This is a genomic window from Undibacterium sp. FW305-107 (genome assembly GCF_058788535.1).
The window spans coordinates 173,015-230,685 of the sequence record NZ_JBYTAV010000004.1; the positions used below are offsets into that span (position 1 = coordinate 173,015).

Below are 57,671 nucleotides of genomic sequence, written 5' to 3' on the forward strand. Positions count from 1 at the left end.
GTCGTTGCCGCAACGCTTCAGCCAGGGTCGTGACGTTTTCTATACAGTCAACGATATCAAACGCTGTGTTGGCGGGGATTCTTATTTTGATCGCTTTTGCAGCACCCAGGTCAATACAAAAAATGCCGGGACCAAGGACTTGAAGCCCGAAAAGTCCAATCAATACAATATCGGTTTTGTGTTTGAGCCTATCAAGGACTTGAGCCTGGGCATGACTTACTTTGACATCAAATGGAGCAACAAGATTGATGTCCTTGATACAGTGACAGTCCTGGGTAATGAAGATGGCGCCTACAAGGCCAACGTCACCCGTGCCGCAGTTACACCAGAAGACATCGCTGCCTATGCAACTTTGTCTGCAGCAGACAAAGCACGCCTGGGTCCATTGCGCGGCCAACTGAAAGCGCTAACCACGGGTTTCGTCAATCGCTTTGAAGCACATACCTCTGGTATAGATGCAGATTTTGCCTACACCCTGCGCACACCAAACTTTGGCAAATTCAAGATCTCCGGTGAAGCCACCTATACCATCAAGTACAACACCAAATTATTGGCGGACAATGTGTATATCAACTGTCCCGACAATACGTCTTGTGATACGGGTGAATATAATAACCCGCGCTTGCTGGCAAATCTCGGGGTCAGTTGGGATATGGGTCCATGGTCGGCGACAACACGGGCAAATTATACTGCTGGTTTCCGCATAGACCGCACGCCTAACCTGGTCATCAACTCTTGGTACGATCTCTACACCAATGGTGGCGTGGTATCGCCTATGACGACGATAGATGCATCCATGTCGTATTCAGGCTGGAAAAATATGGTGTTGCGCGCAGGTGCGAATAATCTGTTTAATCGCGATCCTTCATTTGATGCGACCTCCAGCATGGGCTACAACTCTAGCTGGGGCAATCCGCGCGGACGTTATGTCTATTTGAATTTGAGCTATAAATTCAAATAAGCAAAAAAGATAGCATCCTGTCTTGTGAAGGGAGTTATCCATGAATCCCGGCGTGTACAGCGCCGGGATTTGTTTTTCCTATGCCCATTTCCGCATGATGTAGAGTGAAAATGATCAAGACAATCCTGGCAAGAGACCTTATGCTGACCCCTCTTTTTTCTTTAGCATGGGCAGAAATATGAACTTTGGCATAGGCGGTTCCACAGCAGCCACAGAATTAGCCAGCATCCAGACAGACTTGAGCGATGTCAGCCCCATCAGCGCAGCAGAGCGCCAGGCCAGAGTAGAAAAAGCTGCCAGACTGATGCAGGATCATGGCGTTGATGCCATGATCCTGCCTGCTGGCAGCAGCCTGTATTATTTCACCGGCCTGCGCTGGTACCCCAGTGAGCGCCTGACTGCCGTTGTAATGACACCGGACGCCAGGCTGACATATCTCTGCCCGGCCTTTGAAGATTCCAAGTTGCGTGAAACCCTTGGCGCAGATGCCGACATCCGCCTGTGGCAAGAAGAAGATGACCCTTGCCTGCTGATCAAAAACTTCTTGCTGGATGCTGGTTATAAAACAGCCACAATCGCCCTTGATGAAAACGCGCCCTTCTTTGTCTTCGATGGCTTGCGCCGTGTCTTGCCGCTGGCACAAATCATCAATGCCGCCAGCATCACGGCTGAATGCCGCATGCATAAATCAGCAGCGGAGCTGGCCATCATGCAAAAGGTCAAGAACCTGACGCTGGAAGTACAAAAGAAGGCAGCAAAAATTTTGCATGAAGGTATTTCTTCTTTTGAAGTCGCCCGATTTATTGACCAGGCACACCGCGCTTATGGTGGCAGCGCATCCACATTTTGCATCGTCAGTTTTGGTGCAGCCACCGCCATGCCACATGGCCCGGACGGCGAACAATTCCTGCGTGAAGGGGACATGGTACTCATCGATACCGGTTGTAAGCTGCATGGCTATAACTCGGACATCACGCGCAGCTATGTGTTTGGCAAACCCAGCCAGCGTCAGCGCGATATCTGGGAGTTGGAGAAAGCCGCCCAGGCAGCAGCCTTTGATGCGGCACAAATCGGCGTGCCGTGTGAGCAAGTTGATGCAGCCGCCAGAAAGGTATTGGCTGCCGCCGGTTTTGGCCCTGACTATCAGTTACCTGGCCTGCCGCACCGCACTGGCCATGGCATAGGCCTGGACATTCATGAATGGACTTATCTGGTCAAGGGCAATATGCGCCCACTGGCAGCTGGCATGTGTTTCAGCAATGAACCCATGATCTGCATAGAAGGCGAATTTGGCATACGCCTGGAAGACCATTTCTATATGACAGAACAAGGGCCGCGCTGGTTCACGGGCCAAAGCCATGCGGTCGATGCACCATTTGGTCGTGATTAATACCTGCTACCGGCATATTTTGTGCCGGTAGCAGTTATTCACACACAGGCTCACTTACCGCTTATTTTTGCTTACTTGATTACTGCGGTGCTTTCTTTTTTCTTGGCTGGGGCTGGTGCCTTGACTGCATTTTTTGATTTCAAAAATACCGGTCCCCAGACAGGATGGCCGATTTCAGCAGCAGACAAATTGAAAGCCGGGTCCAGCTTCAGGGCCTTGTCAAATTGCTGGCGACACAACTGCGTGCGGGATGTAACGCAGTAGCTGAAGGCCATGAGCTTCAGGGCACTTAATTGCACGTCCTTGTTATGCCCGTTCCAGATTTCATTGCCACTCAGTTTTTTGATGGCACCATTGTAGTCACCACCATCATACAGCGCCGTACCATCTTTCAAGGCTTGCACATCTGAGCTCAGCAAAGGGACTGCCGGCTCCACTGGTGGCGGTGGCGGCGGTGGCGGAAGTTCTTTTGGCTTCACAACAGGCTTGGGAGCAGGAGCCTGTTTGGGCGGTGTTTCGCAGCCCTGCAAGATGGTACACACCACCACCAGGCCCGTCACATACAGCATTTGGGCTAATTTATTCATTTTTCTTGCACTTTACTTATTCGTGAACTCATGTTCGATGGTTGCAGTATTACTTTTCCCTGCTTCGATTTCGGTAATGAAATCGGGGAAACCAGGATTGGTTACCCTGATCTTGTGCTTGCCTGCAGCCAGACTTAAATGCTTGAGAGGCGGACTGGCCCCTTGCTGTACGCCATCAACAAAAACCGTGCCCCAGGGCTTGATTGCCAGCTTCAGGTTAAGCTTGCTGGCTGCCGCAGCCTTGGCCGCTTTCACTTCCTTCAGGCGCGCTTGTGCAACATCGGTAAATTTACCCTGCGGGTATTGCTGCAAAAATGCGTTCAGCGCTTCCAGCGTAACAGTATTATCGTCCTTGAGCTTGTCCCATGCCAGTTTTTCTGGATCTGGCTTGTCTGCCGCTTCTACCGCGCTGGCAGTTGCAGGGGCGGCATTGCTGGCAGCGGCTACTGCAGGCTTTTCTGCTGGAGCAGCCACGGCAGCAGATGCCGGAGCAGGCACTGACTGCGGCGCAGATGCAGCAGTAGAGGCGGGGGCTGGAGCAGCAAGCAGCGTTTGGCCAGGCTTGTTCGCTCCCTGGCGGCTGGCTAAATAGGCGATTACCAGTACCAGTACTGCAGCTACTGCCAACATGGGAAACAAAAGCTTGCCAGACTTTGCTTGCGCGCTTGCCCCACCTTCTGCAGTCCTGGTTTCCGGCCTGTGTGTTTTGACGGCTGCCACATCCTTGACGGGCAATGCATGGACCTGATGATCCTGTCCCTCTGCGATGCCCGCAGCATGCTCCTCCCGGCCCTTGCGCGATTTGCGTACAGATGCAAAGGAACTGATCCCCAACAGCTGGCGGAATTCATCCATGCTTTGCGGGCGATCTTGCGGCTGTATTGCCAGCGCCAGGTCTATGCCTTTCAGGAACTTGGTGCTAAAGCCCGCATGCTCGCCATCCTGCAAGGGCATCATGGTGTCTTTCACGACACGGCCTACCGATATTGGCGGTGGTGATTTCATGATGGCGAAATACATGACAGCTGCCAGCGCATAGATATCCGTCCAGGAACCCTGGGGCATTTCCACATCGTCAGCATATTGCTCTATAGGCGCATAACCGGGCTTGAGGATAACCGTCATGCCTTGTGTCATGTCACCAATAATCTGGCGGGCAGAACCAAAGTCCAGCAAGACTGCCACACCATTCTTTTGCACGATGATATTGTCAGGTGAAATATCCCTGTGCAGGATTTTTGAGCGGTACAAGGTGTCCAGCGCTTCAAGTATCTGCTTGAAGATGAACCGCAGCCAGGCCTCAGTCACCAGCTTGGGGCGTTTATTGACGATTTGCTTGAGGGTATGGCCGTCATAATGACGCATGACCATGTAGGCGGTCTTGTTTTCTTCCCAGAAGCGGTACACCTTGACCAGCGAAGGGTGATCAAATTGTGCCAGCAGGCGCGCCTCATTGATAAAGCTCTTCAAACCGGCTTCAAAAGTGGCTTTGTGACGCTCTGACCTGACCGTCACACTGGTATCGGCAGAACGGCCGGCCAGCGCTCCCGGCATGTATTCCTTGATGGCAACTGTGCGTTGCAGGGAATGGTCAAAGGCCAGATACACAATACCAAAGCCACCCTCACCCAAAACACCGGTGATTTCAAAGTCATTTAGCCGCGTGCCGACAGCGAGACAATTCTCGGTACCTGCATGAAATGCAGTTGGTGCTGCAGTGGCGAGTACTTTTTCTGTGTTCAAGGCTGACTCGGATCTTAGTTTCTTTATTGAAGCAGAAGCGGCGTGTTATTCACATTCCCGGCTTCCGGTTCGCGTTAATTCAGCGTTTTACCTGTTCGTCATACAGACAAATTGCAAAAGCCGAGAAATTATCCCTGTTAATTGCCTTTGACGTATTAATATTTTTTTCTGCGATGGCATTCATTTTACTTAACCAGGCCTCGCTACTGTTGGTCGTTGCCAGGCAAAATTCCATTTCATGCTCATGTACCCACTCCCAAAAACCATCCGTACACATGAGAAAGGCGTCACCGTTATGTAATTCTAGGGCATCTGCCGTCACTTCGGGGGCGTTGTCGCCTTCTGCGCCTATGGCAGCAAACAGCCTGTTACGATGAGGATGCTGGCGTATGCGCGACTGGTCGGCCATACCTGCATCAACCAGGCGCTGAGCCTGGCTGTGGTCTTTTGATACCGCCTTGATCCTGCCCTGACGAAACTGGTAGATCCTGGTATCCCCCATATGCGCCCACAAGGCACAGCGATTACTCTGGTCTATCAGTATCGCGGCGATGGTGGTGCTCATTTCCCGCTGGCTCAGATTATCGTGCTTGCTTTGTGCCACTTTCAAAATGGCCCAATCCAGGTAAGAGCGCAAGGCCCTGGCACTGAACGAGGCTTCCTGCACGAATTTTTCTATGACAGCATCAATCGCCAGCCTGGCCGCGATTTCACCACCGGAGTGGCCACCCGTACCGTCGGCCAGGACAAAACAGGCAAGTTCGTCCTCATTTGCCCAGGCCAGTGCATCTTCATTGGTTTTGCGGGTACCAATGGCAGTAAATTGCGCAGTGTCCAGATGCATGGCTAGGCTAAGGTTAGGTTTATGCACAGAAAACTAGCGGTTTGACTCTGCTTTTTCTACTTCTTTTTCATAGGCGAGCAAAAATTCCTTGCCAAACATCGCCTGAAATTCATCTTTCTTACCTGACGAAATACCGTCATACAAGGCATTAAACTGATCCCACATGGCTGCCTTGCGGCGTGCCGGGTTGATCTGGTCCATCAGGCCTGGCGTACCCAATTGCGCTTCGACATGGCTGGGCTGCAAGGTCTTCAGGATAGCATCCGTAATGGCGCGGGTACCTGCAGCCACTCCCATCTGATGGGTACGTATGTCAAAAAAAGCATCTTCCATCGCCTCTGCCGGTGCCATAAAACCTGGCATCTTTTTACGCAGCATCTGGGTCAGCACAGTTTTACTGTCAGGGAAAAATTTTAAAGGATTGTTTTCCCTTAAGACAACCATGGTTACTTCTGCTTTCACTTCACGCTTGAGTAAGGCACGCTGTGAAAGCTCTTCCATCGCCCCCTGAACCGAAGTTGCCATGAATTTGCCCAGGGTTTCCATCAGCTCCACGGTCAGACCGGACGAAAGATTCAATTGTTGCAGACCTGCTCCCTGCAAAAAAGCTTGAATAAGCTCATTGGCATTAGCCGTGGCATTGCCTGCTGCGCTGCCGGCTTTTGCAAGGTCGGGTTTTGTAGCACTTGCCTGTAAGGGCTGAGCATCAGTAACCACGGTTTCAGTCTGAACGGCTGCACCTGTCTGTGAAGTACTCGCTTCAGGGCGCAACAAAAATTGCGGAGGTTGTGCTGGAGAACTGTCTTTTCCTGCTTGCAGGCGTACTGCTGATTGACTTGCTGGCAGGACTTCTGCCTGGATATTTGTTTTTATTTCATTGCTTTTTACTTCATCACTTACGTGGTCTTTTTGTACATCAGGCACAGCTTCCACCTGCACTACTGCATCAACGGCAACAGGACTGCTTGTCGATTCAGCTGATTCAGTTGACTCAACAGCTTCTGCCCGCAATACGTACAAACCTACCTGTATTTGATCGCCTGCATGAAATTCAACAGCAGTTTCTGCCACTATTTCCTTGCCGTTAATAGAGACGGGATTAGCCAGGCTCAGGTTATTAATGAAATGCTGGCTGCCAGTACTCCAGATATTGGCCTGGGTACGAGAAACAAAGTGTTTAGGGTCGGGCAGAGCCAGGAAATTCTCTACATTTCGTCCTATCGTAGCTGGTTCCGGGCCGAATACCGCAGAAACCGGATCGGCTGGTGCTTCGTTATTGTAAGAAACAACGGCAATTTTAATCATTAGTGGCACTCCAAAACCATTTTGTATCGCCTATAAAATTAGTATCCTGAACAGGCAGTTTGAGATAATCTTACGACAGTGCTTTTTATGCTGACTCTGGCAACAATTATGGTATCAATTGCGCAAATAAATGATTATTTGCTGTAACGACCACCAAGTTAATATCTTGCCATGTCAACATGAACTCGCAGCTTACCCGATTCTCATGAAATCGGCGACTCAGCGAGGCCAAGTTTTGCTGTTTGCAGCATACATTGCGACAAAGTGCGACACTTGATATCAATTAAATATCGATTTCTGCCTTTGCAAATAGTAGAGCACCGCAGGTATGAACTCGAGCATGATCTGCTCAGTTCATTGTTATAGTTTGCTGCCATTTATGCAATGGCTTGCATTTGCGCAATTGTTTTGGATAATTGTTATATATGAGGCAAGGGTAATGAAAGATTCTGAACATAGTCAGCCTGCTCTGTCAGAAGTTACAGGTACGTTTCATTATCAGGAATTGATTGAATCTCGCCTGGGCCAACCAATTGCAGCAGATTTGATGGAAGCCGAAGCACAAAGACTGGCTGCTTCCCCCGGTGCCAAACTGGCTGCGGGACGCACTGCGTTGGGTTGGTCGATAGAACAAGTAGCGGCGCAATTGAAAATGGCACCACGTCAAATCATCGCGCTGGAAAAAGACGACTATCCCGCCCTGCCTGAGGCGGCGATAGTCAAAGGCTTCACACGCGCATATGCGAAGCTGGTCAAACTTGATCCCGGCCCCATCCTGGCCTTGATGGCAGCAGATACGGACCAAAAGAGAAAACCGGCAGCCAAAACTGACAAACCCCGCCGCCCAGGCAGCCCAGCGCAAAACCAGGGTTCTGCATTGGGTATTTATATCTGCCTGTTTATCGCGGCAGCATTGGCTTACGCTTATTTCAATTTGCAGCACTAAGCGTACCCTGCTCTATCAAAGTACTCTGCAGGGTACGGATTAGTTCAAGCCGATCAGAAGTTATACGAACCGGTCAGATAGAAAGTCCTGCCCAGTGCATCGGTATAACGGCCATCGTAACCAACCTGGTCACCATTGCCTTCTTTCAGTGACAAAGGCGGGTTGACGTTGAACAGATTGCGCACACCCACAGTCAGGGCCAGGTTTTTGCGCAATTGCGCCCGCGTCTGCCAGTCAAAGGTAGTGTAAGAAGAAACATCGCGCTTGACCGTGGCAAAATCACCAAAACTGCCATTCGCATTTACTTCACGCACAGAAGCTGAAGCATCGTGATAGCCAGAGCGATAATTCATCGTCAGGGCGTGGGTGAAAATGTCTGAAGTCTTCAGCGTCGCCACCAGCTTGCTGATGACGCGGAAAGCTACTGCGTTATTTTCATCATAGCGGCCAACACTGCGCACAGTCGGGCTGCCAGGAATGTCAAAGTCAGACATCAGCATATAAGTACCTGTCCAGTTCAAAGCCAGCTTGCCCAAAGGTGTAGCGGTCTTGAAGCTGTGATCCCAGTCTATACCGCGATAATGCGCATTGGCGATATTGTAGGATGGCAGGGTGCCGACCAGGATATTGCCGCCCTGACCTGGCTCATAGAACGTCGAGAACAGGTTTTGATAACGCTCAGGGTGACCAAAGACAATGGCTTCGGGCAATTGCGCGATCTGGTTAGACATTTTCACATCCCACAGGTCCAGACCCAGGGACAGACTGGATGTAGGTTCTATGCGTATGCCCATACTGGCTTGCTTAGATTCTTCCGGCTTCAAGCCGTTTTCACCGGTCAAACGATTACCACCAGTCAATACATCATACTGGGTAGAACCCATGCAATTTACAGCGCGTGGATCTGGTGATTTCACCGGGCAAGGATAAGTGCCGCCAGTATTGCCGCTATGGATAAGCGGTGATGTGATATCGCTCATGCTGGCCATCTTGAAACCCGTACCATACGAAGCACGCAACAAGAGATTATCAAATGCGCGGTAAGCAGCAGACAGTTTGTAAGTCAGTTTGTCAGCCTTGTTACCTTGCGTGGCAGAAGCAATAGGCTTGCCCTGTTCATCAAAATTGGCAGTATTCGTGACGGCACTGTAATCATCGTAGCGCAGCGCAGCGGTCACATCGAATTGCTTGCTGATGGGCAGCAAGAGTTCTGCAAAGCTACCCCAGTTTTTACGGCTGGCGGCAATCGGCAAATCACCAGGAGAATCACCCAGAGGTGCATCAGTATAATTTGGTTGCAGGGCATTGGTGCCCATACCTATGGGCGTAGCGAAGTAGTCATAACGCTGCTTGCTGAAATCGACACCCAGACCCAGTTGTGATTTACCACTGCCGATGGCGAACAGTTCGCGTGAACCACGCAGACTTAATACATCCAGTGTACTCTTGGAGCTGGACCAGTTTTCATGCAAGACTGCTGGCGCCAGAATCGCAGCAGAAGAACCAGCAGGTGCAAAAGGATCGTATTTGCCGCTATCAACTATGGCGTAGAATTTGTCCTTGCTCAAAAAACCACCGGCAAAATCACGAATGCGCTTGGAGATGGAATGCGTGTACGACAAGTTATAGTCAAAACCAAAGGCATTGCCTTCTGCACCCAGCACCAGATGCTGTGCTTCCGTCGTGTAGGCAGTATTGCGGCCACCGGCATCAGAAATACGCAGGCGCATTCTGGCTGAATCGAGATCAGCAGGATTAACACCAAGACCAGCCAGATAAGGCGTTACATATTTGGCGAACAAAGGGCTGTCCAGACCCAGGTTCAAAGGCTGTGCAGCCGGTGCATAACGACCGGTTTGCTTGAAGTTGGAAACGACTGCTTCAGCAAAAATAGTGGTGTCGCTATTGAGTTTGTAATTTAACGAAGAAAACAGACTGTCGCGTTTTGATTCGGGTATCAATTGCACTGTCGATGCATAATCGTAGCGGCAACGGTTTTCTACCTGGAAGGTATTGGGCCCGCAGGTTTTGTCTTTCAAATAGTTGGGTGAGAACAAAATGGGGTCTGCACCATTCTTGAAATTCAACTGCGCTATCGATGGACTGGAATTGTCTGACAAAAACCAGGTCGCATAGTTTTTTCCATTGGCTGAAAATCTTCTGACGCCGGTATCAGCAAACGAACGTTGATTGGCATTGAGCATGCTTTGCTCGTCATGACTATACGACAGCAAAACGTTATAGCCATCTTTCTCCAAATCACCAAAGCCTTTGGAAATGCCGATGCGATATGATTTCCCACCCGACTCTTGCGGATGGGTATAACTGAAATCAACAGCCGCATCAGTCTGATTCTTGCGCAAAATAAAATTGACGACGCCAGCGATCGCATCTGAGCCATACAGTGTCGATGCACCATCCGTCAGAATCTCCACTCGTTCAACCGCAGACAAAGGAATACTGGCCAGGTTAACAGTACTACCCGCACCATATGAAGCCAGTCTGTGGCCATTCAACAAGACCAGAGTGTAAGCAGCGCCAATATTATGGATGGAAGCAGTTTGCAAACCGCCACCACCGCCATTGATGGTTTGATTGGCAGTGCTGAACCCTTGCATGCTGGGTAAAGCAGCGATCAGGCTTTCGACGTTGGTCGCACCACTTTTTTCTATGTCAGCGCGTGACAGGGTCTGCACAGGCAAGGCAGTTTCCTGATTAATGCGTTTGATGGATGAGCCTGTCACTTCCACGCGCTGCATGGGCGCTGTTGTATCTTGCGCCTGGCTGGCGCCAGCCATAATACTCAAACCTAGTCCGCTGGCGAACATCAGTCTCAGCGAATGGGATAATACTTTTTCTTTCATTTTGTCTGCTCCGGATCTGGATAATATTTCTTGATTTTCTTGCTTATTTTCTTGCTTATTTTCTTGCTTACTGAGTTGGGTATTACCTGGAATGTGAAGCTCGCGCAGCTCTTCTCGCTTGCGCAGTGTCAGTGGTGTTGTTTGCTGCTTCCTAATCCCTTGTGTGAATTAGCTGGCCAAAGCACAAACCGCCTGGATTACAAACTGCGTGCTTATTCTGAGGCAACATCTTTTACTGCTTTTTTGATGACGCCAGCTCTGCTGTCCTGCTAGAGCTCACTGACATTTCTTCACTGATTTCCAGTGAAACTGCCCATGTCATTTTTAATATATCATAAATATATTTTAAATATACGTAAACATTTGCGGAAATTTTAAGCAGACAAAATATTTTTTTGCTGTGCCAATTTCCACGCAAGGGAACAGGCAAACCGTCAAGACAGACATGCTCACGCACTCTAAGCTGACGCGTTTGAAGCAACACTTTTGAAGCAGAATTCTGAGCAGGAGCGTGACCATGCCAAGTGCAAACCAAGCCATGGCTTTTTCGAGTTGGCGACCATCGTCTGATATCTTGCAGATCAGCAGTCTGGATTGCCACACCGGCGGCGAGCCCTTGCGCATCATCACGGCTGGTTTTCCGGTTCTGCCGGGCAAACGCATTCTCGACAAGCGTGAATATTGCCAGGCACATTACGATCATTTACGTACGGCATTGATGTTTGAACCACGTGGCCATGCCGATATGTATGGTTGCATCATCGTCGCCGCTGAGCGAGTGGACAGCGATTTTGGTGCGCTGTTCTTGCATAACGAAGGCTATAGCACCATGTGCGGTCACGCCATCATCGCCCTGACAAGGGTGGCACTGGAAGCCGGTGTAGTGGCCAGCACCGGGCCCATGACTACCATCAAGATAGATGTGCCGGCCGGACAAATCACTGCCTATGCCGAAATGACTGCCGGCAAAGTTACACGCACCTATTTTGACAATGTACCTTCCTTTGTCGCCGCCCTGGACGTAGCAGTTGACGTGCCTGATCTGGGTAAGGTGAATGTCACACTGGCTTATGGTGGCGCTTATTACGCCTATGTGGATGCGCCCAGCCTGGGGCTGTCATTGGCCGCTGATAACCACCGGCAGATCATCGCCATGGGGCGCAGCATCAAGGCTGCGGTGCAGGCGCAAATACCGATACATCACCCTTTTGATGATGAACTCAGCTTCCTGTATGGCTGCATCTTTTCTGCGCCATCCACCACACCGGGCGTGCATAGTCGCAATGTCTGCATTTTTGCCGACGGCGAACTGGACCGCTGCCCGACAGGCAGCGGCGTGTCCGGCCAGGCCGCCATCCTGCATGCACGTGGCGCTTTGCGGGTGGGAGAGAACATCATCATAGAAAGCATACTCGGCAGCCAGTTCAAGGTAGCCGCCTATCATCCGCAAAGCTATGGCTACCACAGCGCCATCATCCCGCGCGTGGAGGGTAGTGCCCACGTGACAGGACGCAGTACTTTTTATCTGGACCCACAAGATCCACTGATACAAGGATTCATATTCCGATGAAAGCTGAATTTGAACAAAGACTGAGTAAACTACGCCAGCGCATGTCCATTGAGGAGAAGCAAACCTTACTGGTTTTCTCGCTCGACAATCTGCGCTATCTCACCAATTATTCTGGTGAAGCGGCGTATGGCATAGTCACGATGGATCAGGTCTTTCTGATTACTGATTATCGCTTCATCGAACAGGCTGAAGAAGAATGCTTTGATTGCCAGATCATATGTCGCAACCGTGATCAGCAAAGCCTGGGGCAGGCGATACGCCAGGTGCTGGATAAAAAGCACATTACCAGCCTGCTGTTTGAAGCAGGACATATCACTTTGCAGACATGGTCAGGCATAGCGCAAGAGTTGACAGGCATTGCATGCACGTCCAGTGCTGGCGTAATAGAGGAATTGCGCAAAATCAAGGATGCATGGGAGATAGCACAAATCCGCAAGGCAGCTGCGATTGCAGACCAGGCCTTGCATGACTGCATGCCTCTGCTCTGCATAAGCGTCAGCGAACGTGACTTTGCACTTGAACTTGAATACCGCATGCAAAAACTGGGCTCTGAAGGTTTGTCTTTCCCCAGCATAGTCGGTTTTGGCCCACGCTCTGCCCTGCCACATTGCATACCGTCAGCCAAAACCTTGAGTGAGGGCGATCTGATCGTCATTGATTTTGGTGCAGTCGTGAATGGCTATCGCTCGGACATGACGCGCAGCTTTGTCGCTGGCAAGGCCAACTCGCAACAAAGCGATATGTACCGCATCGTGCAACAAGCACAGCAAGCTGCACTGGATAGTCTGCATGCCGGTCAGTTAGCTATCGTCACCAGTTCTGCAGCCAGCAATGTTTTGCAGGCCTCGGAATTTGCCGCTTATACCAGTACTGGGTTGGGTCATGGCGTAGGCATACAACTGCATGAACAGCCTTTCATCAGTCCGGTCTGCCAGGACATGTTTCAAGCAAACTACGTCGTCACCATAGAACCCGGCATCTATATCCCCGGCTATGGTGGTGTACGCATAGAAGATGACGTAGTCGTACTCGCTGATGGCTATAGCTTCATTAGCCATGCACCCAAGATCTTTGAGCTGGAAATTTAAAACTACCTATGTCCACTACCTCTCCCTCTTCGGGCCGCAGTCCTTTCCATAAAAATTTCTATGTCGCGAACAGCATGGAAATTTTTGAACGCCTGGCCTGGTATGGATTTTTCACACTGTCCTCTTTATACATGACCAGCCCGGTATCACAAGGTGGCCTGGGTTTGAATGACCAGGAGCGCGGTTTCTTGCAAGGCATGATCCCCTTCCTGCTGTATCTGCTGCCGGTGATTACCGGCGCACTGGCTGACCGCTATGGTTACCGGCGCATGTTCCTGATTGCTTTTTGTATCATGTGTCCGGCTTATTTCCTGCTGGGTCAGGTGCATGGCTTCTGGAGTTTCTGTGCCGTCTTCCTGGCGGTCGCTATCGGCGCTGCCTGTTTCAAACCGGTGGTGGTCGGTACTATAGGCCGCACTACCGATGACACAAATCGCGGTCTCGGATTTGGCGTGTTTTATACGATGGTGAATGTCGGTGGTTTCCTGGGGCCACTGGTAGCTGGCTATGTGCGCGCCATCAGTTGGGACATGGTGTTTCTCATGTCCTCGTTCTGGATCTTGTTGAATTTCATACCGGCGATTTTCCTGTACAAGGATGGTGATCATCACGAAGCTGGCACCGACCAGCGCGGCTTGCGCCAGGTCTTGCTGGAAACTCAGGAGGTACTGGGTAATGGCAGGCTGGCCTTGCTGGTGGTACCAGCCATCATAGGCATCATGATCGCGGCTAAAGGTGGTATCAGCTATGCGCAATATTTCATGGCGATGGCCGGCTGGCTGGGCATCAACCTGCTCTGGAGCGCGCTGAACAAATCGGGCCGCCAGCAGCACTGGTACCAGCAAGGCATACGCATAGGGAATGCACAATTCGTGATTTACCTACTCATCATGACAGGCTTCTGGACTATCTATAATCAGCTCTTCATTACCCTGCCCTTGTATATACGTGATTTTGTCGACACCCAGGACCTGGTCCTGCTGATAGGTAAATACAGCCCGACTGCGCTGGATTTTCTGGCTGCCGTCAATGTAGAACAATTGGCGAACGTCTTGCCAGGCCTGGCCGCCAAGCTGGGGGCATATGCAGATACTCAGTTACTGGAACAATTACGCCTTGAACTGGTGAACTACAAAGTCATGCCGCCACTGGAACAATTACAGTCTGGCCTGCAGGCGCTGCACGCAGGCAAAATCAGTGCTGCGCAACTGGCGGCAGACTGGAGTCAAACTTACCGTCAGGTCAATCCTGAATACATCGTCAATCTGGATTTTGGTGCTGTCGTACTCCTGCAAATTGCCATCAGCACGTATGTACAACGCTGGAAAGCCTTACCTGTGCTGGTCATGGGTACGCTCGTGCTGAGCTTCAGCCTGTGGATGGCAGGTCTGTCAAATGCCTTGTTGTTTGGCGGCGTCAGCGTCTGCATGGCTGTGTTTGTATTTGCCTTGGGCGAAATGATCGCTTCACCCAAGAGTCAGGAATATGTGGCAGCCATAGCTCCAAAAAGAAAAACCGCGATGTTCATGGGTTATTACTTCGTCTCGATGGCACTAGGCAATCTGTTTGCAGGGCTGTTGTCGGGATGGTCGTATACCGTGCTGGCGCGGCAGATGCATCAACCCATGCTGATGTGGAGTTTGTTTGGAGGGATAGGTGTTATTACTTCGATTGCGCTGCTGGTATTTAATTTGCGGCTGAAGAAGGCTGTGCAGGGTTTTGCAGTGGCAGCTTAATTCGTGTAGGTTGGGCTAAGGGGCATCAGCCCAACACTGGGCTTCAACAAACGTATACGCTATTTAAACGCCGAGTGTTGGGCTGGTAAAACGTAGCCTAGCGAGGCCCGGCCCAACCTACGAGAATAGCTTAACGCAGACCCATAAAATCTTTTTTGCCAATTTCCACACCGTTATGACGGAACAATGCATACGCCGTCGTCACATGGAAAAAGAACTGCGGCAAGCCGTAGTTCAACAAATACGCCTGGCCTGAGAAAGTCTGTTCTTTTGGCGTGCCAGGGCGCAGGACGACGTTACGAGTTTCGCTGCCTTCAAATTTGGATTCATCCAATGTTGCAATGAAAGCCTTGGTTTTGGCGATACGTTCTTGCAGCTCTGCGAAAGTTTGTTCATTGTCTTCGTAAGCTGGCAATTCAGCTTGTGCCAGACGGCCGGTTACGCCTTTGGCAAAATCAGCAGCGATCTGTACCTGACGTGTCAATGCCAGCATGTCAGGGAATAAACGTGCCTGCAAGAAATTTTCTGCCGGGATGTTCTTGGCTGTCGCATGCGCTTCAGCTTTTTTCAGGACATCGCTGAGGCTGTCAAGCATCTGATTAAAGACGGGGACAGAGGCAGCGTACATGGAAATAGACATGGAAATCTCCTAAATAGTTGGCAGAATGAGCCGAATGGAGCTGCATTATAGGACGTATAGAAGATTTGCGTATGAGCTTGGAATTTTCCCGATTTAAGATCCAATAAGGATATCAAAGCTGGTCTCACCCTGGCCATTCGCCATGAGTTTATGGCTATAGCCATGCCGGTTCAAGACTTCACGCACAAACATCAGGCCTATGCCCTGGCCACCTTTTTTGGTCGTGAAGAAAGGCGTGAACAATTGCCCATGTGGCACATCTGACAAAAGATTGGCTGAGTCCCTGACGGATAAAAGTATTGCCTGCGTATCAGTATCCCGCCTGAGCTCAAGCTTGACATACCCAGTCTCTTGCAAGCCAAGCTTGATGGACGTTTCTACAGCTTCAATCGCGTTCTTGACGATATTCAATAAGGCCTGTTCCATCAAATGCCCATCCAGTATTTGCAGGGGGATATTTTCACGCACTACCCAGTTGAAACTGATACCAAGCTCATGGCATTGCTGGCGATATAAATAGATGATGCCATCCAGCATGGCAGCCAGATCATGTGGCTTCAGCTCAGGTTCTGGCATTTTGACGACGCGGGTGAACCTCTCTATGAACTCACCCAGATTACCATTGCGCTTCCTTACTGCAGCGATGGCGGTGACAAAATCATGACTGTCTTCTGTCTGTAATTGTCCGCTGTAAAATAACAATGATTCTAGCACCGAGCCCGTTGCAGCGACGGTATTATTCACTTCATGTGCGAGTACCCGTATGAGTTTTTCATAAGTGGCTTTTTCTGAACTGGCAAGCTCTGCCGTGATTTCATCTATCAATACGAAATCGCGTTTGAAGCCACGGTCTGTAAATTGATTTTTCTGGCAGCGGTAGCGCCTGCCTTCAGTGTCGCCATAGACGGCACTCTCACCAGGCAATAACTGTTGCAGTTGCTGCAGTAATTCAATACTACCGGTGGTTTCATTTTTCTGGATCAATTGTTGCAAGCTCAAGCCTGCGTTTTCTGTCACGTCCAATAAATTCTGGGCACTGACATTCATCAAACTGATCTTGTCATCGAAATCAAACACGATGACTGCTGTGGGCGTTGCTTCCAGCAAGCGATCCAGAAAGCCGCGCTGCTCACCTAACTCCAGCCTTTCTTTATACAGGGCTTCCAGCATGCGATTGAACAAGACCACCAGTTCATTGACTTCCTTATTACTGTCTGGTTTGATGCGGCTGGCATAATTTTCATCTTGCAAGAGGTCATGAAATTGCTGGGCAAAGTCCAGAGGTTGCAAGACTTTATTGGTCAGATAAATACCCAGGGCAAAGCTACAAGCCAGGCCCAGTTCAAGACAGACGATGAGCAAAGGCTGGCTAAGATAAAAGCTGAAAGCCGGCACCAGAAAAATGCCATGGATAAGAAACAGGTAAGCCAGCAAACGCCGCTTCAAGCTCATTGCCGTTCCTCATCATCGATTTCACTTGTGCTGATCTGATGTTTTTCCAGTCTGCGGTACAGGGAAAATCTGCTCAAGCCCAAAGCCTTGGCCACACGTGTAATATTGCCGTGATGCTGCTCCATGGCTTTTTCTATCATCAGCTTTTCAACCTGATCAAGAGTCATGCCAGCGATGCTCATGCCCTGCCCCTGCGCTTCTTCATGCTGCTCGGCAAACAGGAAATCGTTTTGCTCCAGCACAGGCTTGCCCACCAGCAGCAGGGTACGTTCCAGACATTGTTTGAGCTGGCGTATATTACCCGGCCAGGTCCTGCTGGCCAGCCATTGCAATGCAGATGGCGCAAGACTGACTGGCTCCATGTCATAGCTATTTACCAGAGCTACCATGAGACGATTTGCCAGCAAGGGGATATCACTGCGGCGCTCACGCAGAGGCGGCAGGCGTATGGTGATCAGGTTCAGGCGATAATACAGGTCTTCACGAAATTCATTGCTGGCAACCAGTTCTGCCAGTTCGCGGTTGGTGGCTGAGATGATGCGCACGTCAGCCTGCTCGGTCTTGCTGGCCCCCACCGCCTGGTAACTTTGGTTTTGTAATACCCGCAGTAATTTGACCTGGTCATTGCGGTTCAATTCACCGATTTCATCGAGGAATAAACTGCCCTGGCTGGCCATGGCGAAATGGCCCTTGCGGTCACTTTTGGCATCCGTGAAAGCGCCCCTGACATGACCGAACATTTCGCTTTCAAACAAGCTCGTCGTCACTGCCCCCATATTCACCTTGACGATGGGCTTAGTGGCGCGCGGGCTGTTGCGGTGTATCGCATCGGCGATCAATTCCTTGCCAGTGCCACTCTCGCCCAGGATCAGTACTGAGGCATTGGTTTTGGCGACCCGGCCTATGGTCGCCAGTACCTTTAGTAATTCCGGATGCTCGCCGATGATGTCGCTGAAATTGAACTGTTGATCCAGCGTCTGGCGGCTCGCGTTACCTGGCGTGGCAACTTGAACCATATCCAGAGTAGCACGTATCAGTTCCTGCAAAGACGTGTTATTCCAGGGCTTGGTAAAAAAATCTGCCGCTCCCAATTTGACACCACGGACAGCCAGGGCGATCGAGCCCCAGGCTGTCATCAACAAAACCGGTAGTGCGGGATAGATGCGTTTGATGTCTGCCAATAAAGCCAGCCCCTCTTCGCCGGTAGTTTGCAAAGAAAAATTCATGTCCTGCAAAACCAGGTGTATTTCCTGTGTCGCCAGTATCTGCATGGCCTGCTGCGGGTCATCGCAACTGACGCTGGTATAGCCAGCTTGCTTCAATAGCAAAGCCAGCGACACCAGCACTGAACTGTCATCATCTATGATCAGGATACGTTGGTTTGTTAATGCTACTGGCATGGCCTTATCTATTGCATATGGGTGAAAACAGAAATGCAAGCTTCACACCCCTGAGTGTGAAGCTTGCCAGCTATCTTAAACGTTTTGGTCTGTGATCAAGAATAATTTTATTCGTAATGCAAGGCTTCCGTCGGGCTGAGACGGCTGGCACGCCAGGCCGGATACAAAGAGCACAGTGTAGAAATAACATAGATCACCGCCACAGAGATCAAGGTAGCGGTAATGAATACCGTCCAGTTAATGGCATCACCCAAAACTCCGGTCAGGGGCAGTTGTATCAGGAATACCATCCCTACCAGCATGGCAATGGAACTCAGCAACAATTGCTCACTGACGATTTGCTGATAGATATGCCCGCTGTTCGCACCGATAGCCCGACGCAAGCCTATCTCGGGAATACGTTGCGTGGTATTTTGCCAGAGTACGCCAAACAAACCAAAACCGACCATGATGAGCAAGAAAACGGCAATGACAGCCAGTATCATCAGAGGTATGGTGTCTTCAGTCATTTTTGACTGACGCATATCTGTCAGCGGTGAAATCCTGTAACCCCAGTCACTGCGTATGAGTTTCAATTGCTGGTTCAGTTTTTCTTCAAAGGCTCTTGATGTCCCTGGCTTGACTTTGATCAGGACAACGTCCATGCGCCTGTCCCCGGTTGCTTTGGAAAAACGCATGATAGAAAAGTTTGTCGGTGCCATGAATTCACCTTTATTACGGAAATCTTCAAACACACCTGTAATGCGCAACAATTGGACATTTTTAGAGCCCGGCTCAGTATCTGTAACCAACTGTCCGACCGCACTCCTGCCAGGAAACATGCTGTCTGCCAGTTTTTTGTTAATGATGATGGCTTTTTCTGGTCTGCCCTCGTCCTCTGCCGAGAACCAGCGCCCATCCAGCAATTTCATGTTCAGAAGGGCAGGAATTTCATCTGCCATTTCGGTCATGTTCACCTTATATTCAGATTTACTGCCAGGCAGGTACAGATCAGAGCGCCAGGTGGCATTACTATATGGAGAATAATTGATGAAACCAACTTGCTCCACTTCAGGCAAAGCGGCCAGACTACGCTGGAAGTTTTCTGTCACGAGAGGATCATTTCTTGGATTAAGTTCTCCCGGACTCAGCATCTTGACTGACCACACATCCCGGTATTCAAATCCCACAGGTAAATGGTACAACTGAAAATAACGGGCAGTCATCAGCGCCAGCCCAAATACGACACAGAAAGCCAAAAGAATTTCCAGGCTCAGCAGCAAGTTCTTGAACTTGCGTTTCCAGATAGGTTTGAGTATGTGGAAAAACATTATGCAGCTCCTTTCAGGGCAAGCACGGGATCAAGGCGTGACATCTTCCACGCGGGGATGACGCCGGACAAAACACCAAACACGATGGCAATCACAAAACCGTAGGCGAACACCGCAAAGCTCAGATCCACTTTCATGTAAGGTACCAGATTTGCATTGCTAAGCCAGGCCAGGGTCAGTTTGGTGAAGATCAGGCCCACGACGCCACCAAACAGGCAAAGCAAGATATTTTCGATAACGAATTGCTTGACCAGTTCACGATTACTTGCACCGAAAGCCTTGCGCACCCCAATCTCGGCGGCTCTCTCCATGATGCGGCCAGAATTCAGGTTAATCAGATTCAAGGCAGGTAAAAGCATGAAGAGCAACATGGCGAACACGATTCCGGCCACTAGTTGTGGTGCGCCTGAATCAGCGACCTCATCCTTACTCAGTATGCCTCTGGCAAAGAAGTCCAGTTTGCTGTCTGCCCACATGTAGGTATGGTCCCAATGCGTTGGTTCATCCGCATTGATTTGTTTGACAACCTGTAAAAGCTCATCCTTTATCAAGGGCAAATCTGCAGCACTCTTGCCCATCAGCAGGGCGTTGAAATCCCCTGAATATTGCTCACGGTATTCTGACGTAGGGAAAGTGCTTACCGGAACCCAGATATCCGCGTAAGCATTGAGATGCAGCACGTCTTCCACTACACCGATGATCTGAAACTGCTGTCCGCCAGTATTGATTTTCTTGCTCAGTGCGGCTTCACTTCCAAACAATTTTTTTGCCGTGCTCTCATTGACGACGGCCACAAAACGCCCCTGTTTGACATCATCCTCAGTCGGCACTCGTCCGGACAATAGCTTGAAGTCCATTATCTGCCAATACTCAGCATCAGCGCGACGCATCATGATTTCATTGACACTGTCTTTTTGATAGACAGAAACAGGCTCAGGACCAGTCACTGCGGCGACCTTCTCTACCGTCTTCATTTTGCGCAAATACTGATCAATGACCTTATAGCCCAATGGGCTTCTCCTCGTATTGTTTTTGCTGGCCTGAGTGATCGTACTGATTTGCAAAAACCTTTCACTTTTTCCTTCCACGCCCTTTGGATAGAAAGTCGTTTGCAAGATAGCCGTCACCGTCAGCAATACCACCATGGTCAGCACAATGCACAGCAAGTTGATGGCAGTGAACAATTTGCGCCGCATGTATACCTTGCAGGCAATCTGGAAATAATTCTTTAACATGGCCTTGCTCCTAAGCCACCAGTTGGCCGTCAAATACCCGGACTATGCGGCCACCCTGTTTGGCTTGCCGCTCATCATGCGTGACCATAACCACGGTCGTACCTTCATGACTGAGTTTGAGCAGGATGTCCATGACTTCAGCCCCCATCTGGCTATCCAGATTACCGGTCGGTTCGTCCGCCAGCAACACACTGGGGCGACCAACCATGGCACGGGCGATAGCCACCCTCTGTTGTTGACCGCCAGATAACTGATTGGGATAATGATCCATGCGCGCAGAGAGGCCCACCCGGGCCAGCGCTTCTTCTGCCAGACGGCGGCGTTCTTTGGCACTGCTGGAACGGTATAGCAAAGGTAGCTCGACATTATCGATGACACGCAGATCATTGATCAGGTGGAAGCTCTGAAAGATAAAGCCGAAGGTGCGGTTACGCATGCTGGCCAGTTCCTTATCGCGCCAGGTTTTCATCTCGGCACCATCAACCGCAATCTTGCCCTTGCCTGGCCTGTCCAGCAGGCCGATTAAATTGAGCAAGGTACTTTTACCGCAGCCGCTGGGGCCCATGATGGAAACAAACTCTCCTTTTTTCACATGCAGATTGATATCCCGCAAAGCCAGGGTTTCGACCTTATCGGTCTGATAGGTTTTACTGACGTTTTCCAGTTTGATCATGATTGCTTCCTTGTTGAATTCTTATTGTGGTCTACTGAGATACTCTGAAACTGCTCAAATGCTTGAAATTGCTGATATCTGAAATCACCAGCCTGTCGCCTTCTTTTGCACCCTGCAAGACTTCCACCATTTTGCTGTCACCCAGGCCAATTTCTACGCTGCGCTTTACTGCCTTACCATTTTCCAGCACATACACATCCTGCCTGCCCTTGCCGTTTATCGCCGGCCCGTTTTCAACGATCAGGCTGCGTGCTTTTTGTTCCGTGATGATATTCACGTCCACCCTGAGTTTGTGCCTCAGTGAAGGGTGGTTCGCCTTATCCAGTACGACGATGAGCTTCACAGTGCCGTTTTGTATTTCGGGCAAAATGGTTTGTACTTCACCTGGCATGATTTGTCCGCTGTATTCAACCCGCACTTTTTGACCAGAACTGAGGTAACGCGCATAAAAATCAGAGACAGTGGCTTCTACCTTGAAGTTATTCAGTTCAGATACCTTGGCAATCAGTTGCCCGGTATTCAGGCTGGCACCTTCGTCAGCCAGCATCCAGGTCAACAGGCCATCAAATGGGGCTTTGACCTGAGTTTGTTCCAACAGTCTCTGCTGCAATTCCATCTGTTTCTGGAAGATGGATTTTTGCAGGCGTGCTGCCTCGATATTGCTTTGCGTGGTGCGGCGGGTATCTGTCAGGGTTTCTTTGTGCTGGCGCAACTGCACTTCATTACGTTTGACAGCCAGTTCTGCCGCTTGCAAATCAACTGCTGAAGTAATGCCTATAGGTCCCAGTTTTTGGTAACGTGCCAGCTTGACTTTATTGCTTTGCAAATCCAGTTCCAGCAGCTCAATTTCACTGGCAATTTTTTTGAGGTTGGATTCCATCTCCATCGCCAGCAATTGTCCCTTGACGTCTTGCTGGGAAATCTGTTCACGCAGATTGTCTATCGCCAGGCGTATGGTGTGATCATCCAGCACCATCAGCAATTCACCTGCGCGCACTGTCTGGCCCGCCTTGGCAATGACTTTGCTGATGCGTGACTGGTTGGGGCTGGACAATTGCTCTTCGTGAACAGGGACGACAACGCCTGCCGCATTGATGGTGTTGTCGATGGCACCTGTATGTACCTGGCCGATACGAATTTCACCCAGATTAACACCAGGGCTGATGATGCGATTCACTGCCCATACTGCGCCTGTCACAAAAATGGCGGCAGCAGCAAGCAGCAAGATGGTCTTGCGCCTGCGCTTTTTGAGTGTGTCGTGGCTGAGAGCCTGATCCATGTTGAAACCTGATCTAAGTAAATTGCGGATCAGGTTTGCAAGCGCCGTGCCTGCCGTAACGATTTAAACAAAGTCGTTTAAAATCAGTTGCTTACAAAAAAACTCCAAAGAAAATGATAGTCGGATGGAGGTAAATCCGTTCGTCAACGAACGCTGGTGTGCGAATTAGCACGGTGATGGCGGACTGAAAAACCGTCGCCCAAAAAAAATCCCCTTTCACAGAAGAAAGGGGAAATGTGGCAGCTCACTCTTTTAAACTAGGACTTACGCAAAGCCATCCCAGCAAGGTGCAGCTCCGCAGACAGTACTTTAGTACGGCAAGGTGCTGCAACGCAGCTGGGGCGGTTTTGCGTATGTCCGCTTTCCTTAGAAGCGATAGCCTACGCCTACACCTACCAGCCATGGGTCAACCTTGACTGCACTGACTTTAGCGCCACTGATCGTCACGTCACTGCGGATCTGCACTTTTTTTACATCCAGATTCAAGGACCAGTTTTTGTCGAGTTTGAAATCCACGCCAGCCTGTATTGCCAGACCGTAGCTATTGCTCTCCAGGCCACCCGCACCTTTGAGCAGGTTTACATCGGAGATGCGGGTGTAATTGACACCAGCACCGACATAAGGGCTGACTTTAGCTCCAGGCATAAAATGGTATTGCGCAGTCAATGTCGGTGGCAAATGTTTGAAGCTGCCAATGATGGCGCCATCCAGCATGACATCATGTTTTTGCGGATAAGTCAGTATCAGTTCAGCCGCCCAGTTTGGTGTAAAGAAGTACGTAATATCGACTTCTGGGATTTCCTTGCTGGTCACCGTAATACGATCGGCAGCACCAACGCCACCCACAGGATCAGAGCTATTTGCAGGGCTGATATTGACGACACGGGCACGCACTTGCCATGGGCTCTGTTCTTGAGCCATTGCCTGACTTGCCGTGAAGCCGATAGCTGCCAGGGAGAGTGCGATAACAAGCTTTTTCATTTTCATTTCCTCTTTTATCAACAGTGATGAATAAAGTGTAAATCCACACTGCTGGAAGGGACTTGAGTTATATCAACTTTGGTGCGGAGCAGCATACGCGTCTTTTTTAGCTAAATATTCCGTCCTGTGCCTGCTTGAGGTATCCTTGCAGGCATTCTTATTCCCTATGAAAAATCAAGAAAAATGGCTAATTACGTCTACACCATGAATCGCGTCGGCAAAATCGTCCCGCCGAAGCGTCAAATTCTGAAAGATATTTCCCTGTCCTTCTTCCCTGGCGCCAAGATAGGCGTGCTGGGTCTGAACGGCTCAGGCAAGTCTTCCCTGCTGAAAATCATGGCAGGTATAGATAAAGACATACAGGGCGAAGCAGTGCCCATGCCCAACCTGAACATCGGTTACCTGCCGCAAGAACCGCAGCTTAATCCAGAACAAACCGTGCGCCAGGCAGTTGAATCTGCCCTGGGCGAAGTATTTGAAGCCAAGGCCAAGCTGGAAGAAGTGTATGCAGCCTATGCTGAAGAAAATGCAGACTTTGATGCGCTGGCCAATGAACAGGCACGTCTGGAAGCGATTATCTCTACATCATCTGGCGACAATGTAGAACTGCAACTGGAAATGGCCGCCGATGCGCTGCGCCTGCCACCATGGGACGCCAAAATCGGCGTTTTGTCCGGTGGTGAAAAACGCCGCGTCGCCCTGTGCCAATTGTTGCTGTCCAAGCCTGACATGCTCTTGCTTGATGAACCGACCAACCATCTGGATGCTGAATCGGTAGACTGGCTGGAACAGTTCCTGTTGCGCTTCCCAGGCACCGTCGTGGCAATTACCCATGATCGCTACTTCCTCGACAATGCTGCTGAATGGATTTTGGAACTGGATCGTGGCCATGGCATTCCATGGAAAGGCAATTACTCTTCCTGGCTGGATCAGAAGCAAGCCCGCTTGAAGCAGGAAGAAGCGACAGAATCTGCGCGCCAGAAAGCACTGCAAAAAGAACTGGAATGGTCACGCCAGAACCCGAAAGCGCGTCAGGCCAAGAGCAAGGCGCGTCTGGCCCGTTTCAATGAAATGAGTGAGCATGAATACCAGAAGCGTAATGAAACCCAGGAGATTTTCATCCCTGTGGCCGAGCGTCTGGGTAATGAAGTTATTGAATTCAAGAACGTCAGCAAAGCCTTTGGTGACCGCCTGCTCATCGATAACCTGAGCTTCAAGATCCCTCCTGGTGCTATCGTCGGTATCATCGGCCCTAACGGTGCTGGTAAATCGACTTTGTTCAAGATGATCAAGGGTCTGGAAACACCGGACAGCGGTGAAGTCGTACTCGGCCAGACTGCAAAAATCTCGCTGGTTGATCAGTCACGTGAAGACTTGGGCAATACCAAGACCGTGTTTGAAGATGTGGCAAACGGTGCCGACATTTTGACGGTAGGCCGTTTTGAAATGCCTTCACGCGCCTACCTTGGCCGCTTCAATTTCAAGGGCGGTGACCAGCAAAAGATCGTGGGCAACCTGTCCGGTGGTGAACGTGGCCGTTTGCATCTGGCAAAAACCTTGCTGCAAGGCGGCAATGTCTTGCTGCTGGATGAGCCATCCAATGATCTGGACGTGGAAACCCTGCGTGCGCTGGAAGATGCCTTGCTGGAATTCGCCGGCAGCGTCATGGTTATTTCCCATGACCGCTGGTTCCTTGATCGTATTGCCACCCATATCCTGGCGTTTGAAGGCAATTCGCAAGTCAGCTTCTTTGATGGTAACTACCAGGAATATGAAGCCGACAAGAAAAAACGCCTCGGTGAAGAAGGTGCCAAACCAAAACGCATCCGTTACAAGCCTTTGACAGTGTAATTCTGGGGCGGATCTGAAGAGGTCTGAGCCAGGTATGTAATTTGCATAAGCCTGCCTGATAAGAAACTTTAGTTTCATATCAGACGGGCTTATCGCATAAAGCATCATGGCACTGTTCAGCTCCTTTAAGTTGTTTAACAGTATGTTTTGCTGCAATGCGGTAAGCTTCTGAAAAATATAGATTTTTCTTGAGCAAACATTGGCAAAAGATAAAACATGATACTGAAAAAACACTTAGTCCCTTTCCTGCTTTGTCTCGCCCTCAATCTGTCATCCGGTGTGGTTCTCGCCAATTCTGGAGGCAAGGATGCTGGCGCAGCGGGTGCTGCCTCTACTGCAAAACTGGAAGCTTTCACTGTCAATTTAGCCAGTACTGAACGCTATTTGCAACTCAGTATGGCGCTGCAAATAGCCAGCGCTGAAGTCAGCGACAAGATCAAAATGTTCATGCCCAAAGTCAGACATACGCTGATCTTGCTACTGAGTAGCAAAGAGGGTGAGCAATTGCAAAGCCTGGACGGCAAACATCAGTTGATGGAAGAAATCAAGAATGGCGTTAACAAGACGCTGGAACTGAAAGAGCATGACGGTGTGACCGATGTGTTTTTTGAAAACTTCGTCATCCAGTAAGACTTGCAAGGCCATCAATCCCGGGCACAACAGCTTTCCAGTGCAATTTCTACCATATCGCCAAAGCTGTTTTGCCTTTGTTCTGCTGTCATGCTCGCACCGCTACGCAGGTGATCTGCCACGGTCAGCAAACCCAGTGCCTGCACACCATGCTCGGCTGCCACCGAATACAAACCTGCCAGCTCCATTTCCACGGCCAGTATCTGCATTTTTTCCATGATGTCGAATAGCTGTGGCTGCGCGCTATAGAACAGGTCAGCAGAAAACACATTACCCACCCTGACAGGTTTGCGCAAGTAATGAGCCGTGTTTACGGCCCTGGCCAGCAAGGCATAGTCGGCAATTGCTGCGAAATCATGATCCATGAAACGCATGCGGTTGACCTTGCTGTCGGTGCTTGCACCCATGGCGACGATCACATCCCCCAATTGCATATCGTCTCGCAGGGCACCACAAGAACCCAGCCTGATGAGTTTTTTCACACCATATTCGCGTATCAGTTCGGTCGCATAAATACTGATGGAAGGTATGCCCATGCCATGTGCCAGCACGGAAATTTTCTGGTCACGATACCAACCGGTATAACCCAGCATATTGCGCACGGTATTCACCAGCAGGGCATCGCTGAGCCATTGGTCGGCAAGCATCTTGGCACGCAGGGGGTCACCCGGCATAAGGACGATTTCGGCAAAGTCACCGGGAGCGGCATTGATATGCGGAGTAGTCATGCTATTTCTGTATTGAAGGCGGGTACAGTCGAGCACAAACTACCACGCGTGCTTTGCCGTAATTGCTGTGGTCGTGGCACTGCTGATTCTCCAAATGTGCAAGCGGCCAGCAGGTTCTTGCTGGCCAGCGCCAGGCTATCTGCATCAGGGGCGTGGATGATAGCTAGCGGAATATCGCTGTCCATGAGTTGGCCCAGTTCAGCCATTTGGCACAAGCCCGTGCTGGCGTCCCGTTTGCCCTTACCTGTAGCACTTAATTGCAAAACCAGCATACCTATGGCACGGGTGTCCATGGCGTTCAGGTATAAACCAGCAGGAGCAAAGACCACCTGTTGCAAGGCAGCGCGGGGCAAATAGCTGGCGTAATTGTCCAGCAAATCAGCTGGTCCACCTAAGGCCGCGCAAGATCTCTCAAACACTTGTGCCGCCTTGCCACTATGCAGGACATCCAGCAAACGCACCTGCGCCTCCAGTGAATTTGCTGCCAGACCTGCAAGCAACAGCATCTCAGCACCCAATGCCAATACCGTCTGGTGCAGGCGTTGCGGGCAAGTGTCAGTACGCAGATAGCTTAGCGCTTCACTTATTTCCAGGGCATTGCCAACGCTGGGTGCCAGCGGCTGACTCATGTCGGTAATCAGGGCCGAGCAAGCCATACCCGCCGCGTTGGCAGTATCTATCAAATTCTTTGCCAATGCCTGTGCCTGCACCAGCCCTGGCGTTTGCGCACCATTGCCACATTTGATATCCATGACCAGGGCATCCAGCCCCGCCGCAAATTTTTTTGACAAAATGGATGCAGTAATCAAAGGCAGGCTATCCACCGTTGCTGTCACATCGCGTATTGCATACAGGCGTTTGTCAGCCGGTGCCAGGTCGCTAGTTTGGCCTATGATGGCCATGCCGCACTCTTTTACCACGTGGCGAAAGCGCGCCAGCTCAGGTGTTGTGCAATAGCCGGGTATGGCTTCCAGCTTGTCTTGCGTACCACCGGTATGGCCCAGGCCGCGCCCACTGATCATGGGGACGATGCCGCCACAAGCCGCCACCATGGGCGCCAACACCAGCGATACCAAATCGCCAACGCCGCCAGTAGAATGCTTGTCCACCACCGGACCGGATAAATCCATGTCATCCCAGTGCAAGACCTTGCCAGAATCACGCATGGCCAGTGTCAATGCGGCACCCTCATCCGCTGTCATGCCCTGAAAGCAAGTCGCCATGCAAAACGCCCCCAATTGCGCGTCCGATATGCTGCCATCGACTATGCCGGCGACCAACTCCTGTATCTCCTGCTGATCCAGTACCTGCCCCTCGCGCTTCTTGCGTATCAGCTCTTGTACCAGAAACATCTCAGTATCCTGCCTTGGTTTGTACTCGTACTTCGTTCACGCAAGCCTGCAAATTATTCAAGAGACTGGAAGCACCAAAGCGAAAATGCGCAGGACTCACCCAATCCTTGCCCAGGATGTTATCCGCGAGTGTCAGGTAGGCTGCAGCTTCTTCCACCGTCCTGACCCCGCCTGCCGCCTTAAAGCCACAATGACCGCCGGTTTCCCTGATCACAGTCAGCATGGTTTCCGCTGCTGCCAGCGTGGCATTCACCGCCACCTTGCCTGTTGAGGTCTTGATAAAGTCTGCCCCTGCCGTGATCGCTATCAGACTGGCAGCACGTATCAAGGCTGCCGTCCTGAGCTCACCGCTCTCTATGATCACCTTCAGGAGCTTGTCGCCGCAGGCCGCCTTGCAGGCCCTGACCATCTCTGCTCCAGTGCTTGTATCTCCCGCCATCAACGCTGTATAGGGAAAAACCAGGTCCACCTCGTCCGCACCATAGGCGATGGCAGCACGGGTCTCGGCCATGGCAATCTCTACGTCCGCCTCACCATGGGGGAAATTGACCACTGTCGCCACCTTGATACCTGGCGTGCCAAAATCACGCAGCATCTTTTTGGCATGCGGAATAAAGCGTGGATAAATGCATATAGCCGCTACCTGTCCTTCTGCACTGCTGGCGGCATTGCACAAGGCAGTGATTTTTTCCCTGGTGTCGTCCTCATTCAGGCTGGTCAGGTCCATCAGACGCAAGGCGCGACTGGCTGCCTGCTTCAAAGCGGTATCCGGAGTGGGAGGCATGTTCTTGCTCCTGTAGCTATCCAAACATCAAAGATAAGCTGCCTGAGAACGAAGTCGCTTGATATACATCAGACCTCAGGACTATGCCTCAGGCAACAACGTTGCAGTATATGTATACCCAAGCCCAATTAGCCGCCAAAATAGCGGCTTTACCCATACAAGCTTCCCATGTACCAGCTCGCTGCCCCCGCTTTTGCCGAAATTGAAATCAAGAAAAGCCGTTTTCTGGGCCAGCTCTATCCGCTTAACAGCCGCACAGAAGCCCGGCAGCAACTGACCAGCATACGTGCACAGCACCCGGATGCCGTGCATGTCTGCTGGGCGCTGATCTGTACTGGTGATTCTGGCCTGGATGATGATGGCGAACCCTCAGGTACCGCCGCCAAACCCATGTACAACGTGCTGGTACACAAGGATGTAACCAATGTGCTGGCCGTGGTCGTACGCTACTGGGGCGGCACCAAGCTGGGCGCTGGTGGCCTGACGCGTGCCTATGGACAAGTCATTTCTGATGCCTTCAAGGTCGCCGAACTGATAGAAGTTGAGTACATGCTCGCCTGGGACATCGTCTGCGCCTATGCCGATGAATCCCATGTACGCCGCCTGTGCGACAAATTTGCCGCCAGCGTCACTGAGCTAGCCTATACCGAATCCACCACCATCAGTATCAGCATCAAGCAGAAACTCGCCACCAGTTTTGAGGCCGAATTGATAGAGATGCTCAAAGGACAAGTCAGCATCATCAAGCCGGAACAAACTATTTAACTTCCACCCCATCGCACTTCCTCCGTACAGATTGGGCAAGCAGGTTTTTTACATGTAAATTACTGTCAATTCACATGTCATTTACATATAAAATAGATTCGCTTGTCACTGTGAGTACACAGTTTTGTAATAAAGTTCGCTATATTATTGCCGTTACATCTCGTTACGAATAGCAACTATCTCGCGTGGTCAGATAGCTGCATGTAACCCAATGCGGCATAAAAAATAATAACCATGCAAGAAACCAATGCAAAATACCAATCTGGCTAGCAAAGACAATACAGAAACAGAAGAAGAAAGCGTCAGCCTCAGACATTACGAATTCAAAAAGCGTCTGGGTGAAGGCGGCTTTGGGCAAGTCCATGAAGCCTGGGACAGCAAACTCTGCCGCCCTGTCGCCATCAAACAGCTCAAAGCAACCGAAAGCACGGCCCCTGGCAGCAACCTGCTCAAAGAAGCGCGCCTGGCCGCGTCATTGAAGCACCCGGCATTCGTCAAGATATTTGCCATTGAGGATGAAGACAATAGCCAGTCCATCGTCATGGAACTGGTGCCCGGCCTGACCCTCAAGCAATTGCTGCAACAAAACCCGCAGCAACCGCTGCCAGAACAACAAGCCATCAACATCATCAGCCAGGTCGCCGAAGCCATGCAAGAGGCCCATGCCAGCGGCCTCATCCATGGCGACCTGAAGCCATCGAACCTGATGGTGGAGCCCGGCGGTAAAGTCCGCATACTCGACTTTGGCCTGGCATCCCAAACCGATGCCCAGGCCACCACGTCCATGAGCCAGCTTGACCCGCAAGGCACGATAGCCTACATGGCGCCGGAACGCATGATGGGCAGCCCGGCCAACGCCCAAAGCGACATCTACGCTCTCGGCGTTATCCTTTACGAAATCCTGACAGGCCAGCGCCCCTTCGCCAATGCCAGCGGCCTGGCCCTGGCCGCCGCCCTGATGCAATCGAATTCTGATACCTGGGAATTCCCGGTGGGATGCAAGCCAGAGCTGATCAAACTGGTACTGGCGATGACGGCACGGCAGACCGAGAAACGCTTGAGCGGCATGCAGCAGGTAGTTGAGCAATTGCGTGGGCTGGTGAGTGTGCCTGTGCTTGTTTCTGGAGCGGGTAACACAGCCAGCAACTCTGGCAAAGGCTGGAAAGCATTAAGTCCACCGAAAAGATTTGCCATCGTCAGCGCCATCATCGTCGCGCTGGGATATGGTGCCTGGCAGGCTGCGCCTTATCTTGAAATTGACAAGATGTCCTTGAAGCCGTTTTCAGAATCATTGGCTATGAAGCAGGGGCTTGAGGCTTTAAAGCAATTTGACAGACCAGGTAGCCTGGACGTGGCAGAAGCAAACTTTGAGACGATATTGAAACGCAATCCGCAACAAGCCGGTGCCGTTGCTGGTATGTCGATAATTTATACGTTTCGTTACGACAGCGACAAACAGGATGAAGTGCTGCTACAAAAAGCCGATGCAAGTGCGCAACAAGCATTAAAACTCAATGACAAATTGGCCCTTAGCCATATCGCCATTGCCCGGGTACAGGCACAGTCAGGAAAAAATGAATTAGCTCTGAGTACCTATGAAAAAGCGTTGACGTTCGATCCGGATAACATTTTTGCTTTTTATGGGAGAGTAAAAGTACTCAGACTTATGAAACGTTATGACGAAGCAATAAAATATGCTTCGATGGGACTGGAAAAATTCCCGCATGAAAGATTGTTTGCAGAAGAAATAGGAATAGCCAATTTTGAACAAAGTAAGTTTACTCAAGCAGAACAGTTCTTTAAGTTGAGTATAAAAATACAACCAGACTCTGTATTTGCGTACGCAAATTTGAACAATGCATTAGTTAAACAAAACCGGGATGATGAAGGAATGCAAATCCTCCAGCAAGGATTGCTGATACGGCCGAGTGCCCTTTTATATTCAAACTTAGGTGCAGCTTTATTTAAAAAACGAGATTATGTAGGTGCTGCCGAAGCATTTGAATTAGCTGTTGATCCCAACAAAGGTAATCCAGCAAAATATCTGGGATGGGCAAATCTTGGTGATAGTCTGCGTTGGATACCTGGCAGGGAAAATGAAGCTCAAAAAGCATATGAAAAAGCACGTCAATTGCTTACCCCTCGCCTGCAAGCATCGCCAAATGATATGGCACTTGTTTCTCGTTTTGCCCTGTATTCCGCACGAGTCAGTGATAAAGATAACGCAAACGAGTATATGGGACGCGCATTGAAACTGGGGCCCAAAGATGCCAATGTTCATTTTCGTGTTGGTATGGCTTATGAACTGCTAGGACAGCGAGAAGATGCACTTGTGGAAATCGCTAAAGCCATTGAGTTTGGCTATTCAATGAAATCTCTTGAGTCCGAACCTGATTTACTCAATTTAAGACGCGATCCACGCTATACAAAAATAACCAATAACCAATCAAAATGAACTGGAACAGTTTTTGCTGATCAGCCTGCGAAGTAAAGATTTCTTTATCAGAAATGATTATTGAAACGGCAAGCATGAATCGTGAGACGCATGCTTATTTGTTTAGTCCAACCAATAGAGAACTTGAATATGAGTGATCCAGTCAACTATACATTCACAACATTTTTTAACCAGGGCAATCCACAAAATCGGGCTACTGTTTCTGCAACAGGGAAATTCACTCCAGAGCCACCAATAAGCCCAGTAAACAATAAGCGGGTGCTTAATGTGGGCGATACTGTAACCTTTAATTTCAAAGGTACAGCCACTGATCCTGCCAATACCGTAACAGTCACAGCAAGTGCATTTATCGCGATTTGCAAAGCTGAATTAGAAAATGGAAAAGCTGCAGTCGGAACTGCAAAAACTGCATGCCCAGTTGATGGTGTAACAATGACGATGAATGAAGACAGTCTTGGCTTTTGGGGCTTCACTATCTCATTTACGGCAGATTTCACCAACCCAGCTGGTGATGTAGTGAGTTCAGAGTTCTTCTACCTGCCTGATCCTGAAGTTGACGTCGAAGCTGGTGGAGGTTAATTCGTAGTCAGGTATCTAAAATAGGAACGAGATATTTTAGATACCTACCACCTTCAAATACCGCCTCAACGCCTCACTAGGCGTTTTCAATAGGGCGGCGCAAGCCTCTACATCGCCAGCACTGGCTTCCAGTGACTGGCGAATTTCTTCTGTGGGTATCTGTTCGGCGCGACGTATCTGGCTGTGGTTGTCGAGCAGCTTGTACATGGATGGGCGCGAGACACCGAGTTCTTGCGCGGCTCCCTGTATATACCAGTCGTTGTTTTCCATTGCGCGCAGGACGTCGTCGTCACTGAGTTCGGTCAGCTTTTTGCGTGGTGTGGCTGGCTGCGGGATTTTACTGTCTGTGCTTATGCTGGCCTGTGCCACGCTGGATGGGGTTTGGTGGGTGGTTTTTACCAGGCTGGCGAGTTGCGGCACTTCTCCCAGTTGCAGCGCCAGCAGGGCGCGACGCAGGACGTGGGACAACTGGCGGATATTGCCTGGCCAGTCGTAATTGGCAAATTCGCTGACCAGTGCTACCGGCAGGCTGGTGCCCAGTTCATTCGGTAGTTTGCTGTTGCTGAGCAGATGCAGCAACAGTACGCCTATATCTTCCCGGCGTTCGCGCAGGGGTGGCAGATGGATGATGAAACTTTCCAGACGACGTAACAGCGCCTGGTTGAAGCCTTCGCTATATAAATCCTGATCTGTCGCGGCGATCAGGCGGGCGCTGGACTTTTGGTCTTGCTGGGCACCCAGCGGGCGGTAGTCGCCGCTTTCGAGCACGCGCAAGAGCATGGGTTGTATGCTGGCTGGAGTATTGCCTATCTCATCGAGAAAGAGGGTTGCTCCTTCTGCCTCGGCAAACAAGCCTTTGCGGGCGTTTTGTGCGCCTGTGTATGCGCCTTTGACGGCACCAAACAAATCAGCAGCTGCCAGGGCTTCGTTCAGGGCCGCCATGTTGACACTGACGAGTTCTGCACTGGCACGCTTGCTATAGGCGTGGATGGCGCGGGCGGCGATTTCTTTGCCGGTACCGGTTTCACCCAGCAACAAGACGGGCAGCTCAGTCCCGGCGACCTGGCGTATCTGGTCACGAGCGACGATGGCGGCACTGCCTACGCCTATGAAGCCGAGGGCAGGATTGTGCTTGGGCAAGCAGCGCATCCAGTGCAGGCAAATGATGATGGCACGACCCAGGCCAAGGACGGCACCTGCTTCTATCTGTTCACGGCTGAGCGCCACAGGCGCGCTAACCTCTATGCCATTGACCTCTACCACCATGCGGCTGGCAGGGGGGGTGATGAGGATGTCGTCATTGGCACCGCGACTGATACGCACCGGATCACGCGAGATACCGCCATAGCCCAACGGCAAACCCTCTTTGGCGGGATGGCGGAATAGCGGCAAGAAGCGATTGATCTCGACCAAACCGTCAGGATTGCTGGCCATGAATTGCTCACCTATGCGCTGGCTATCGGGATGCCAGATGATAGTCAGCCCCAGCAAGGCAGACGCATTGTCAGCCAGCTTGGCCAGGGGTGAGGTCAGGGTGTAATCAGTATCGGTCATTGTGTTTGCTGCAAATCTTGGGCGCAGGCGTCGCAGATGTAAAGCGACAGTGTAAAGCGCCAATGTAAATTTGTATGCTTTACATGTCAATTGGGCTTAAAAAATAGCCTTCTCCCTAGGGAAACGTTGCTGGCACGGCGTTTGCAAATAGACCAGCATCAGGCGAGTCCACATGCTTGCCACCTGAAGGAGAGAACGATGCCCACCACAGAAATTTTGCTTATTGCACTCAATCTGCTGTTATTCATGCTGCTCAGTAAAATGGCCCTGAAAGCCAGACTGGCCCGCAATATCGCCATGCGTTTGCTGACCGACGACGTTTACTACAATGAAACCCGCAGTGTACTCATACAAAAAAATGTAGAGCGCGCCAAACTCAGCTGGGGCCGCGTCAGGATCAGTACCATCGCCCAGATACCTGTCACCCGTCCACAAGACCCGCAGGCAGCCTGGTCTGCTGCCGTCCACACCTCTACCCACTTGCGTCTGCGCCCATTGCCAGAACCTGCGCCATCGGTATTGGAAGTGCCGTATGCCTTGTGGGCCACTACCTGGGCATCGAAAGACACACCATGGTCCACCACAGTGACGCTGAAAGAAGAGAAAAAAACCGAAGCGACACCTGAGGCGGTTCCGCAAACCCAACTGCGCAAAGTTGCAGTAAAACCTGGCAAGACTGCACAAGACATGCTCGATCTGGGATTGATGCAGCACGCCCTGTTTTGCAAATAATCCGGAGCACTGACACATGCCAACACTAATCCAGGAGTCATGTATGAAGCCCGCACAGCAATTCGCGAATGCAGAGATGTTATTGAAACTTGATCCCGTCGGTGACTTTGCGCTTTTTCAGGACTGCTTGCCGCCCATGTTGAGACTGCAAGCCAATCTGTTTGGTGAACACACGCCAAGCGAGGCCGAAGAGGCGGCGGCAATAGAAAGTTTCCGCAGCCTGTTTGCTGGCGCCAAGACAGGATTTGACAGACGCAAGGCCGACAAATCCAATGCTGGCACGACGAGCATAAAAACAAATTATCACCGCCGTAAAAGTGACGACAGTACGGGTTGATGATCGGTAATCAGTATCAAACCCGAATGTACTAATGCTGGCGTCTGACAAAATCAGGAAAAAACATGATTACAGAAAAAAAGATCGTCATCTCATCTGAACTTGATCCTCTGGTTATTTTTGCGCCAGAAGAACCCGGCCTGCAATGGCAAAAAATCAGTGGCATGGCCGTACTGGATGAGGCTAGCCGGAACCTGGAAGTTTGTCGCATGCAATGCATGACACTGACAGAAGCCAAGGCATTTGCAGCAGCAGATGACCGTATTACTTTTTTCTTTTACGTTAAGCATTACGCCATCATGTATCACCATCACGTCTTGCATGCAGGTGATGTGATCTTTTTTTCTGGCGCGCCTGCTCTGCATGCCGAACCTGGTGCAGACTGCTTCGAAAAACCTGCCGCACCAGATAGCAAGCTGAGTATTACCGCCGCGCCAGGGAATAACTGGATTTCAATACAGGCACAGGTGCAGGTGCCATTCCTGAATAGTGACAAAGCGCATGCCTATTTGTGGCCATGCCTGCGTCCCGGTCAGGACAATAGCGCTGAATGGATGGATGGAGGCTTGCAGGCGGTGCTTAGTTACAGCCCTGTGCAAAACACCAGCGTTAATACCAGCAATAATCCAGGTCCAAATGGCGGTTGGTGGGTATGCGGCCAATATGTACATGCAGGTGGCAGGCAAAAACCTGCGCAAGCCTGCTTTGGTGGCCCCAGCATGCCGGTCAGCCCTGGTGATATCCTGAGTTGCCGTATTGTGTATGACGTCGCCACCCGCAGCTGGCTACAGACCGTCACGAATACCATGAATAAAAATAGCGTCTCTTTCCCGGTGTCGGTAAAACACAAGCATGGACAGACACATGAGAAAAATACAGTCAGCTTTTGTCTGGAAAAACTGACTCAAGCGCATCACGGACATGCAGAACACAGTCACTTATACCAGTGCTTGAGCCTGTTCAATATCATTGCCAGGGCCAGATACCCGCAAAACAACCTGGCGCATGGCTTGAATAATTTACCTCATGTAGATCATGCGAGCCTGAGTGATGACCAGACCAGCTTGCATATCGCCCGCCTTATCTTGTACAGCCCCATGCTGGATGTCAGGTAGCAATAAGGCGATTCTTGAAGAGAATCGCCTTATGCGTAGAGATACTATTCCCAGTTATTAAAGAAAGTCTGGAATACTGCGACCACTTTATCGATGTCTGTTGCAGATACGTCCAGATGGGTGACCATGCGCATATGTGGCGTCACTCTGGCCATGATGCCATGCTCTTGCAACAGTTTTGCCAGCCCGGCGCAAGCTGCGGCTGGCAGGTCGGCGTAGACGATATTGGTCTGTGGTGTCTGTACCTGCAAGACACTGATCTGGCGCAGGCCATTTGCCAGGCGTTCTGCATTGGCATGATCATCTGCCAGCCGCGGGATATGATGTTTCAGCGCATACAAGCCGGCGGCAGCCAGCAGGCCAGCCTGGCGCATGCCGCCGCCCAGCATCTTGCGCCAGCGCTTGGCCTGGCTGATCAAGTCATGGCTACCGCAGAGTACCGAACCTATGGGCGCGCCCAGACCTTTGGACAAGCAAACCGAAACACTGTCAAAACCCTGCACAGCCTGTCTGGGGCTGATGCCCAATTTAACGATGGCATTGCAAATACGTGCGCCGTCAAGGTGGGTGGCCAGACCACGCTCATGCGCCAGACTGGTTGCTGCCTGCATATATTCAGGTGCCAGCACCTTGCCGCCTATGGTGTTTTCCAGTGCAAGCAAACGACTGCGGGCAAAATGAAAATCGTCGGGTTTGATGGCATTGGTGATGTCATTCAGAGCGATGCTGCCATCCGCCTGGTTAGTCAAAGGCTGCGGCTGTATGCTGCCCAGTACGGCAGCGCCACCGCCCTCATATTTATAGGTATGTGCTTCTTGACCGACGATATATTCATCACCACGGGCGCAATGGGCCAGCAAGGCCAGCAAATTGCTTTGTGTACCGGATGGCGCAAACAAAGCTGCCTCATAGCCAAACAGATCAGCGGCATAAGCCTGCAGGTGATTTACTGTAGGATCATCGCCATAGACATCATCCCCCAGTTCGGCAGTGTGCATGAGTTCACGCATGGCAGGAGTAGGACGGGTGACGGTGTCACTGCGTAAGTCGATCCAGCTTTGCTGGTTTTCTGACATGGGTTTTCCTTGAGGATGAAAGATGCATGTATTTTAACAATTTTCATCTAACATTTTTTAAATCCACAAGCGCAGGTATTGCTGCACGAGTGGCCTGTAACAGCTACACTGTTGCTCTTGTCCATGCTTACCAGACCAACCACCCATGCGCAGTAAGGATGCGAAAATCGCCGCCAGTCTGTTTTTGCTGCTAGGCCTCATGAGCCCGGTTGTGGTATCCGGTTTGGTGGATTTTTCGCATGGCCTGATCGAGCATGTGAATAAACGCTTTGGCGTTGAGGGACCACGTCGCCTGACACAAATGCAAATTGCCATCAACAAGATCAGGGCTGCTGCGGGCAAGGACTTTGCCAAAAATGCAGCACGCTCTAACGATGGATTATATGAAATGCCGGTTTTACGGCAGGTGAATGATTTTTATAATCGTGTCCCCTACCTGACGGATCAGGAACATTGGGGGGTCAATGACTACTGGGCCACGCCAGTTGAATTTATTGCCTCATGGGGTGGGGATTGCGAAGATTATGCAGTAGCCAAATACATGACACTGAAAGACCTTGGCATACCCGCCGAGCGTTTGCGTATTACTTATGTCAGGGCAACACGCATAGGCGAGACCCATATGGTACTGGCCTACTACTCAACACCGACAGCAGAACCCTGGATACTGGATAATCTGGTGGAAGAAATACAGCCAGGTTCAGCCCGCAATGACCTGGTGCCGGTGTACAGCTTTAATGATGAAGACTTGTGGCTGGCCAGCGGCAACACCCGCAAGGGCGGTGCATCGACTGTGCGCCTCTGGAAGGATTTGATAGAGAAAATGGAAAAAGAAAAACGCATGTGAGCGGACTTATCCTGCCTCCGCCATGACTATCTTTTCCGGCGCGCCAAAATAAAAGCCCTGTCCACACTCTACCTGATCAGCAATCAATAATTGCAACGATGCTTCGCTTTCTACATTTTGTGCGATCAGGGAAATGCCCAGGGATTGCGCAAATTTGACGATGGCGCGCAAGTGGGCGTGACTGCTTTCATTCGCTGCAACTTCCTGAACCAAGCCACCATCCAGCTTGATGTAATCTGGCGGTACTTCGCGGATAAAATTCAGGGCATGTGGGTCCAGGCCAAAATGATCGACCCCAAAGCGTACGCGTGCTTCACGCAAGGCACTGACAAATTTCCTGGTCACGGCATGGTCTTTGGCGCAAGCGAACTCACTGATCTCGACTGACAGGCAGGCCGCCAGTTCTGGTGAAAATTTCAGACGCGCTTGCAACCAGTCGCAAAATTCTTTGCTCTCCATGGATTGTAGCGACACATTGATGGCGATATTTTTATACGTACCGCGATTTTTTTGCAGCATGTCCATGACCAGAGTAATCACTGCCTGATCAATTTCAGGCATGAGCTGGTGACGCAAAGCCATGGGTAAAAACTGATTGGCAGGGACCAGATTACCCTGGGTATCCAGCAAACGGGAAAACACTTCATGATGCACTAGCTGGCGCAATTGCAAACGCATGACAGGCTGGGCGAACAAGACCCAGCGGTTTTCTGCCAGCGCATTGTGTATCAGGGTGCGCCAGCCATGGGAGCCAGCTATCGTGGCTTCGCTGTCTTCCATATGGGTCAGGCTGATTTGTCCATTGCCGGACTGACGCATGGTTTCTATCGCCAGATCAGCGCGTGAAAAAATATCGCCACGTGTCTGTGCCGGGCCAAATACCAGGGCACCGGCAGCCAGGCTGACTTGGCGCGAAGCGCGCAGCAAGACCTGGTTCAAACGGTATTGCAAGGCATCGACCAGCAGCTTCATGGCCTTCTGGTCAACATCAATACAGACTGCTGCGATAGAAGCACCGCCTATGCGGCCAAGGATATTGGAATACTTGCTGAAGACTTCGCTAACCACCGTCGCCACGTCGGCCAGCAAGATATCACCTTGTTGATAGCCGTGCTGATGGTTGTATTCTTTCAGTCCATCAAACTCCAGTACAAAGATGACGGCAGTTTCAAAGCGCCCTTCTTCCGACAGTAAATGATTAAAGCGCAGGTCAAAGCCATGGCGGTTTTCCAGACCACTGACTTTGTCGATAAAGGCTTCGCGTCTGAAGTTTTCTGCCCTGGCGATTTCTTCATCAAGCAGGCTGGAGATACGCTCTGTCATATGATTCATGGCAACGACTACGCGTCGTAACTCACGTGTTTGCGGCACAACTTCGATACGGCGGAAATTTTTACCCTGTATGGCGATGGCGACTTCTTCTATTTTTTCCAGTGGTCCCAAAATGATTCTGAGCAAAACCACCGTCAGCCCCCAGACCACGAGGTACATGGCAAACATCCATAAAGCCATTTCCCTCATAGAACGCCACAGGTACTCATAGGCATAAGCCGGATGGCTGACAACAACGACCTTACCCAGTTGCCGCCAGCCTGATGAAATAAAAGCCTCGCCCGGTGGTGTCTGCAAATCGAACAGGGCAGGTATCCAGCCTGGCACACTGTCTTTGTTAGCGCCTAGCTCCTTGTTGAGCAGCACTTTGCCAGCGGGATCAAGCACCACAATTTTTTTATAGTAACCACGGTCAAACAGGGTGGAAATCTGGATATTTGCCAGAGTCTGGTCATTCTTGACCAGAGCTTCTTCCAAAGGCCGCGACAAGGCCGTGGCAGCATCTTGCGCATGCGAGGCCAGTTGCTGTTGCAAGTAATCCCGCGTCGTCAGCACTGACAGGATTTGCAAGCCAAGAAACACGGCAAAGAAAATGATGGATATGGCAAGAAGGAGTTGGCGTCTCAGCGTCATAAGGTCTCTTTGAGTGTTTTCATTCCCTGGAACTCATTTCTGTCTGCGATTTTCAATGTTTGTTGCCTATGGCGACTTTAACAAGAAAATAGCCTTTTCCACTTATTTCTTCCGCTTTATTTCAGGATTTGCATAAAATTATGGATATGGATTCGTTTTACCCGATCCTTCTCAATATATTTTAAATAAATTTCATGTCCAATACTGATATTTTACGTACCAAGATCAATCTCGAAACTGCAGCTTACCCCTGGAGTGAGTTATTGCGTCACTTTGCCAGCGGTACTGTGCTGGTGGTTCAGCCTGGCCTGGATCTGGTTGAGGTTGCCATGCACATGGCCGAAGACCATGCCGATGTCATTACTGCCCTGCTCGAACATGAGCAACTGGGAAAAGTCAGCGATGAACAGGCCCAGGCATGGCTGGAGCAGGACGCCCAGCACTGGACCGTGGTCGTCAAGCCCTGGATACTGGTGCAGGAACGCCAAAAATGAAGTTCTGACAGCAGAATTGCGGGCTGACATGAACTTTTAACAAGCTGAAGTAGTCTGATGGCCGGAGTCTGAGCCTCAATATCAGCATAGTTTTGGAAGGGCATGATGCAATTTTCACCACAAGTGGACAAACCAGCAAACCCAGGAATCAGCAAACCTGGGTATCCAGCCCTGACAATCTTGCTGGTGATCACCGTACATGTGCTTTTTTGGCAGCTATTGCGCCATCAAAACGTCTTTGTAAGGCATGGCGACATCAATCCGCTGGTGCACTACCTGCAAGTGTTGACGATAATCCCCAAGCCTGAAGTTCCCAAAGTCAGGCAACCAACTGAAGCAGCAAACAAAACTGAAAAGACGGATAAAAGAGCTATACGCAAAGAAATCGCTGCCACAAAAACAGCGAGCCCATCTCTGCAGCCCAGCAAAAAACCATCAGAATCGATACCGGATACCATCAGCCAGCCTGCGCCGCAAGCCATCAGCTCCGATAGCCAGCCGAGCTCGGGGCTGGACCTGGAAGCCGTGCGCAGTTCTGCGCTGGCGCTGGAACGCCAGCGTAAACCCTCAGAAATAGAACAAATGCAGGCCAGCCACAGACGTGGTGACAGCCTGGAAAAGCGGCTTGGGGAAGGGGCTAAGCGGGCAGAAAAGAAAGATTGCCTGAAGGCTTATTCGGGAATAGGCTTGCTGGCTGTCATCCCATTGGCGGTTAGCACCGTTGTGGACACAGGATGCAAATGGTAATGCTGTTGCCAGCTCGGCTATAATGCCGGATTCCGCAATGTGAACAAGGCTGGCACGGAAAGACCAGGACTATCTTGCTCAGGCAACGGCGAGAGATGCAATACCGCCCTACCCATTAATTATGCTGGTTCTTTGTGCTGTTGATTTGTTGTTGACTTGTTGTCGTTTGTTGCATGTTTAATGTCGAGACGGCAATTTTCATTTTTAATCTGGATCATTCATGAAAAAAACTTCTTATCTGTTCGCCGCCATGCTGCTGGCCGCACTTGGCTCTGGCTTCTCTCCCGTGACTGTGAATGCCGTTCAGGCACAAGAAGCGGCTGATCCTGCCAAGCAGCAAACAGTACGTCCAGAAATGGGCAAACCACTTAATGAAATCATGGAGTTGGTGACTGCGAAGCAATTTCCACAGGCACTGGAGAAGCTGGTCGTGCTGGAAGCGATGGAGAAAAAAACTCCTTTTGAAAATTTTGCACTGAATCGCATACGCGCAGTCATTGGTTCCAGCACCAATGACTCTGTCATGATGGTCAAGGCGATGGAAGCCATGATCGCCAGCGAATTCTTGAAAGAATCAGAAAAACAGCATTTCACTGAAGCAGTTGCAGGCACACTGTTTAATGAAAAGAAATATGCCGAATCCCGCGAGTGGGCAAAGCGCAGGCTGGCAAAAGATCCTGGCAATGCAGGCATGAGTAACCTGGTCGCCCGTTCCTATTATCTGGAAAATGACTATGCCAATACTATCAAGGTATTGAATGTGCAAATGGCAGAAGACGACAAGGCGCAGCGCAAAACGACAGAAGAAAATCTGCGTCTGCTGACCAGCAGCTATCAACAACTCAAGGATTGGGATGGCTATACAGTAGCACTGGAACGCATGGTCGCACTGTATCCAAAACCAGAATTCTGGGCTGACCTGCTGTATCGTGTCACCAAGAAAACCGGTTTTTCTGACCGCTTGTTGCTGGACTACTATCGCCTGCTGATCCTGAATGACAAATTTGAGGACGGCGCCCAGTTTGTCGATATGGCAGAGCTGGCCTTGCTGGCCGGTTTGCCTGTTGAAGCCAAAACTGCGATTGATGCTGGCTATGCCGCAAACTTGCTGGGTACTGGCAAAGAAGCTGCAAAACACAAGCAATTGCGCGACCGCGTCAACAAACAGGCGGCTGATGACGTCAAGAGCCTGGATGCTGGTGAAGCAGCCGCAAAAAATGCTAAAACCGGTATCGGTATGGTCAACATCGGTTACAACTATGTGGTTAACGGTCAGTACGACAAAGGCCTGGCATTGATGGAACAGGGTATTGCAAAGGGTGGTCTGAAATCTCCTGATGAAGCAAAACTGCATCTGGGTATGGCTTATCTGAAAGCAGGCAAGCGCGATAAGGCAGTTGAAACCCTGAAGTCAGTACAAGGCCGTGATGGTTCTGGTGATCTGGCACGTTTGTGGTTGCTGGTACCTGCAGATAAATTTGCACCTGCTGCAAAATAAGCTGACGGATATCTTCTTGGTTCGAATATCTACGCCACCTGCGGGTGGCGTATTTTTTTGTCCTGCATATAATAATGTAATCAAATGCAGGCAGATAAAAAAAGGCTGTTTTGCACAATGCAAAACAGCCTGTCAAATTCAGGACCGCAAGCTCTGATTACGGTACTGACGGTACTCCTTTGGATACTTCTTAATTACCCGGCCTTATCGGTGTAGCAGAGACAGGCCGGGCAAAAACTTTTTCATCAGATCATGAATCAAATCAAGAGTGGTATGCAGACTCACCATGGCTGGTGATGTCCAGACCTTCACGTTCTTCATCTTCCGGTACACGCAGACCAACCACCAGATCAACCAGTTTGTAAGCCACGAAGGACACGACGCCTGACCAGATGATGGTCGTGCCTACTGCTGTTGCTTGCGTCATGACCTGGCCAAAAATATCGTAAGGATCAGCCGACATTTTGTTGGTGACATAGTCAAATATACCCTGGCCGCCGAGAGATGGTGCAGCAAACACACCTGTCAACAAGGCACCCAGGATACCGCCGACGCCATGCACGCCAAACACGTCAAGGGAATCATCTGCACCCAGCAAGCGCTTCAGACCATTCACACCCCACAGGCAGATGATTCCTGCCAGCAGACCGATGATCAGGGCACCCATAGGGCCGACAAAACCACAAGCTGGCGTAATCGCGACCAGACCAGCTACCGCACCGGATGCACCACCCAGCATGGAAGGCTTGCCCTTGGACATCCACTCACCAAATACCCATGACACAGTTGCTGCAGCCGTTGCCAGCAAAGTATTGATGAACGCCAGTGCTGCGACATCGCCTGCTTCCAGAGCGGAACCGGCATTGAAACCAAACCAGCCCACCCACAACAGGGATGCACCTATCATCGTCATTGTCAGGGAGTGAGGTGCCATGGATTCTTTACCGTAGCCCACACGTTTGCCTATCAGATAAGCACCAACCAGGCCAGCGACCGCAGCATTGATATGCACGACGGTACCACCAGCGAAGTCCAGCGCGCCTTTTTGGAACAGGAAACCAGCTTTGGCAGTTTCTGTCGCCAGCGTTGCTGCATCCTTGATTGCATCAGGGCCAGTCCAGAACCAGACCATGTGAGCGACAGGCAGGTAGCTGAAGGTGAACCACAAGACCACGAACAAGAGAACTGCAGTGAACTTTGCACGCTCTGCAAACGCGCCGATGATCAGGCCACAAGTGATGGCTGCAAATGTCGCCTGGAAGGCTACATAGGCAAACTCAGGTATCACTACACCTTTGCTGAATGTCGCTGCAGTACCGAATGTTGCCTTGGCCGGATCCCAGATCCCTTTCAGGAACAGACGGTCAAACGAGCCGATGAATTTGCCACCTTCGGTAAATGCCAGTGAATAACCGTAGATACACCACAAAACCACAATCACTGCGAAGATCATGAAGACCTGCATCAGGATAGACAACATGTTCTTGGAACGAACCAGGCCACCGTAGAACAGGGCAAGGCCAGGAATGGTCATCAGGATGACCAGCAAAGTAGCAACCATCATCCAGGCAGTATCGCCTTTATTTGGCGTAGGTGCCGGTGCTGCCGGTGCGGCGGCACTGGCAGCAGCCGGATCAGCCGCCGCTGGGGCAGAGGCTGGTGCAACCGGTGCAACTACTGCTGCAGAGGCCGCAGGTGCCGAGGCACTGGCCGAAGCAGTCACCGCAGCAGCAGACGCTGCCGCTGGTTCAGCTTTGGCCGATGCATCCTGCGCTGATGCTACAGATGTAAAACCGACTGTGACCAGCAAAGCGGCCCCTGCCAGCATGTTCTTCAACAGTTTTTTCATGTGAACTCCCTGGTAGGCTATCAGAGTGCGTCGTTGCCGGTTTCACCGGTACGAATACGCACAACTTGTTGCAAGTCATAGACAAAAATCTTGCCGTCACCAATCTTGCCGGTGCGGGCTGCGGTTTCTATCGCTTCGATAGCGCGATCAACAATCGCATCATCCACAGCAGCTTCAATTTTTGTCTTTGGCAGGAAGTCGACAACATACTCTGCACCACGGTACAGTTCTGTATGGCCTTTCTGACGGCCAAAGCCCTTCACCTCGGTCACGGTGATCCCTTGTACGCCTATGGTGGATAGCGCCTCGCGGACCTCATCCAGCTTAAAAGGCTTGATAATTGCAGTAATCAGTTTCATGCTCGCCTCGATTTTTTTAAAATGTTTTAACTGCAGACAATACCAAAGTAGTTTTGCCTGTGAACTTGCCCGCTGGCGTGACATACAGTTTTTTCTCTGCATTCGTGCCCAGCGCTGCGATACCAAAATTCACACCAAAAAACTCCTTATTCACACCGATTTTCCAATCGGAATAAGAGTACGCACCATTGTTCTTGATGGTTTGATGACCAGCGTGCAAAGCCAGCGTGTAACCTTCAGGCAACTCAATGTTTGCACCAATATCCAGATAACCGCTGTTCTTGCTATCGATAAAACCGAACAGGTTGGTGACCGAGTGTGAATACTTGATATATGCAGGCCCCATGCCTAACTGGCCGTAAATTTCTGTGGTGTTGGCATCAGCAAAACCGGCGACCTTGTTCAGCCCATTGGATGGGTAGATATAAGTCAGGACACCAACATCATAAGAAACATCTTTGGTGATCTCGCCCTTTTTACCGGCGTAGATATCCCATTCAAGGTCACCACCACCGCCTGCATCCTTGGTCCATTTGATCGTTGACAACCATGTGCCAGCATAAAAGCCGCTAGGGTTATTCACATAATCAGCGCCGCCCTGCAAAGCTGGATCAAGACGCGATTGCGCAATCGCACGATAACGGTATTCGCTGACGACGCCAATGTTGAAGCTGACTTCATTGTCTGGTTTGGCTTCTGGCTTGGCATCTTCTGCATGGGCAAAACCACCAAAGAATGTTGTGGCTACAGCAGCGGCGATTACTAGTTTTTTCATTGCGCTTCCCCCTAATGATTAAGATTTGATTTGATTGAACTCTGGGCAGAATCTGTTTTCAGCATGTGGTGGCCAACAATCACTGCCACTCGCTACCACTTGCCCGGTCAGACTCTTAAATTCTTATTTCCCTTTCCTGTTAGCAGGAGTCGTGCCAACCATGGCTGTCACGCCAATAAATTGAATGTGCAGCACAGCACCCAGAGTGTATTAATATGCATACAGCCAGATAAACTCTGCGTCCCGCCTGTTTTTTATATTGCGCCGCAATACCAGTCGTGGTTTGGGCAAGATGCGCTATCATTGCTCCATAGGTAAAATAGCAAGCGAAAAAATCCACATTGCGCACCAATTTCGGGCATGACCGATTTCGCACAAAAAAGTGGCAAAGCATGATTTGCACCATAAATGTGCAATTACAAGATAGAGGATAAAAATGGATAAGCAAAATTTCTTTAATGACATGCAAGCCAAGATCAGCCAGGCACTGGAAAACTCACCTGCCAAGGACATAGAAAAGAATGTCAAAGCCATGATGAGCCAGGGATTTTCCAAGCTGGACCTCGTCACTCGCGAAGAATTTGATATCCAGGCACAAGTCCTGGCCAAGACCCGCGCCAAACTGGAAGCCCTGGAAGCCAGGGTCGCTGCACTGGAAGCACAGCAAAAAGACGATTAAGTACCAGACCGCATGTCACTCGCCGTACTCAAAAGCCGCGCCCTGAATGGTATGGATGCGCCACAGGTGACTGTGGAAGTGCATCTGGCAAATGGCCTGCCAGCCTTCACTATCGTCGGACTGCCAGAAACCGAAGTCAAAGAATCCAAGGACAGGGTCAGGGCTGCATTGCAAAACGCCCGCTTTGAATTCCCGAATAAACGCATCACTGTGAACCTGGCACCTGCTGATTTGCCCAAGGAATCTGGCCGCTTTGATTTGCCCATCGCACTGGGTATTTTGGCCGCATCCGGGCAAATCCCGGGAGATGCGCTGGAACAGTATGAGTTTGCTGGCGAACTCTCGCTGTCAGGTGAATTGCGGCCCATACGTGGCGCGCTGGCCATGACGTTTGCGATTTGCAAAAGCCAGCAGCACTCTGCACAGGAACCCGCCTTCATTTTGCCACGCGCGAATGCGGACGAAGCGGCACTGGTCAGCGACGCCGCCATCTACCCTGCAGATTCGCTACTACAGGTATGTGCTCACTTCGCTGGTGTGGATGGAGAGCAAAGACTGGTACGCCACCGCCCCGCCTCCAGACCCAGGCGGCCACAGTACGCCGATTTTGCCGAAGTCAAAGGCCAGTTACAGGCCAAACGGGCTCTGGAAGTGGCGGCGGCAGGATCGCATTCAGTTTTGTTGATGGGGCCACCGGGTACAGGAAAATCAATGCTGGCCGCCCGCTTCCCCGGCATTTTGCCTACCATGACAGATCAGGAAGCATTGGAATCAGCGGCAGTGCAATCCCTGACTTCAGGCTTTTCAATTGAGAAATGGAAAGCACGCCCATATCGATCACCACATCACACCGCATCTGCCGTTGCACTAGTTGGTGGAGGAGGCACCCCAAGGCCAGGTGAAATTTCGCTTGCGCATCGTGGCGTCCTCTTCCTCGACGAATTGCCGGAGTTCGATAGAAAAGTGCTGGAAGTTTTACGTGAACCGCTGGAGTCTGGTCATATCACTATTTCCCGTGCGGCAAGACAGGCTGACTTCCCGGCACGCTTTCAATTGATCGCAGCCATGAACCCATGTCCCTGCGGTTACTTCGGCCATAGTAATGGCAAGTGCCGCTGCACACCAGACATTATCGCCCGCTATCAGGACAGGATATCCGGCCCTTTGCTGGACCGCATCGACATGCAAATCCAGGTCGGTGCCCTGCCGCATGCTGACTTACTCAAGCAAGCTGATGGTGAAGCCAGTGCCAGTATACATGCGCGCGTAGAAACCGCGTTTGAACGCCAACAACAGCGTCAGGGCAAGGCCAACAATCTTTTATCGACCACAGAAATTGATCTGCACTGCCAACCGGATGAACAAGCCGGGCAACTCTTGCGCAATGCCATGACCAAACTCAACTGGTCCGCCCGCGCCTACCACCGCGTATTAAAAGTCGCCCGCACGATTGCCGATCTGGCTGGCTCTGTACATATTACGACGCCACATGTGGCTGAGGCCATACAGTACCGACGGGCGCTCAGGGATCAGTAAAGCTGTCAGTGGCATTGAAATTATCATCGCCATGACCAGATAGGGGACAGCATTATTGTTTCGCTCACCAGGAGTTGGCCATGTCCCCGCAAGAAACCCAGGTTTTACAAAACTTTCTCGATCAACTAGTGAAAGTGCAAGACAGCAACAAGGATGCGCATGCGCTCAGCCTGATTAATGAGGCAGTCAGCAAGCAACCGGATGCGCATTATCTGCTGGTGCAAAGAGCCTTGCTGCTGGATCAGGCCTTGGTCAATGCCAATCAGCAAATTGCCAGCCTGCAAGCTGAAGTGCGTGAATTGCAAGCACAAAGAAATCCTGCTCCCGCAAGCAACTTTCTCGACCCTGCCGCTACTGGCTGGGGGAATAGCGCCAGCAACAGGGTTCAGCCTGCGGCAAACTATAGTGTTACAGGTAATGCGCTACCGCCGCCACTGCCTGCTGGCTATATCAGTGCGGCAGCACCAGCAGTTGCGCCAGCATCCGGCTTTTTTGGTGGTGGTGCTGGCAATGTACTTGGCACGGTGGCCGCCACAGCTGCTGGCGTCGCAGCAGGTGCGTTCTTGTACCAGGGTATAGGGCATTTGATGGGCAACCAGAGTAACCAGAATCATGCCGCCAGCGCTGACAGTTCTGCTGCGCAACTGAACCAGGGTGGGAGTGATTTGATACCTGGTTATTTTGATCACCCCGCAGAAACTACTCCAACCGTAGATACTGCCAGTTTCGACGATGGTGCTGATGATATGCTGGATCTGGCTTGACCCTCGTTCGAATTAAACCTGTGACCTGCCCCGGAATACTCTGGGGCAAACTTGTAAGTAACAATCTCATCATGAAACATAGCGCTGTGTAACAGCCTGCTTTGCCTGGACGACATCAGGCTCCCAATTCTCTGGCTTGCAAGTCACGCCTGTCCTGATTTGTCGTGTTTTTATGGCATGCTGACAGCCCCTCTCCGCTGTTACAGCACGTTACGAAAATTTCACGAAATGAGTTCATACTACGTATCACAATTCAGCACCGAAAGCGTTGTATGCTGATACTTGAGCGTAAGGGGAAGACATGAACATTCAACTGAACTTGCAGCATGCAATCAGCGCCAGTCTGCTGGTCTTGCTGGCAGCTTGCAGTACCCAGTCACAGCAGAGCGCTGACAACGGCACTGTCGGTAAGACATTGACGCAAGCGGCAGTCGCGCCGGAACAATTACTGAACCGTTTGACCTGGGGTAGCAATCCTACGAGCTTGCAAGCCTTGCAGGCTGTCGGACCTGACCGCTATCTCGATCAACAGTTGCGCGGCCGCAATGCAGTCTTGCCGCCAGCGATACAGGCGCAGATTGATGCGATGACGATCTCCCGTCAGCCGCTGACCGACATCATGCGCGACCTGGAAGCCCGTCGCATCGCCTCAGAACAGCAAAAAGGGACGGACGACACCTTGCGCAAGGAGTACCAGCAAGAATTGACACGCCTGGCCAGGGAAGCCTCTACCCGTGCGCTCTTGCGTGATATTTATTCGCCCAACCAGTTGCAGGAACAAATGAGCTGGTTCTGGATGAATCATTTCAATATCCATAATGGCAAGGCGAATGTACGCGCCATGCTGGGTGATTTTGAAGAACAGGCAATACGACCAAATGCCCTTGGTAATTTCCGCGATTTATTGCGTGCCACGGTGATGCACCCTGCCATGCTCAGGTACCTGGATAATGAGCACAATGCAGCTAACCGCATCAATGAAAACTATGCGCGTGAATTGATGGAATTGCACACCATGGGGGTGAATGGCGGTTATACCCAGAAAGATGTGCAGGAACTGGCACGGGTACTGACAGGCGTGGGCATTAACCTGAGCAAGGATGCGCCACGCATGAAGCCTGAGCTGGAGAAAATCTACTTCAAGCAAGGCTTGTTTGAATTCAACCCGCAACGCCATGATTTTGGTGAAAAACAGGTGCTGGGCAAAACCGTCAAAGGCCGTGGCATGGCAGAGCTGGATGAAGTTCTGGTGCTGCTCTCCAGGCAACCGGCAACGGCAAATTTTGTCAGCCAGAAGCTGGCCAGTTTCTTTGTCTCGGATACACCGCCAAAAGACCTGACCGATAAAATGGCGCAACGCTTCCTGCAAACCGATGGCGATATCGCGGCCACTTTGCGTGTCATGTTTAACTCCCAGGAATTTATCGCTTCGCTGGGCAAGAAATTCAAAGACCCGCTGCACTATATGCTGGCCTCGGTGCGTCTGGCTTATGATGGAAACACCATCGTCAATACCGGCCCCATGCTGAATTGGCTGAACATGATGGGCCAGCAATTGAATGGCAGGCAGACACCTGATGGTTATGCACTCAATGAAAGTTCCTGGGCCAGTTCTGGCCAGATGACGGTACGCTTTGATATTGCCAAATCAATTGCGGGTGGCAATCCGGGCTTGTTCCGTATAGATACTCCGGCTGCACAGCCTGCGCCAGCTATGCCTGCCATGCAATCCATGCAAGTGCAAGGCATGCAAACTGCACCACCGGTGCAAGCTGCGCAGGTAGTACAAGCTGTTTCCCCGGCCCCGCAAGAAAAACCGCCGCAACCAGCACTGGCTGCATCGCCATATGTGAAAAGCTGGAGCACGAAATTCAGCCCCGCTACGCAGACAGCATTGAACCAAACGCGCACGGCACAGGAATGGAATGCCATGTTCCTGGCCTCGCCTGAAATGATGCGTCGTTAAGTTAATTTGAGCTAATTGTCACGGAAAGGTCATCACCATGAACCGTAGAGACTTATTGAAAGTGCTGGCCCTGCTGCCATCGTCTGCCATGCTGGGTTTGAGCAGCCAGGTCATGGCTGCACCGGCTACCCAGAACCGTTTGCTGCTGGTATTTTTGCGCGGCGGCTACGACGCCAGTAATTTGCTGGTACCTACTTCCAGCAATTTTTACTATGAAGCCAGACCCAATATTGCCATTGCCAGACCGGGTTCCATACCGGATGCGGCACTGGCACTGAATGCTGACTGGGGTTTGCATCCGGCCTTGCGTGACACGATTTATCCCATGTTCCAGCAAGGTGAAGCTGCCTTCATCCCCTTTGCCGGTACTGATGATCTGTCGCGTAGCCACTTTGAAACCCAGGACAGCATAGAAATGGGCCAACCCCTGAATACCAGCCGGGATTTCCATTCAGGTTTCCTGAATCGTCTGGCCAAGGTACTGGGTAATAATGGCAAAGTCAGTGCCATGTCTTTCACTGACCAGTTACCGCTGGCCATGCAGGGGCAGGCGCGTATCGCCAATACTGCCTTGCGCAATGTCAGCAAAGCGAATGTCGATCAGCGCCAACGTGAGCTGATCATGCAGATGTATGCCGATACCAGCCTGTCACAAGCCGTCAAGGACGGCTTTGCCATGCGCGATGAAGTAGCACGTGAAATGGCAGAGGAAATGAACAGTGCCAACCGCAATGCCATTTCGACCAAGGGTTTTGAACTGGAAGCGCAACGCATCGCCAAACTCATGCGCGACAAATATGCACTAGGCTTTATTGATGTCGGCGGCTGGGACACTCATGTGAACCAGGGTGCGGCAACAGGTACGCTGGCCGTCAAGTTTGAAGAACTGGGACGCGGACTGGCAGCTTACCGTACAGAAATGGGCGAGACCTGGCGCAACACCACGGTAGTGGTCATCAGTGAATTTGGCCGTACCTTCCGCGAAAATGGCAAGCGCGGCACTGACCATGGCCATGGCACGGTGTACTGGGTTTTGGGTGGCGGTATCAAGGGCGGGCAAATCGCCGGGGAGCAAGTCTCTCTTGAAGCAGGCAAATTATTCCAGAACCGTGACTACCCTGTGCTGAATGAATATCGTGCGGTATTGGGTGGTTTGTTCAGCCGTCTGTATGGTTTGAATGCCGGGCAGATAGAGCAGGTTTTTGCCGGCGTTAAAGCACGTGATCTGGCTTTGCTGTAAGCGTCTCCAGACCGTTCTGGCCTTCTTTATGTAAAGGCAGGTCTATATAAAAATGCGTGCCAGTATGCAAAACATCCTGGCCCTCGCCTCCTTCTTGCGCAGCTTCATGTCCGGCATCCTGCGACATGTAATAACCTATGTCACCATGCATTTGCCGGATAATGGCCTGTGATATCGCCAGACCCAGGCCAGTACCACCCTTGGCACGAGTGTCTGAGGAGTCAGCCTGCGAAAATTTTTGAAACAGACGCTCGCGGAAATTTTCAGGTATCCCCGAACCCTGGTCTATCACCTCTATGCGGATGAGATTGTCGCCTCTGGCTATGCTCAATACCTGCACTACGGCGCCCTCGGGTGAATACTTGCAGGCATTTGACAAGAGATTGGCCATGACTTGCTGGAAGCGCCCGGTATCCACCATGACCATGGCTTGCTCAACCTGGTCGCCGAGCACGATTTCAGTATTCATGCTCTGGGCAAAACCCTGATTATTATTGATGGCCGTTTGCAACAGGTTGTGTAAAGGCAGGCATTCAAAGACAAAATCCATCTTGCCAGCTTCTATTTTCTGGATATCCAGCAAATCATTGATGAGCCTGGTCAGGCTCTCGCTATTTTTGTGAGCCATACCCATCAGGGCAGAGATTTTCTCCGGCACTGCGCCCATGGCACCACCGGTGATCAAACCCAGTGCGCCCCTGATTGCTGTCAGGGGTGTACGTAACTCATGGCTGACGGTGGAAATGAATTCACTCTTCATGCGCTCCATCTTGCGGCGCTCGGAAATGTCCCTGACGATGACGATCAGTTTGCGCCTGCCTGCATGGTAATACTCAGTGATCGCCAACTCAGCCGGGAACAGGCTGCCATCCTTGCGCATGCGCTCGGTCTCTGTGCGCAGGCAACCGGTTTCCAGGAATTCCCGGCGGCTCATGGCCAGGCCCAGCAAATCTGGCTGGCCGGGAGGTGAGAAAAATTTACCGTTTTTGCCGACCACTTCATTAGCCGGATGACCATAGATCGCTACTGCGGCAGGGTTCAGGGCTTCAATCTTGCCGGTATCATCGATCATGATGATGCCGTCCGCCGCATTCTGGAAGATCGCCTGCAAGCGGTCGGATGAATCTTTCAAGGCAATTTGCTGCTCGGTCAGGTTTTTCAGCAAATGTGCCTGATTGCGGTTAATGACTTCTGCCTGCTGTTTGAGTTCAGTCGTTACCGCCAGATCCTGCTCGCGTCTTTCCAGCAAATTAACCAGTACGCTGAAAGCTGCCACGATGGCCAGTATGCCACTCATGGCAATAACGACGATGCCGGTGCTGATTTTGCGCCAGTCTGCCAGGTACAGGTCTTCATCGATGGAAAAATTGATGATCAATGGATATTTGTCCAGTGACTGTATTGCTGCCATGCGGGTGATGGCTTTGCCACCTTCAGCCATGCGCGGACTATTGGTGATGACGACACCTGACTTCTTATTTCTTTCATGCACCAGCTCGTAAGTGCTGCCTGTCAGGTTACGCATGCCCATGACTTCGCCACGCTCTGGCCAGCGCGCCAGGTAGGTAAAGTCATTTCTCAGCAAACCTATGGAGGCATGGCCATCGGCACTGAGTTTTTCATAAAACTGCGAATAGAACGACGGCGACATGCCCAGTATGACGACACCGATGAATTCGCCATCACTGCCAGTCAGCCTGTGACTGAGGAAGAACATCCATTTGCCAGTAGTCTTGCTGCGCACTGAAGAACTCAAAAAAATACCTTGTACCGGATTATCACGTTGCGCTATGAAGTAATCGCGGTCAGCCAGACTATAGGTGGGGGCCGGGAAGTTGCGTGAAGTGTTAATGACATTGCCATCCACATCGAGCACCGAGATGACTTCAACGGCAGGCGACAGCGCTGCTTTTTCACGCAGGAACTGGTGGAAATCGTGGGTAGATAATTTGCCTGACAGATATTCAGCACTGACGCTCCAGCGGTCCTGGATGCGTTCGGCAATGCTGTCGAGTGCCGTGTAGGCAAAGTCCATTTGCTGGCTGACTGTTTCTGCAAGTACGACGCTGAAGGTTTCAGTCTGCTTTTCCCATTTGCCGATTTCCTGTATGCGCAGCATCCAGATAGCAATGGCAGCCCCGACAATGATAGCCAGCACCAGACTGGCCGCCAGCGCAATGGCTAAACGGCTGGTAGGCAATCCTGCTGGCTTCATTTCATGTCGTCCGGTCACGCTCAAAGCTGATCCTTGTGCTCAAAGTCTGGCAAGTTGATAGACCTGCATGCTGCCCGATTTATTTTGACTGTTTTAATTTCCAAATAGTAAAGCATTGTTGCATTGTATATATATATTCTATTCCAGCACTACAAGCTTGACGGATAGTTCTATATCGTCAAAAAAGCAAAAGAATGTAGAAACGCATGCAGGAACGAATATAGGAACATCAGGACTTTATCAGCAAGCAGCAAATTTGCAGACGATTTACCACGCTTTCTACGAAGAAACTATTTATTTCTATCAAAAACGGCAAGGAAATGTTACGGTTTTAAGAAGATACACCAGATACAAGCCTGCTCTGGCTTGTAAGGACATGTTTACGATCTGTAGCGAGCGTCAGCGGGGTAAAGAGCAGCACATGAGCCCCGATCACGCTCGCGCTTAAGATCGCAAACAGGTTCTAAGGGTATTACATAAAAACTTAGAAAGGGAGCAAGCAAAATGAGAAAAAGCGTTTTGGTCAAAAGTCTGGTCATCAGTTTGTTGCTTGGCAGCGCGCCAGCCTGGGCCGAGGTCACCTCCTGTGAAACCATCAAAGACAAGGTTGCCGCAAAACTGGAAGGCAAGGGGGTAAATAACTACAGCCTGCAAGTCGTCTCAAAAGATACAGAAACCAAACACCGTGTCGTCGGGACCTGCGAGGGTGGCAAGAAAAAAATCATTTATAAGAAAGAAAAGGCTGGCAGCAGTAAAGCGGAAGAATAAGCTAAGCCAGATACTTTGTCTGAAAAGCGGATTAGCACAGGCGCTGGCCTGTCAGCAAAGCCGCTTTTCTCTTTTTGGGTTCTACAATTCCCTGACCATGTAAAAGGCTGGACCTGCATAGCTTGCCAGTTTTATCGTTTGCTCTTCATTCAAGTCAGTCTGTTCAATAAATCCCAGACCTTGCCAGTAAGACCTGGTGCTTTGTACTGACACCAGGCAGGCATATTCCCAACCCTGCAGACCGGCATATGCCAGGGCAGAGGCCAGCATGGCACGCGCCAACCCTTGCCCTGCCTGCTCAGGTGCGACTGCCATATCATGCAGGTATATCGCATTGGCGAACTGAGCCACCTGAAAGTCCTGACCCAGTGCAGAGACCCGCCCATGTACAGAAGGATAGGCAGCCAGGTAGGCGGCCACTTTCTTTTCCTGTTCAACGACCCAGGCACAATCTGGCGCTGCAGCCAGACGGCTGGCCAGCAATGCTGGCGGCTCGACCATGTCAGCGACATAGGCCAGGGTTTGTATTTGATAAACGGCAGCCAGATCTTGTGGCTGCATAGTGCGCACCAACATCTTTACTTTGTTGCCTTGGCACTGGCAGAGGAGCTGCTTTCTTCGGCTTTAGGCGGGTCTGACTTTACCATTTCCGGCTTGACGACATCTATCTTGTTTTCACGCATATAGTCATTCATTTCCTTCCATCCTGCATACACTGCCGCTCTGGCTGCATCAGGATTAAGGGCGTAGCAGTCCTCTATGGCGCGGCCAGCATGGCGGCAGGCACTGCCGGTAGCGCGGGCATCAGATTCGCGTGCCGCCGCCTCTCTGGCAGGATCAGGCAAGCCCAGACGGTCGCAAGCCGTCAGCGATGTCAGCATCAGCAAAAAAATCCCGGAGACTTTGGAAAATGACATCACAGCACCAAAAAAAATTAAGTAAGACTTATGTGTTGACCCGTGTTGATCTGCTTTGATCAGCAACTGGCCTGCTAATGATAACCCAGTGTATGCCTGCTCAGAATGGCTTGTTGCTCAAGACAGAGGGTCAATTACCTGCCAATTTTCTGAGCAAATTGCATTCTCGCGCAAAAACAGGCGAGATCTGCCCAAAGGAATTATCATGTAGCGCTGGTTTGTTGACGGCAAGAAAGCCGTAAACATGAATGCTATTTTGCAATCTTAAAGAAGTGAATTTCCATGAAATATGCCATCCATCGCGCCTTGCTGCTTAGTAGCCTGATTGTCAGCCTCATTATCGGCCTGGTACCGCTGAGTGCCTGCAGCCCTAAATTTGACTGGCGCGACGCCCGTGGCAGCAATGCGCCATTTTCCATTTTAATGCCGGGTAAGCCGCTGGGTGACAGCAAGGACATGCAACTGGAAGGCATCAATGTAAAAATGGATATGCTGGCAGGCGAAGTCGGCGGCATCAGTTTTGCCGTCGGCAGCACCAAAGTTGATGAGGCCAGCAAGGCTGACCTCATCATGGAAGCCATGAAAAAAGGCATGATCAAGAATATCCAGGGAACACCAGAAACCACCAAAAGCTCAGGCGCAGATATGCTGGAAGTGCGTGGCAAATTACGCAATGGCCAGCCTGTCATGATGGTAGGCCGCTTTTTGGTACGCGGCCCATGGGTGTATCAAATTATCATGCTGGGGCAGGAAAAAGACATGAAGCAGGACGTCATAGACACTTATATGACGTCTTTCAAATCCAATTGAAGCAACAATCTGAAACGACAATCAGGCAATTTGGGATTATTATATAAGTGAGCGCAGCCAGATCAGTACCGCTAGCGCATTACTAATATCTGGCCGCTCCATCTTCACATATCATAGAAAAATAGGGGAAATGTCCATGCTGATCACGTTCAAATCCAAGGCTGCTACAGAAATCACCATGTACAAAGAACATGCGCGTCGCATTCTTGATCTGCTACAAAAAGATGTAGAGCGCGGCATCATTACGCCACCGGAATTACCGCAAGCGATACAAAAAATC

General features: G+C 50.9%; 51 protein-coding genes (2 of these 51 running past the window's edge). 26 read left to right on the plus strand and 25 right to left on the minus strand.

Features of this window, described 5'->3' with window-relative positions; translation table 11 throughout:
- Together AC3WQT_RS10350 and AC3WQT_RS10355 are read left to right on the plus strand one after the other, a co-directional pair.
- Positions 1-961, plus strand: the 3' portion of a protein-coding gene (locus AC3WQT_RS10350; protein ID WP_492703794.1) for a TonB-dependent receptor. 1,754 nt of this gene lie to the left of the window's left edge; only the last 961 of its 2,715 coding nucleotides appear in the window; the start codon falls outside the window, past its left edge; the stop codon is at positions 959-961.
- A 178-nt stretch (positions 962-1,139) separates the two neighbouring features.
- A complete protein-coding gene (locus tag AC3WQT_RS10355; RefSeq protein WP_492703795.1) occupies positions 1,140-2,351 on the plus strand; it encodes a M24 family metallopeptidase in 1,212 nt (403 codons plus the stop codon).
- A gap of 71 nt (positions 2,352-2,422) precedes the next feature.
- On the opposite strand, the gene AC3WQT_RS10360 is transcribed toward AC3WQT_RS10355, so the two are convergent.
- The 4 genes from AC3WQT_RS10360 to tagH all read right to left on the minus strand — a co-directional run bounded on the left by AC3WQT_RS10360 (position 2,423) and on the right by tagH (position 6,830).
- Complete coding sequence (locus tag AC3WQT_RS10360) at positions 2,423-2,938, minus strand: TssQ family T6SS-associated lipoprotein (RefSeq protein WP_492703796.1); 516 nt, start codon at positions 2,936-2,938, stop codon at positions 2,423-2,425.
- Between the two features lie 12 nt (positions 2,939-2,950).
- Positions 2,951-4,681, minus strand: coding sequence for a serine/threonine protein kinase (locus tag AC3WQT_RS10365; protein ID WP_492703797.1), 1,731 nt, complete (start codon positions 4,679-4,681; stop codon positions 2,951-2,953).
- Positions 4,682-4,760: 79 nt separating this feature from the next.
- Entirely contained in the window at positions 4,761-5,525 is a 765-nt protein-coding gene (locus AC3WQT_RS10370) for a PP2C family protein-serine/threonine phosphatase (RefSeq protein ID WP_492703798.1), read from the minus strand.
- A gap of 33 nt (positions 5,526-5,558) precedes the next feature.
- On the minus strand, positions 5,559-6,830 hold the full coding sequence (tagH, locus tag AC3WQT_RS10375; protein ID WP_492703799.1) for a type VI secretion system-associated FHA domain protein TagH: 1,272 nt from the start codon (positions 6,828-6,830) through the stop codon (positions 5,559-5,561).
- 439 nt (positions 6,831-7,269) lie between these two features.
- Between tagH and AC3WQT_RS10380 the strand changes: the two genes are divergently transcribed.
- Positions 7,270-7,776 (plus strand): helix-turn-helix domain-containing protein, encoded by a 507-nt coding sequence (locus tag AC3WQT_RS10380; RefSeq protein ID WP_492703800.1) that lies wholly within the window; start codon positions 7,270-7,272, stop codon positions 7,774-7,776.
- Positions 7,777-7,829: 53 nt separating this feature from the next.
- Here AC3WQT_RS10380 and AC3WQT_RS10385 read toward each other — a convergent pair whose 3' ends face one another.
- Positions 7,830-10,640 (minus strand): TonB-dependent receptor, encoded by a 2,811-nt coding sequence (locus tag AC3WQT_RS10385; RefSeq protein ID WP_492703801.1) that lies wholly within the window; start codon positions 10,638-10,640, stop codon positions 7,830-7,832.
- 517 nt (positions 10,641-11,157) lie between these two features.
- Between AC3WQT_RS10385 and AC3WQT_RS10390 the strand changes: the two genes are divergently transcribed.
- From AC3WQT_RS10390 to AC3WQT_RS10400, 3 genes are read left to right on the plus strand one after another with little or no spacing between them, the layout of a single operon-like run.
- Positions 11,158-12,210, plus strand: coding sequence for a proline racemase family protein (locus AC3WQT_RS10390; RefSeq protein WP_492703802.1), 1,053 nt, complete (start codon positions 11,158-11,160; stop codon positions 12,208-12,210).
- Positions 12,207-13,298 carry a M24 family metallopeptidase gene (locus AC3WQT_RS10395; protein ID WP_492703803.1) on the plus strand — a complete coding sequence of 364 codons (1,092 nt, stop codon included), beginning with the start codon at positions 12,207-12,209 and terminating at the stop codon, positions 13,296-13,298. Before AC3WQT_RS10390 ends, AC3WQT_RS10395 begins: the two co-directional genes overlap by 4 nt.
- Positions 13,299-13,306: 8 nt before the next feature.
- Positions 13,307-15,034, plus strand: coding sequence for an MFS transporter (locus AC3WQT_RS10400; protein ID WP_492703804.1), 1,728 nt, complete (start codon positions 13,307-13,309; stop codon positions 15,032-15,034).
- Positions 15,035-15,164: 130 nt separating this feature from the next.
- Here AC3WQT_RS10400 and AC3WQT_RS10405 read toward each other — a convergent pair whose 3' ends face one another.
- From AC3WQT_RS10405 to AC3WQT_RS10440, 8 genes are all read right to left on the minus strand, one after another.
- Positions 15,165-15,674, minus strand: coding sequence for a DUF1993 domain-containing protein (locus tag AC3WQT_RS10405; protein ID WP_492703805.1), 510 nt, complete (start codon positions 15,672-15,674; stop codon positions 15,165-15,167).
- Positions 15,675-15,767: 93 nt separating this feature from the next.
- A complete protein-coding gene (locus AC3WQT_RS10410; RefSeq protein WP_492703806.1) occupies positions 15,768-17,126 on the minus strand; it encodes a sensor histidine kinase in 1,359 nt (452 codons plus the stop codon).
- Positions 17,123-18,526 (minus strand): sigma-54-dependent transcriptional regulator, encoded by a 1,404-nt coding sequence (locus tag AC3WQT_RS10415; protein ID WP_492703807.1) that lies wholly within the window; start codon positions 18,524-18,526, stop codon positions 17,123-17,125. Before AC3WQT_RS10415 ends, AC3WQT_RS10410 begins: the two co-directional genes overlap by 4 nt.
- Before the next feature lie 107 nt (positions 18,527-18,633).
- The gene (locus AC3WQT_RS10420) at positions 18,634-19,836 is read right to left on the minus strand and encodes an ABC transporter permease (RefSeq protein ID WP_492703808.1); all 1,203 of its coding nucleotides are present in this window, start codon (positions 19,834-19,836) and stop codon (positions 18,634-18,636) included.
- On the minus strand, positions 19,836-21,071 hold the full coding sequence (locus AC3WQT_RS10425) for an ABC transporter permease (protein ID WP_492703809.1): 1,236 nt from the start codon (positions 21,069-21,071) through the stop codon (positions 19,836-19,838). Before AC3WQT_RS10425 ends, AC3WQT_RS10420 begins: the two co-directional genes overlap by 1 nt.
- Before the next feature lie 10 nt (positions 21,072-21,081).
- A complete protein-coding gene (locus AC3WQT_RS10430; protein WP_492703810.1) occupies positions 21,082-21,744 on the minus strand; it encodes an ABC transporter ATP-binding protein in 663 nt (220 codons plus the stop codon).
- Positions 21,745-21,775: 31 nt separating this feature from the next.
- A complete protein-coding gene (locus AC3WQT_RS10435; RefSeq protein WP_492703811.1) occupies positions 21,776-23,023 on the minus strand; it encodes an efflux RND transporter periplasmic adaptor subunit in 1,248 nt (415 codons plus the stop codon).
- Between the two features lie 366 nt (positions 23,024-23,389).
- Positions 23,390-24,004, minus strand: coding sequence for an OmpW/AlkL family protein (locus AC3WQT_RS10440; RefSeq protein WP_492703812.1), 615 nt, complete (start codon positions 24,002-24,004; stop codon positions 23,390-23,392).
- Positions 24,005-24,187: 183 nt separating this feature from the next.
- Here AC3WQT_RS10440 and ettA point away from each other — a divergent pair, with 183 nt between their 5' ends.
- Positions 24,188-25,855, plus strand: coding sequence for an energy-dependent translational throttle protein EttA (ettA, locus tag AC3WQT_RS10445; protein ID WP_492703813.1), 1,668 nt, complete (start codon positions 24,188-24,190; stop codon positions 25,853-25,855).
- Between the two features lie 216 nt (positions 25,856-26,071).
- Positions 26,072-26,485, plus strand: a complete 414-nt coding sequence (locus AC3WQT_RS10450; RefSeq protein ID WP_492703814.1) for a flagellar basal body-associated FliL family protein — start codon at positions 26,072-26,074, stop codon at positions 26,483-26,485.
- Between the two features lie 14 nt (positions 26,486-26,499).
- Here the strand turns inward: AC3WQT_RS10450 and deoD are convergent, their stop codons facing one another.
- The 3 genes from deoD to deoC are packed head-to-tail and all read right to left on the minus strand — an operon-like array spanning position 26,500 to position 29,349.
- Positions 26,500-27,213, minus strand: coding sequence for a purine-nucleoside phosphorylase (deoD, locus tag AC3WQT_RS10455; protein ID WP_492703815.1), 714 nt, complete (start codon positions 27,211-27,213; stop codon positions 26,500-26,502).
- Positions 27,210-28,565 (minus strand): thymidine phosphorylase, encoded by a 1,356-nt coding sequence (gene deoA, locus AC3WQT_RS10460; protein ID WP_492703816.1) that lies wholly within the window; start codon positions 28,563-28,565, stop codon positions 27,210-27,212. The genes deoD and deoA overlap by 4 nt, the downstream gene beginning before the upstream one ends.
- A gap of 1 nt (position 28,566) precedes the next feature.
- Positions 28,567-29,349: a deoxyribose-phosphate aldolase gene (gene deoC / locus AC3WQT_RS10465; protein ID WP_492703817.1), complete on the minus strand. Its 783-nt coding sequence runs from the start codon at positions 29,347-29,349 to the stop codon at positions 28,567-28,569.
- Between the two features lie 168 nt (positions 29,350-29,517).
- On the opposite strand from deoC, the gene AC3WQT_RS10470 reads away from it, so the two are divergent.
- The 3 genes from AC3WQT_RS10470 to AC3WQT_RS10480 all read left to right on the plus strand — a co-directional run bounded on the left by AC3WQT_RS10470 (position 29,518) and on the right by AC3WQT_RS10480 (position 33,148).
- A complete protein-coding gene (locus AC3WQT_RS10470) occupies positions 29,518-30,114 on the plus strand; it encodes an IMPACT family protein (protein ID WP_492703818.1) in 597 nt (198 codons plus the stop codon).
- Between the two features lie 247 nt (positions 30,115-30,361).
- Positions 30,362-32,569, plus strand: coding sequence for a protein kinase domain-containing protein (locus tag AC3WQT_RS10475; RefSeq protein ID WP_492703819.1), 2,208 nt, complete (start codon positions 30,362-30,364; stop codon positions 32,567-32,569).
- Positions 32,570-32,698: 129 nt separating this feature from the next.
- Positions 32,699-33,148 (plus strand): hypothetical protein, encoded by a 450-nt coding sequence (locus tag AC3WQT_RS10480; RefSeq protein WP_492703820.1) that lies wholly within the window; start codon positions 32,699-32,701, stop codon positions 33,146-33,148.
- 36 nt (positions 33,149-33,184) lie between these two features.
- Here the strand turns inward: AC3WQT_RS10480 and AC3WQT_RS10485 are convergent, their stop codons facing one another.
- On the minus strand, positions 33,185-34,702 hold the full coding sequence (locus AC3WQT_RS10485; protein ID WP_492703821.1) for a sigma-54-dependent transcriptional regulator: 1,518 nt from the start codon (positions 34,700-34,702) through the stop codon (positions 33,185-33,187).
- Between the two features lie 198 nt (positions 34,703-34,900).
- Between AC3WQT_RS10485 and AC3WQT_RS10490 the strand changes: the two genes are divergently transcribed.
- The 3 genes from AC3WQT_RS10490 (at position 34,901) to AC3WQT_RS10500 (ending at position 36,886) form a co-directional block, all read left to right on the plus strand.
- Positions 34,901-35,434, plus strand: a complete 534-nt coding sequence (locus tag AC3WQT_RS10490) for a hypothetical protein (RefSeq protein ID WP_492703822.1) — start codon at positions 34,901-34,903, stop codon at positions 35,432-35,434.
- A 43-nt stretch (positions 35,435-35,477) separates the two neighbouring features.
- Positions 35,478-35,771 carry a hypothetical protein gene (locus tag AC3WQT_RS10495; RefSeq protein WP_492703823.1) on the plus strand — a complete coding sequence of 98 codons (294 nt, stop codon included), beginning with the start codon at positions 35,478-35,480 and terminating at the stop codon, positions 35,769-35,771.
- A gap of 65 nt (positions 35,772-35,836) precedes the next feature.
- Entirely contained in the window at positions 35,837-36,886 is a 1,050-nt protein-coding gene (locus AC3WQT_RS10500) for a hypothetical protein (RefSeq protein ID WP_492703824.1), read from the plus strand.
- 44 nt (positions 36,887-36,930) lie between these two features.
- Here AC3WQT_RS10500 and ltaE read toward each other — a convergent pair whose 3' ends face one another.
- On the minus strand, positions 36,931-37,962 hold the full coding sequence (ltaE, locus tag AC3WQT_RS10505) for a low-specificity L-threonine aldolase (protein WP_492703825.1): 1,032 nt from the start codon (positions 37,960-37,962) through the stop codon (positions 36,931-36,933).
- A gap of 145 nt (positions 37,963-38,107) precedes the next feature.
- Between ltaE and AC3WQT_RS10510 the strand changes: the two genes are divergently transcribed.
- Entirely contained in the window at positions 38,108-38,809 is a 702-nt protein-coding gene (locus AC3WQT_RS10510; RefSeq protein WP_492703826.1) for a transglutaminase-like cysteine peptidase, read from the plus strand.
- Positions 38,810-38,815: 6 nt separating this feature from the next.
- On the opposite strand, the gene AC3WQT_RS10515 is transcribed toward AC3WQT_RS10510, so the two are convergent.
- Complete coding sequence (locus AC3WQT_RS10515; protein WP_492703827.1) at positions 38,816-40,774, minus strand: bifunctional diguanylate cyclase/phosphodiesterase; 1,959 nt, start codon at positions 40,772-40,774, stop codon at positions 38,816-38,818.
- Between the two features lie 194 nt (positions 40,775-40,968).
- Here AC3WQT_RS10515 and AC3WQT_RS10520 point away from each other — a divergent pair, with 194 nt between their 5' ends.
- The 3 genes from AC3WQT_RS10520 to AC3WQT_RS10530 all read left to right on the plus strand — a co-directional run bounded on the left by AC3WQT_RS10520 (position 40,969) and on the right by AC3WQT_RS10530 (position 43,513).
- Positions 40,969-41,268 carry a DUF2288 domain-containing protein gene (locus AC3WQT_RS10520; protein ID WP_492703828.1) on the plus strand — a complete coding sequence of 100 codons (300 nt, stop codon included), beginning with the start codon at positions 40,969-40,971 and terminating at the stop codon, positions 41,266-41,268.
- Positions 41,269-41,370: 102 nt separating this feature from the next.
- On the plus strand, positions 41,371-42,015 hold the full coding sequence (locus tag AC3WQT_RS10525; RefSeq protein WP_492703829.1) for a hypothetical protein: 645 nt from the start codon (positions 41,371-41,373) through the stop codon (positions 42,013-42,015).
- Positions 42,016-42,235: 220 nt separating this feature from the next.
- Positions 42,236-43,513 carry a tetratricopeptide repeat protein gene (locus tag AC3WQT_RS10530; RefSeq protein ID WP_492703830.1) on the plus strand — a complete coding sequence of 426 codons (1,278 nt, stop codon included), beginning with the start codon at positions 42,236-42,238 and terminating at the stop codon, positions 43,511-43,513.
- Between the two features lie 262 nt (positions 43,514-43,775).
- On the opposite strand, the gene AC3WQT_RS10535 is transcribed toward AC3WQT_RS10530, so the two are convergent.
- The 3 genes from AC3WQT_RS10535 to AC3WQT_RS10545 are packed head-to-tail and all read right to left on the minus strand — an operon-like array spanning position 43,776 to position 46,496.
- Positions 43,776-45,362 (minus strand): ammonium transporter, encoded by a 1,587-nt coding sequence (locus AC3WQT_RS10535; RefSeq protein WP_492703831.1) that lies wholly within the window; start codon positions 45,360-45,362, stop codon positions 43,776-43,778.
- Positions 45,363-45,382: 20 nt separating this feature from the next.
- On the minus strand, positions 45,383-45,721 hold the full coding sequence (locus AC3WQT_RS10540; RefSeq protein ID WP_110254759.1) for a P-II family nitrogen regulator: 339 nt from the start codon (positions 45,719-45,721) through the stop codon (positions 45,383-45,385).
- A 16-nt stretch (positions 45,722-45,737) separates the two neighbouring features.
- Positions 45,738-46,496, minus strand: coding sequence for a TorF family putative porin (locus AC3WQT_RS10545; protein WP_492703832.1), 759 nt, complete (start codon positions 46,494-46,496; stop codon positions 45,738-45,740).
- A gap of 436 nt (positions 46,497-46,932) precedes the next feature.
- Between AC3WQT_RS10545 and AC3WQT_RS10550 the strand changes: the two genes are divergently transcribed.
- The 5 genes from AC3WQT_RS10550 (at position 46,933) to AC3WQT_RS10570 (ending at position 52,681) form a co-directional block, all read left to right on the plus strand.
- Positions 46,933-47,175, plus strand: a complete 243-nt coding sequence (locus AC3WQT_RS10550) for an accessory factor UbiK family protein (RefSeq protein ID WP_492703833.1) — start codon at positions 46,933-46,935, stop codon at positions 47,173-47,175.
- 12 nt (positions 47,176-47,187) lie between these two features.
- Positions 47,188-48,711: a YifB family Mg chelatase-like AAA ATPase gene (locus AC3WQT_RS10555; RefSeq protein ID WP_492703834.1), complete on the plus strand. Its 1,524-nt coding sequence runs from the start codon at positions 47,188-47,190 to the stop codon at positions 48,709-48,711.
- A gap of 80 nt (positions 48,712-48,791) precedes the next feature.
- The gene (locus tag AC3WQT_RS10560; RefSeq protein WP_492703835.1) at positions 48,792-49,475 is read left to right on the plus strand and encodes a DUF2076 family protein; all 684 of its coding nucleotides are present in this window, start codon (positions 48,792-48,794) and stop codon (positions 49,473-49,475) included.
- Between the two features lie 301 nt (positions 49,476-49,776).
- A complete protein-coding gene (locus AC3WQT_RS10565) occupies positions 49,777-51,441 on the plus strand; it encodes a DUF1800 domain-containing protein (protein WP_492703836.1) in 1,665 nt (554 codons plus the stop codon).
- A 37-nt stretch (positions 51,442-51,478) separates the two neighbouring features.
- Complete coding sequence (locus AC3WQT_RS10570) at positions 51,479-52,681, plus strand: DUF1501 domain-containing protein (protein ID WP_492703837.1); 1,203 nt, start codon at positions 51,479-51,481, stop codon at positions 52,679-52,681.
- Here AC3WQT_RS10570 and AC3WQT_RS10575 read toward each other — a convergent pair.
- Positions 52,653-54,896 carry an ATP-binding protein gene (locus tag AC3WQT_RS10575; RefSeq protein ID WP_492703838.1) on the minus strand — a complete coding sequence of 748 codons (2,244 nt, stop codon included), beginning with the start codon at positions 54,894-54,896 and terminating at the stop codon, positions 52,653-52,655. The genes AC3WQT_RS10570 and AC3WQT_RS10575 overlap by 29 nt on opposite strands.
- A gap of 504 nt (positions 54,897-55,400) precedes the next feature.
- On the opposite strand from AC3WQT_RS10575, the gene AC3WQT_RS10580 reads away from it, so the two are divergent.
- A complete protein-coding gene (locus AC3WQT_RS10580; RefSeq protein ID WP_492703839.1) occupies positions 55,401-55,664 on the plus strand; it encodes a DUF1161 domain-containing protein in 264 nt (87 codons plus the stop codon).
- 81 nt (positions 55,665-55,745) lie between these two features.
- On the opposite strand, the gene AC3WQT_RS10585 is transcribed toward AC3WQT_RS10580, so the two are convergent.
- The gene (locus AC3WQT_RS10585; RefSeq protein ID WP_492703840.1) at positions 55,746-56,225 is read right to left on the minus strand and encodes a GNAT family N-acetyltransferase; all 480 of its coding nucleotides are present in this window, start codon (positions 56,223-56,225) and stop codon (positions 55,746-55,748) included.
- Positions 56,226-56,242: 17 nt separating this feature from the next.
- Complete coding sequence (locus AC3WQT_RS10590; protein WP_492703841.1) at positions 56,243-56,581, minus strand: hypothetical protein; 339 nt, start codon at positions 56,579-56,581, stop codon at positions 56,243-56,245.
- Positions 56,582-56,863: 282 nt separating this feature from the next.
- Between AC3WQT_RS10590 and AC3WQT_RS10595 the strand changes: the two genes are divergently transcribed.
- Complete coding sequence (locus AC3WQT_RS10595) at positions 56,864-57,391, plus strand: hypothetical protein (protein WP_492703842.1); 528 nt, start codon at positions 56,864-56,866, stop codon at positions 57,389-57,391.
- A 136-nt stretch (positions 57,392-57,527) separates the two neighbouring features.
- Positions 57,528-57,671: the start of a DUF1840 domain-containing protein gene (locus tag AC3WQT_RS10600; protein WP_492703843.1), read on the plus strand. 201 nt of this gene lie beyond the right edge of the window; 144 of the gene's 345 nt are visible here — the first part of the coding sequence; the start codon lies at positions 57,528-57,530; its stop codon lies off the right edge, out of view.

Bases quoted from the DNA above. Each gene is read 5' to 3' on its own strand.
- AC3WQT_RS10545 (WP_492703832.1), bottom strand. From the start codon at position 46,496: ATGAAAAAACTAGTAATCGCCGCTGCTGTAGCCACAACATTCTTTGGT.
- AC3WQT_RS10475 (WP_492703819.1), top strand. From the start codon at position 30,362: ATGCAAAATACCAATCTGGCTAGCAAAGACAATACAGAAACAGAAGAA.
- ltaE (WP_492703825.1), bottom strand. From the start codon at position 37,962: ATGTCAGAAAACCAGCAAAGCTGGATCGACTTACGCAGTGACACCGTC.
- AC3WQT_RS10410 (WP_492703806.1), bottom strand. From the start codon at position 17,126: ATGAGCTTGAAGCGGCGTTTGCTGGCTTACCTGTTTCTTATCCATGGC.
- AC3WQT_RS10575 (WP_492703838.1), bottom strand. From the start codon at position 54,896: ATGAAGCCAGCAGGATTGCCTACCAGCCGTTTAGCCATTGCGCTGGCG.
- AC3WQT_RS10405 (WP_492703805.1), bottom strand. From the start codon at position 15,674: ATGTCTATTTCCATGTACGCTGCCTCTGTCCCCGTCTTTAATCAGATG.
- ettA (WP_492703813.1), top strand. From the start codon at position 24,188: ATGGCTAATTACGTCTACACCATGAATCGCGTCGGCAAAATCGTCCCG.
- AC3WQT_RS10385 (WP_492703801.1), bottom strand. From the start codon at position 10,640: ATGAAAGAAAAAGTATTATCCCATTCGCTGAGACTGATGTTCGCCAGC.
- AC3WQT_RS10495 (WP_492703823.1), top strand. From the start codon at position 35,478: ATGAAGCCCGCACAGCAATTCGCGAATGCAGAGATGTTATTGAAACTT.
- AC3WQT_RS10580 (WP_492703839.1), top strand. From the start codon at position 55,401: ATGAGAAAAAGCGTTTTGGTCAAAAGTCTGGTCATCAGTTTGTTGCTT.
- AC3WQT_RS10395 (WP_492703803.1), top strand. From the start codon at position 12,207: ATGAAAGCTGAATTTGAACAAAGACTGAGTAAACTACGCCAGCGCATG.
- AC3WQT_RS10550 (WP_492703833.1), top strand. From the start codon at position 46,933: ATGGATAAGCAAAATTTCTTTAATGACATGCAAGCCAAGATCAGCCAG.
- AC3WQT_RS10565 (WP_492703836.1), top strand. From the start codon at position 49,777: ATGAACATTCAACTGAACTTGCAGCATGCAATCAGCGCCAGTCTGCTG.
- AC3WQT_RS10515 (WP_492703827.1), bottom strand. From the start codon at position 40,774: ATGACGCTGAGACGCCAACTCCTTCTTGCCATATCCATCATTTTCTTT.
- AC3WQT_RS10500 (WP_492703824.1), top strand. From the start codon at position 35,837: ATGATTACAGAAAAAAAGATCGTCATCTCATCTGAACTTGATCCTCTG.
- AC3WQT_RS10485 (WP_492703821.1), bottom strand. From the start codon at position 34,702: ATGACCGATACTGATTACACCCTGACCTCACCCCTGGCCAAGCTGGCT.
- AC3WQT_RS10530 (WP_492703830.1), top strand. From the start codon at position 42,236: ATGAAAAAAACTTCTTATCTGTTCGCCGCCATGCTGCTGGCCGCACTT.
- deoA (WP_492703816.1), bottom strand. From the start codon at position 28,565: ATGTTTCTGGTACAAGAGCTGATACGCAAGAAGCGCGAGGGGCAGGTA.
- AC3WQT_RS10555 (WP_492703834.1), top strand. From the start codon at position 47,188: ATGTCACTCGCCGTACTCAAAAGCCGCGCCCTGAATGGTATGGATGCG.
- AC3WQT_RS10590 (WP_492703841.1), bottom strand. From the start codon at position 56,581: ATGTCATTTTCCAAAGTCTCCGGGATTTTTTTGCTGATGCTGACATCG.
- AC3WQT_RS10355 (WP_492703795.1), top strand. From the start codon at position 1,140: ATGAACTTTGGCATAGGCGGTTCCACAGCAGCCACAGAATTAGCCAGC.
- AC3WQT_RS10540 (WP_110254759.1), bottom strand. From the start codon at position 45,721: ATGAAACTGATTACTGCAATTATCAAGCCTTTTAAGCTGGATGAGGTC.
- AC3WQT_RS10370 (WP_492703798.1), bottom strand. From the start codon at position 5,525: ATGCATCTGGACACTGCGCAATTTACTGCCATTGGTACCCGCAAAACC.
- AC3WQT_RS10510 (WP_492703826.1), top strand. From the start codon at position 38,108: ATGCGCAGTAAGGATGCGAAAATCGCCGCCAGTCTGTTTTTGCTGCTA.
- AC3WQT_RS10595 (WP_492703842.1), top strand. From the start codon at position 56,864: ATGAAATATGCCATCCATCGCGCCTTGCTGCTTAGTAGCCTGATTGTC.
- AC3WQT_RS10360 (WP_492703796.1), bottom strand. From the start codon at position 2,938: ATGAATAAATTAGCCCAAATGCTGTATGTGACGGGCCTGGTGGTGGTG.
- AC3WQT_RS10430 (WP_492703810.1), bottom strand. From the start codon at position 21,744: ATGATCAAACTGGAAAACGTCAGTAAAACCTATCAGACCGATAAGGTC.
- AC3WQT_RS10525 (WP_492703829.1), top strand. From the start codon at position 41,371: ATGATGCAATTTTCACCACAAGTGGACAAACCAGCAAACCCAGGAATC.
- AC3WQT_RS10480 (WP_492703820.1), top strand. From the start codon at position 32,699: ATGAGTGATCCAGTCAACTATACATTCACAACATTTTTTAACCAGGGC.
- AC3WQT_RS10535 (WP_492703831.1), bottom strand. From the start codon at position 45,362: ATGAAAAAACTGTTGAAGAACATGCTGGCAGGGGCCGCTTTGCTGGTC.
- deoD (WP_492703815.1), bottom strand. From the start codon at position 27,213: ATGACTACTCCGCATATCAATGCCGCTCCCGGTGACTTTGCCGAAATC.
- AC3WQT_RS10380 (WP_492703800.1), top strand. From the start codon at position 7,270: ATGAAAGATTCTGAACATAGTCAGCCTGCTCTGTCAGAAGTTACAGGT.
- AC3WQT_RS10440 (WP_492703812.1), bottom strand. From the start codon at position 24,004: ATGAAAAAGCTTGTTATCGCACTCTCCCTGGCAGCTATCGGCTTCACG.
- AC3WQT_RS10390 (WP_492703802.1), top strand. From the start codon at position 11,158: ATGCCAAGTGCAAACCAAGCCATGGCTTTTTCGAGTTGGCGACCATCG.
- AC3WQT_RS10425 (WP_492703809.1), bottom strand. From the start codon at position 21,071: ATGTTAAAGAATTATTTCCAGATTGCCTGCAAGGTATACATGCGGCGC.
- deoC (WP_492703817.1), bottom strand. From the start codon at position 29,349: ATGCCTCCCACTCCGGATACCGCTTTGAAGCAGGCAGCCAGTCGCGCC.
- AC3WQT_RS10560 (WP_492703835.1), top strand. From the start codon at position 48,792: ATGTCCCCGCAAGAAACCCAGGTTTTACAAAACTTTCTCGATCAACTA.
- AC3WQT_RS10450 (WP_492703814.1), top strand. From the start codon at position 26,072: ATGATACTGAAAAAACACTTAGTCCCTTTCCTGCTTTGTCTCGCCCTC.
- AC3WQT_RS10490 (WP_492703822.1), top strand. From the start codon at position 34,901: ATGCCCACCACAGAAATTTTGCTTATTGCACTCAATCTGCTGTTATTC.
- AC3WQT_RS10520 (WP_492703828.1), top strand. From the start codon at position 40,969: ATGTCCAATACTGATATTTTACGTACCAAGATCAATCTCGAAACTGCA.
- AC3WQT_RS10400 (WP_492703804.1), top strand. From the start codon at position 13,307: ATGTCCACTACCTCTCCCTCTTCGGGCCGCAGTCCTTTCCATAAAAAT.
- AC3WQT_RS10420 (WP_492703808.1), bottom strand. From the start codon at position 19,836: ATGTTTTTCCACATACTCAAACCTATCTGGAAACGCAAGTTCAAGAAC.
- AC3WQT_RS10570 (WP_492703837.1), top strand. From the start codon at position 51,479: ATGAACCGTAGAGACTTATTGAAAGTGCTGGCCCTGCTGCCATCGTCT.
- AC3WQT_RS10470 (WP_492703818.1), top strand. From the start codon at position 29,518: ATGTACCAGCTCGCTGCCCCCGCTTTTGCCGAAATTGAAATCAAGAAA.
- tagH (WP_492703799.1), bottom strand. From the start codon at position 6,830: ATGATTAAAATTGCCGTTGTTTCTTACAATAACGAAGCACCAGCCGAT.
- AC3WQT_RS10585 (WP_492703840.1), bottom strand. From the start codon at position 56,225: ATGCAGCCACAAGATCTGGCTGCCGTTTATCAAATACAAACCCTGGCC.
- AC3WQT_RS10415 (WP_492703807.1), bottom strand. From the start codon at position 18,526: ATGCCAGTAGCATTAACAAACCAACGTATCCTGATCATAGATGATGAC.
- AC3WQT_RS10435 (WP_492703811.1), bottom strand. From the start codon at position 23,023: ATGGATCAGGCTCTCAGCCACGACACACTCAAAAAGCGCAGGCGCAAG.